Annotated in this window: 54 protein-coding genes and 4 pseudogenes (1 of these 58 running past the window's edge); 40 read left to right on the forward strand and 18 right to left on the reverse strand. The window is 70.0% G+C overall.

Going from position 1 to position 55,320, the window contains the following annotated elements:
* Positions 1 to 206: 206 nt before the first annotated feature.
* Positions 207 to 1,181 (reverse strand): CAP domain-containing protein, encoded by a 975-nt coding sequence (locus EAO72_RS35010; RefSeq protein WP_148021058.1) that lies wholly within the window; start codon positions 1,179 to 1,181, stop codon positions 207 to 209.
* A gap of 144 nt (positions 1,182 to 1,325) precedes the next feature.
* On the opposite strand from EAO72_RS35010, the gene EAO72_RS35015 reads away from it, so the two are divergent.
* The 6 genes and pseudogenes from EAO72_RS35015 to EAO72_RS42295 all read left to right on the forward strand — a co-directional run bounded on the left by EAO72_RS35015 (position 1,326) and on the right by EAO72_RS42295 (position 9,095).
* Positions 1,326 to 1,607, forward strand: a complete 282-nt coding sequence (locus tag EAO72_RS35015) for an acylphosphatase (protein ID WP_148021059.1) — start codon at positions 1,326 to 1,328, stop codon at positions 1,605 to 1,607.
* 438 nt (positions 1,608 to 2,045) lie between these two features.
* The gene (locus EAO72_RS35025; protein WP_018551753.1) at positions 2,046 to 2,258 is read left to right on the forward strand and encodes a hypothetical protein; all 213 of its coding nucleotides are present in this window, start codon (positions 2,046 to 2,048) and stop codon (positions 2,256 to 2,258) included.
* A gap of 342 nt (positions 2,259 to 2,600) precedes the next feature.
* Positions 2,601 to 6,461 carry an AAA family ATPase gene (locus EAO72_RS35030; RefSeq protein WP_148021060.1) on the forward strand — a complete coding sequence of 1,287 codons (3,861 nt, stop codon included), beginning with the start codon at positions 2,601 to 2,603 and terminating at the stop codon, positions 6,459 to 6,461.
* A gap of 209 nt (positions 6,462 to 6,670) precedes the next feature.
* Positions 6,671 to 6,958, forward strand: a pseudogene (locus tag EAO72_RS35035) (MFS transporter); the annotation flags it as partial.
* A gap of 11 nt (positions 6,959 to 6,969) precedes the next feature.
* Positions 6,970 to 8,388, forward strand: a complete 1,419-nt coding sequence (locus EAO72_RS35040) for a sugar porter family MFS transporter (protein WP_148021061.1) — start codon at positions 6,970 to 6,972, stop codon at positions 8,386 to 8,388.
* A gap of 548 nt (positions 8,389 to 8,936) precedes the next feature.
* Positions 8,937 to 9,095, forward strand: coding sequence for an OPA3 family protein (locus EAO72_RS42295; RefSeq protein ID WP_167526284.1), 159 nt, complete (start codon positions 8,937 to 8,939; stop codon positions 9,093 to 9,095).
* A gap of 130 nt (positions 9,096 to 9,225) precedes the next feature.
* On the opposite strand, the pseudogene EAO72_RS43510 reads toward EAO72_RS42295, so the two are convergent.
* Positions 9,226 to 9,975 (reverse strand): annotated as a pseudogene (locus tag EAO72_RS43510) (transposase family protein); the annotation flags it as partial.
* Positions 9,976 to 10,016: 41 nt separating this feature from the next.
* Here EAO72_RS43510 and EAO72_RS43515 point away from each other — a divergent pair.
* A complete protein-coding gene (locus EAO72_RS43515; protein WP_148021062.1) occupies positions 10,017 to 11,231 on the forward strand; it encodes a hypothetical protein in 1,215 nt (404 codons plus the stop codon).
* 154 nt (positions 11,232 to 11,385) lie between these two features.
* On the opposite strand, the gene EAO72_RS35055 is transcribed toward EAO72_RS43515, so the two are convergent.
* Complete coding sequence (locus EAO72_RS35055) at positions 11,386 to 12,666, reverse strand: PP2C family protein-serine/threonine phosphatase (protein WP_222724133.1); 1,281 nt, start codon at positions 12,664 to 12,666, stop codon at positions 11,386 to 11,388.
* A 91-nt stretch (positions 12,667 to 12,757) separates the two neighbouring features.
* Positions 12,758 to 13,240 (reverse strand): DUF5709 domain-containing protein, encoded by a 483-nt coding sequence (locus EAO72_RS35060; protein ID WP_148021064.1) that lies wholly within the window; start codon positions 13,238 to 13,240, stop codon positions 12,758 to 12,760.
* Between the two features lie 617 nt (positions 13,241 to 13,857).
* On the opposite strand from EAO72_RS35060, the gene EAO72_RS35065 reads away from it, so the two are divergent.
* The 11 genes from EAO72_RS35065 to EAO72_RS35115 all read left to right on the forward strand — a co-directional run bounded on the left by EAO72_RS35065 (position 13,858) and on the right by EAO72_RS35115 (position 20,089).
* Positions 13,858 to 14,178 (forward strand): gas vesicle protein GvpO, encoded by a 321-nt coding sequence (locus EAO72_RS35065; protein WP_148021065.1) that lies wholly within the window; start codon positions 13,858 to 13,860, stop codon positions 14,176 to 14,178.
* A gap of 32 nt (positions 14,179 to 14,210) precedes the next feature.
* On the forward strand, positions 14,211 to 14,666 hold the full coding sequence (locus EAO72_RS35070; RefSeq protein WP_148021066.1) for a gas vesicle structural protein GvpA: 456 nt from the start codon (positions 14,211 to 14,213) through the stop codon (positions 14,664 to 14,666).
* A 2-nt stretch (positions 14,667 to 14,668) separates the two neighbouring features.
* Entirely contained in the window at positions 14,669 to 15,418 is a 750-nt protein-coding gene (locus EAO72_RS35075) for a GvpL/GvpF family gas vesicle protein (RefSeq protein ID WP_148022210.1), read from the forward strand.
* A gap of 1 nt (position 15,419) precedes the next feature.
* On the forward strand, positions 15,420 to 15,674 hold the full coding sequence (locus EAO72_RS35080) for a gas vesicle protein GvpG (protein ID WP_148021067.1): 255 nt from the start codon (positions 15,420 to 15,422) through the stop codon (positions 15,672 to 15,674).
* Between the two features lie 7 nt (positions 15,675 to 15,681).
* Positions 15,682 to 16,659: a histone protein gene (locus EAO72_RS42300; RefSeq protein WP_187285314.1), complete on the forward strand. Its 978-nt coding sequence runs from the start codon at positions 15,682 to 15,684 to the stop codon at positions 16,657 to 16,659.
* A gap of 6 nt (positions 16,660 to 16,665) precedes the next feature.
* Positions 16,666 to 17,775, forward strand: coding sequence for an SRPBCC family protein (locus EAO72_RS35090; protein WP_148021068.1), 1,110 nt, complete (start codon positions 16,666 to 16,668; stop codon positions 17,773 to 17,775).
* Positions 17,772 to 18,113, forward strand: a complete 342-nt coding sequence (locus EAO72_RS35095; protein WP_148021069.1) for a gas vesicle protein — start codon at positions 17,772 to 17,774, stop codon at positions 18,111 to 18,113. The genes EAO72_RS35090 and EAO72_RS35095 overlap by 4 nt, the downstream gene beginning before the upstream one ends.
* 26 nt (positions 18,114 to 18,139) lie before the next feature.
* Positions 18,140 to 18,961, forward strand: a complete 822-nt coding sequence (locus EAO72_RS35100) for a GvpL/GvpF family gas vesicle protein (RefSeq protein ID WP_148021070.1) — start codon at positions 18,140 to 18,142, stop codon at positions 18,959 to 18,961.
* Positions 18,962 to 18,964: 3 nt separating this feature from the next.
* Entirely contained in the window at positions 18,965 to 19,192 is a 228-nt protein-coding gene (locus tag EAO72_RS35105) for a gas vesicle protein (protein ID WP_148021071.1), read from the forward strand.
* Positions 19,189 to 19,467: a gas vesicle protein K gene (locus EAO72_RS35110; RefSeq protein ID WP_148021072.1), complete on the forward strand. Its 279-nt coding sequence runs from the start codon at positions 19,189 to 19,191 to the stop codon at positions 19,465 to 19,467. Before EAO72_RS35105 ends, EAO72_RS35110 begins: the two co-directional genes overlap by 4 nt.
* A gap of 163 nt (positions 19,468 to 19,630) precedes the next feature.
* Positions 19,631 to 20,089, forward strand: coding sequence for an Asp23/Gls24 family envelope stress response protein (locus EAO72_RS35115; RefSeq protein WP_148021073.1), 459 nt, complete (start codon positions 19,631 to 19,633; stop codon positions 20,087 to 20,089).
* 124 nt (positions 20,090 to 20,213) lie between these two features.
* Here the strand turns inward: EAO72_RS35115 and EAO72_RS42585 are convergent, their stop codons facing one another.
* Positions 20,214 to 20,369 carry a DUF6131 family protein gene (locus EAO72_RS42585; RefSeq protein ID WP_222724134.1) on the reverse strand — a complete coding sequence of 52 codons (156 nt, stop codon included), beginning with the start codon at positions 20,367 to 20,369 and terminating at the stop codon, positions 20,214 to 20,216.
* A 255-nt stretch (positions 20,370 to 20,624) separates the two neighbouring features.
* Here EAO72_RS42585 and EAO72_RS35120 point away from each other — a divergent pair, with 255 nt between their 5' ends.
* The 6 genes and pseudogenes from EAO72_RS35120 (at position 20,625) to EAO72_RS35145 (ending at position 27,287) form a co-directional block, all read left to right on the forward strand.
* Complete coding sequence (locus tag EAO72_RS35120) at positions 20,625 to 21,230, forward strand: flavodoxin family protein (protein ID WP_148021074.1); 606 nt, start codon at positions 20,625 to 20,627, stop codon at positions 21,228 to 21,230.
* Positions 21,231 to 21,429: 199 nt separating this feature from the next.
* On the forward strand, positions 21,430 to 24,531 hold the full coding sequence (locus EAO72_RS35125) for an FAD-binding and (Fe-S)-binding domain-containing protein (protein ID WP_148021075.1): 3,102 nt from the start codon (positions 21,430 to 21,432) through the stop codon (positions 24,529 to 24,531).
* Between the two features lie 11 nt (positions 24,532 to 24,542).
* On the forward strand, positions 24,543 to 26,372 hold the full coding sequence (locus EAO72_RS35130) for a thiamine pyrophosphate-requiring protein (protein WP_148021076.1): 1,830 nt from the start codon (positions 24,543 to 24,545) through the stop codon (positions 26,370 to 26,372).
* Positions 26,369 to 26,734, forward strand: coding sequence for an enolase-like domain-containing protein (locus EAO72_RS35135; protein ID WP_261991730.1), 366 nt, complete (start codon positions 26,369 to 26,371; stop codon positions 26,732 to 26,734). The genes EAO72_RS35130 and EAO72_RS35135 overlap by 4 nt, the downstream gene beginning before the upstream one ends.
* Positions 26,689 to 26,811: pseudogene (locus EAO72_RS43520) on the forward strand (CBS domain-containing protein); the annotation flags it as partial. The gene EAO72_RS35135 and the pseudogene EAO72_RS43520, both read left to right, overlap by 46 nt.
* Before the next feature lie 59 nt (positions 26,812 to 26,870).
* Positions 26,871 to 27,287 (forward strand): CBS domain-containing protein, encoded by a 417-nt coding sequence (locus EAO72_RS35145; RefSeq protein ID WP_148021077.1) that lies wholly within the window; start codon positions 26,871 to 26,873, stop codon positions 27,285 to 27,287.
* 122 nt (positions 27,288 to 27,409) lie between these two features.
* On the opposite strand, the gene EAO72_RS35150 is transcribed toward EAO72_RS35145, so the two are convergent.
* From EAO72_RS35150 to EAO72_RS35160, 3 genes are all read right to left on the reverse strand, one after another.
* On the reverse strand, positions 27,410 to 29,473 hold the full coding sequence (locus EAO72_RS35150; protein WP_148021078.1) for a PP2C family protein-serine/threonine phosphatase: 2,064 nt from the start codon (positions 29,471 to 29,473) through the stop codon (positions 27,410 to 27,412).
* 231 nt (positions 29,474 to 29,704) lie between these two features.
* Positions 29,705 to 31,276 (reverse strand): MFS transporter, encoded by a 1,572-nt coding sequence (locus EAO72_RS35155; protein WP_410090529.1) that lies wholly within the window; start codon positions 31,274 to 31,276, stop codon positions 29,705 to 29,707.
* Positions 31,277 to 31,438: 162 nt separating this feature from the next.
* Complete coding sequence (locus EAO72_RS35160) at positions 31,439 to 32,209, reverse strand: uracil-DNA glycosylase (RefSeq protein ID WP_148021079.1); 771 nt, start codon at positions 32,207 to 32,209, stop codon at positions 31,439 to 31,441.
* A gap of 173 nt (positions 32,210 to 32,382) precedes the next feature.
* Here EAO72_RS35160 and EAO72_RS35165 point away from each other — a divergent pair, with 173 nt between their 5' ends.
* Positions 32,383 to 32,910 carry a DUF488 domain-containing protein gene (locus tag EAO72_RS35165; RefSeq protein WP_148021080.1) on the forward strand — a complete coding sequence of 176 codons (528 nt, stop codon included), beginning with the start codon at positions 32,383 to 32,385 and terminating at the stop codon, positions 32,908 to 32,910.
* A 238-nt stretch (positions 32,911 to 33,148) separates the two neighbouring features.
* Here the strand turns inward: EAO72_RS35165 and EAO72_RS35170 are convergent, their stop codons facing one another.
* Complete coding sequence (locus EAO72_RS35170; RefSeq protein ID WP_148021081.1) at positions 33,149 to 33,709, reverse strand: type 1 glutamine amidotransferase domain-containing protein; 561 nt, start codon at positions 33,707 to 33,709, stop codon at positions 33,149 to 33,151.
* Positions 33,710 to 34,182: 473 nt separating this feature from the next.
* On the opposite strand from EAO72_RS35170, the gene EAO72_RS35175 reads away from it, so the two are divergent.
* Positions 34,183 to 35,148: an iron-containing redox enzyme family protein gene (locus tag EAO72_RS35175; protein ID WP_148021082.1), complete on the forward strand. Its 966-nt coding sequence runs from the start codon at positions 34,183 to 34,185 to the stop codon at positions 35,146 to 35,148.
* Positions 35,149 to 35,253: 105 nt separating this feature from the next.
* Here EAO72_RS35175 and EAO72_RS35180 read toward each other — a convergent pair whose 3' ends face one another.
* Together EAO72_RS35180 and EAO72_RS42310 are read right to left on the reverse strand one after the other, a co-directional pair.
* Positions 35,254 to 36,141, reverse strand: coding sequence for a glucose 1-dehydrogenase (locus EAO72_RS35180; protein ID WP_148021083.1), 888 nt, complete (start codon positions 36,139 to 36,141; stop codon positions 35,254 to 35,256).
* 94 nt (positions 36,142 to 36,235) lie between these two features.
* Positions 36,236 to 36,994 (reverse strand): ANTAR domain-containing protein, encoded by a 759-nt coding sequence (locus EAO72_RS42310; protein WP_222724135.1) that lies wholly within the window; start codon positions 36,992 to 36,994, stop codon positions 36,236 to 36,238.
* 49 nt (positions 36,995 to 37,043) lie between these two features.
* Between EAO72_RS42310 and EAO72_RS35190 the strand changes: the two genes are divergently transcribed.
* From EAO72_RS35190 to EAO72_RS35205, 4 genes are all read left to right on the forward strand, one after another.
* Positions 37,044 to 38,192, forward strand: coding sequence for a PAS domain-containing protein (locus EAO72_RS35190; protein WP_148021085.1), 1,149 nt, complete (start codon positions 37,044 to 37,046; stop codon positions 38,190 to 38,192).
* Between the two features lie 155 nt (positions 38,193 to 38,347).
* Complete coding sequence (locus tag EAO72_RS35195) at positions 38,348 to 39,028, forward strand: HemK2/MTQ2 family protein methyltransferase (RefSeq protein WP_148021086.1); 681 nt, start codon at positions 38,348 to 38,350, stop codon at positions 39,026 to 39,028.
* Between the two features lie 73 nt (positions 39,029 to 39,101).
* Positions 39,102 to 39,263, forward strand: coding sequence for a CDGSH iron-sulfur domain-containing protein (locus tag EAO72_RS44205; RefSeq protein WP_410090556.1), 162 nt, complete (start codon positions 39,102 to 39,104; stop codon positions 39,261 to 39,263).
* 14 nt (positions 39,264 to 39,277) lie between these two features.
* Positions 39,278 to 40,369: a glutamate--cysteine ligase 2 gene (locus tag EAO72_RS35205; RefSeq protein WP_148021088.1), complete on the forward strand. Its 1,092-nt coding sequence runs from the start codon at positions 39,278 to 39,280 to the stop codon at positions 40,367 to 40,369.
* A gap of 111 nt (positions 40,370 to 40,480) precedes the next feature.
* Here EAO72_RS35205 and EAO72_RS35210 read toward each other — a convergent pair whose 3' ends face one another.
* Positions 40,481 to 41,266 carry a SigB/SigF/SigG family RNA polymerase sigma factor gene (locus EAO72_RS35210; RefSeq protein ID WP_148021089.1) on the reverse strand — a complete coding sequence of 262 codons (786 nt, stop codon included), beginning with the start codon at positions 41,264 to 41,266 and terminating at the stop codon, positions 40,481 to 40,483.
* 398 nt (positions 41,267 to 41,664) lie between these two features.
* Between EAO72_RS35210 and EAO72_RS42315 the strand changes: the two genes are divergently transcribed.
* From EAO72_RS42315 to EAO72_RS35230, 5 genes are all read left to right on the forward strand, one after another.
* Positions 41,665 to 41,829, forward strand: coding sequence for a hypothetical protein (locus tag EAO72_RS42315; protein ID WP_187285317.1), 165 nt, complete (start codon positions 41,665 to 41,667; stop codon positions 41,827 to 41,829).
* Between the two features lie 52 nt (positions 41,830 to 41,881).
* On the forward strand, positions 41,882 to 43,066 hold the full coding sequence (locus EAO72_RS35215; RefSeq protein WP_148021090.1) for a zinc-dependent alcohol dehydrogenase: 1,185 nt from the start codon (positions 41,882 to 41,884) through the stop codon (positions 43,064 to 43,066).
* Between the two features lie 46 nt (positions 43,067 to 43,112).
* Complete coding sequence (locus EAO72_RS35220) at positions 43,113 to 44,150, forward strand: NAD-dependent epimerase/dehydratase family protein (protein WP_148021091.1); 1,038 nt, start codon at positions 43,113 to 43,115, stop codon at positions 44,148 to 44,150.
* Positions 44,151 to 44,189: 39 nt separating this feature from the next.
* Positions 44,190 to 44,456, forward strand: coding sequence for a DUF4235 domain-containing protein (locus EAO72_RS35225; protein WP_148021092.1), 267 nt, complete (start codon positions 44,190 to 44,192; stop codon positions 44,454 to 44,456).
* 114 nt (positions 44,457 to 44,570) lie between these two features.
* Positions 44,571 to 45,260: a UdgX family uracil-DNA binding protein gene (locus tag EAO72_RS35230; RefSeq protein WP_148021093.1), complete on the forward strand. Its 690-nt coding sequence runs from the start codon at positions 44,571 to 44,573 to the stop codon at positions 45,258 to 45,260.
* A 121-nt stretch (positions 45,261 to 45,381) separates the two neighbouring features.
* Here the strand turns inward: EAO72_RS35230 and EAO72_RS35235 are convergent, their stop codons facing one another.
* Positions 45,382 to 46,056 (reverse strand): DUF6766 family protein, encoded by a 675-nt coding sequence (locus EAO72_RS35235; protein WP_148021094.1) that lies wholly within the window; start codon positions 46,054 to 46,056, stop codon positions 45,382 to 45,384.
* A gap of 143 nt (positions 46,057 to 46,199) precedes the next feature.
* On the reverse strand, positions 46,200 to 46,607 hold the full coding sequence (locus EAO72_RS35240; RefSeq protein ID WP_261991731.1) for a hypothetical protein: 408 nt from the start codon (positions 46,605 to 46,607) through the stop codon (positions 46,200 to 46,202).
* Positions 46,608 to 46,792: 185 nt separating this feature from the next.
* Here EAO72_RS35240 and EAO72_RS35245 point away from each other — a divergent pair, with 185 nt between their 5' ends.
* From EAO72_RS35245 to EAO72_RS35255, 3 genes and pseudogenes are all read left to right on the forward strand, one after another.
* A complete protein-coding gene (locus EAO72_RS35245; protein ID WP_148021095.1) occupies positions 46,793 to 47,329 on the forward strand; it encodes a cysteine hydrolase family protein in 537 nt (178 codons plus the stop codon).
* Positions 47,330 to 47,406: 77 nt separating this feature from the next.
* A pseudogene (locus EAO72_RS35250) lies at positions 47,407 to 48,082 on the forward strand (HAD family hydrolase).
* 132 nt (positions 48,083 to 48,214) lie between these two features.
* Complete coding sequence (locus tag EAO72_RS35255) at positions 48,215 to 48,997, forward strand: VOC family protein (RefSeq protein WP_187285318.1); 783 nt, start codon at positions 48,215 to 48,217, stop codon at positions 48,995 to 48,997.
* Positions 48,998 to 49,160: 163 nt separating this feature from the next.
* Here the strand turns inward: EAO72_RS35255 and EAO72_RS35260 are convergent, their stop codons facing one another.
* Together EAO72_RS35260 and EAO72_RS35265 are read right to left on the reverse strand one after the other, a co-directional pair.
* Positions 49,161 to 50,774: a phytoene desaturase family protein gene (locus EAO72_RS35260; protein WP_148022214.1), complete on the reverse strand. Its 1,614-nt coding sequence runs from the start codon at positions 50,772 to 50,774 to the stop codon at positions 49,161 to 49,163.
* Positions 50,775 to 50,834: 60 nt separating this feature from the next.
* A complete protein-coding gene (locus EAO72_RS35265; protein ID WP_148021096.1) occupies positions 50,835 to 51,278 on the reverse strand; it encodes an SRPBCC family protein in 444 nt (147 codons plus the stop codon).
* Positions 51,279 to 51,696: 418 nt separating this feature from the next.
* Between EAO72_RS35265 and EAO72_RS35270 the strand changes: the two genes are divergently transcribed.
* The gene (locus EAO72_RS35270; RefSeq protein ID WP_148021097.1) at positions 51,697 to 53,955 is read left to right on the forward strand and encodes a catalase; all 2,259 of its coding nucleotides are present in this window, start codon (positions 51,697 to 51,699) and stop codon (positions 53,953 to 53,955) included.
* A gap of 289 nt (positions 53,956 to 54,244) precedes the next feature.
* On the opposite strand, the gene EAO72_RS35275 is transcribed toward EAO72_RS35270, so the two are convergent.
* Complete coding sequence (locus tag EAO72_RS35275; RefSeq protein ID WP_148021098.1) at positions 54,245 to 54,634, reverse strand: DUF2267 domain-containing protein; 390 nt, start codon at positions 54,632 to 54,634, stop codon at positions 54,245 to 54,247.
* Between the two features lie 97 nt (positions 54,635 to 54,731).
* A complete protein-coding gene (locus tag EAO72_RS35280) occupies positions 54,732 to 55,166 on the reverse strand; it encodes an Hsp20/alpha crystallin family protein (protein WP_148021099.1) in 435 nt (144 codons plus the stop codon).
* Positions 55,167 to 55,292: 126 nt separating this feature from the next.
* On the opposite strand from EAO72_RS35280, the gene EAO72_RS35285 reads away from it, so the two are divergent.
* On the forward strand, positions 55,293 to 55,320 hold the start of the coding sequence (locus EAO72_RS35285) for a type III effector protein (protein ID WP_148021100.1). The gene runs 602 nt beyond the window's last position; 28 of the gene's 630 nt are visible here — the first part of the coding sequence; the start codon lies at positions 55,293 to 55,295; its stop codon lies off the right edge, out of view.

Raw genomic sequence — 55,320 nt, forward strand, 5'->3', positions numbered from 1 at the left:
TACTCGGCCGCGTACCCAAGCGGTGAGCCGTACATCTTCGTTCATGCCCGAACGCTAACCGGCCAATTGCTTTCGGAGCACTTCTCGCCGAAACGCGATGGCGTACAGTCCCCTCGCAATAGCTTCACTCGATCGGGTGCGGGTCAGGGTGTGGAACGGGCGGGGCGCGGAGGCCTTCGGGGTCGTCGGGGAACCTGAGGTAACCCTCAGAAGCCGAAGTCCTGGGTCCACCAGGGGCCGCCGGAACCGAAGTGGACGCCGACGCCGAGCGTCTTGTAGTCGCAGTTGAGAATGTTCGCGCGGTGGCCTTCGCTGTTCATCCAGGCCTCCATCACGGCCTCGGCGTCGGCCTGGCCGCGGGCGATGTTCTCGCCGCCGAGACCCGAGACCCCGGCCTTCGCGGCACGGTCCCACGGGGACTGTCCGTCCGGGTCGGTGTGGTCGAAGAACCCGCGGGCCGCCATGTCGTCGCTGAAGCTCTGGGCGAGCGAGGCCAGCGAGGAGCTCGCGGTCACCGGGCTGCAGCCGACCTTGGAACGCTCCTGGTTGACCAGGGCGAGCACGGCGGCCTGGGCCGAGGTGGCGGCGGCCGGTGCGGTGGTCTTGCGGGCGGCAGGCGCGGAGGCCGAGGCCTTGGCCGTCGGCTTGGCCGGGCTCGACGAGGCGGAAGCCGGCGCCGAGCTCCTGGTGGGTCCGGCGGAGGGGGTCTTGGAGGCGGAGCGCCGCGCCTGCTCCGTGGCGGTGGCCGCCGCTTCCTTCGTCTTCGTCTTCGTCGGCTCGGACGTCTTCGAGGGGGACGCGGACGGCGTGCCGGCCTTGGAGGAGGCCGACTTCGTGGGGGCCTGGGGGCGCTCGGTGCCGCGGCTCGCGGGGATCGAGGCGGAACCGCGGTCGGTGGGTGCCGTCGTGGAGCCGCCCTGGGTCAGCAGGTCCGGGACCCCTTCGGAGCGCACCTGGTCGGCGGCCGGGCCGCCGCTCACGTGGTAGCTGTCGCCGCCGGGCAGCAGGCCGGAGGCCACCGCCACCGCTCCGACGGCCATGGCCGCGGAGACGCCGATCAGTCCCGTACGTACCGGCAGGCCGGACCGCTTCCTGCGACGGGCCCCCCGGTTCTGGCCTGCGGTTCCCTCCGTGGTCCGTTCAGCGGCGGGAGCTGCGGCGGAGCGTCGATGGCGTCCCATCTGCTGTGCCCTTCTGACGATCTGGACGCCGTTGTCGGCGCACCCTGACTCACCCGATCGAGTGAAGCTATTGCGAGGGGACTGTACGCCATCGCGTTTCGGCGAGAAGTGCTCCGAAAGCAATTGGCCGGTTAGCGTTCGGGCATGAACGAAGATGTACGGCTCACCGCTTGGGTACGCGGCCGAGTACAGCAAGTAGGGTTCCGCTGGTTCACCAGGGCAAACGCTTTGGAGATCGGTGGCCTCACCGGATTCGCCCTCAATCTCGACGACGGCAGAGTGCAGGTTGTGGCGGAAGGGCCGCGTGAGAATTGCCACCGTCTGCTGGATTGGCTGCGCTCGGACGACACACCCGGCCGCGTTGACGGAGTCACTGAGATCTGGGACACGCCGCGGGGCGGATATGAGGGATTCGCGATCCGCTGATCCGGCCTCTTGGAGGGGGAGGGGCACGGCTCGTGTTCGGGCCGTGTTCGAGGCGCGGCGGGGGGTGACGAGGAAGGGCGCGGTCATGCGTACACATGAAATGACCTGCGGAATGACCCGGTGGTTGCCAAGATTCGGTTGCCATGCCAGGCTGCGGCAGGAAGGATGATCCACGCGCCCCTGAGGGCCCCGCTGGAGAGTCGCGCCGCATGATCGTCAAGCCGCGCGCCCCCGGGACGCCCGCCTCTACAGGGTGTGATCGTGTTGACCGTCAAACTTTTTGGTGAGACGCTGAAATCCCCGCGCACCTCAGCTGTTCGGCAGAGCTGTTTGGCAGCAGAACAGCAGTGACACAGAGCACTGCCGAGCACCGCGGGTGCGATTCCCTCACGACCCACACCGCATCGGTCGGTCACTCAGTGTGGAGGACCATCCATCATGGCAAAGGCGCTTCTCGGTTACGTCGGCGGTTCCGATCCGCGACTCCTCGCCGAGATGCGACGGCTTCAGCAGCGCGTCCAGGATCTTGAGTCCGAGCTCGTACGGATTCAGGATGAAAACGACGCGCTCAACGCCGCCGCCCAGCACCAAGAGTCGCTGCTCGACAGCATCGACATCGACGTACCTCAGGCGGAGCCGGCGCTGACCTGACCTTCGGCCCTCAGGGGCCGGTCGGGCCGCACGCGTCAGCCGCACGGGATCATCGCCGGATCGTCACCGGATCATTGAAGATCAATTGCTTTTGATCTGCTTCCTTCATGTGCCTCGTCACTGATCCGGGCACGCACGCCTTCATCGGGTGCGGATCCGACGACGCTGCACGAGATCCAGCAGCATTGCACAAGATTTGCAGGGGACGCTTCGGCGTCCCTTCTTTCTTTTCCCCTCCGAACCGCGCCCGTCCCGCCCCGGACGTACACCCCTTCCCTTACCGTCTGATGTGCCCTGCACCTTCATCAGCGAAACCGAGAGTGAAAGGTAGAGTCCGGCGGCGTGCATCTCAAGGCCCTGACCCTGCGTGGTTTCAAATCGTTCGCCTCCGCCACCACCCTGCGGTTCGAACCGGGGATCACGTGTGTGGTCGGCCCCAACGGGTCGGGCAAGTCCAATGTGGTGGACGCGCTCTCCTGGGTCATGGGGGAGCAGGGTGCCAAATCCCTGCGTGGCGGCAAGATGGAAGACGTGATCTTCGCCGGCACCACCGGGCGGCCGCCGCTCGGCCGGGCGGAAGTATCGCTGACCATCGACAATTCCGACGGCGCACTGCCCATCGAGTACGCCGAAGTGACGATCACCCGGATCATGTTCCGCAACGGCGGCAGCGAATACCAGATCAACGGCGACACCTGCCGGCTGCTCGACATCCAGGAACTCCTCTCCGACTCCGGTATCGGCCGGGAGATGCATGTCATCGTCGGCCAGGGCCAGCTGGACTCCGTGCTCCACGCGGACCCGATGGGACGCCGCGCCTTCATCGAGGAGGCCGCCGGCGTCCTCAAGCACCGCAAGCGCAAGGAGAAGGCGCTGCGGAAGCTGGACGCGATGGGGGCGAACCTGGCCCGGGTGCAGGACCTCACCGACGAACTGCGGCGGCAACTGAAACCGCTGGGCCGCCAGGCCGCGGTGGCCCGCCGGGCCGCCGTGATCCAGGCCGACCTGCGCGACGCCCGGCTGCGCCTCCTCGCCGACGACCTGGTCCGCCTGCACACCGCTCTGCGCAGTGAGATCGCCGACGAGGCGGCGCTGAAGCAGCGCCGCGAGGCGGCCGAGGCGGAACTGAAGGCGGCGCTCGGACGCGAGGCCGAACTGGAGGGCGAGGTACGGCGGCTGACGCCCCGGCTCCAGCGGGCCCAGCAGACCTGGTACGAACTGTCGCAGCTGGCCGAGCGCGTACGCGGCACCGTCTCGCTCGCCGACGCCCGGGTGAAGAGCGCCACCGCGCCGCCCGAGGAGGAACGACGCGGACGCGACCCCGAGGACATGGAGCGCGAGGCAGCCCGGATCCGCGAGCAGGAGGCGGAGCTGACCGCGGCGCTGGAGGCGGCGGAGCACGCGCTGGAGGACACCGCGTCCCACCGGGCCGAACTGGAACGGGAACTCGCGGCCGAGGAACGCAGGCTCAAGGACGCGGCCCGCGCGCTCGCCGACCGCCGTGAAGGCCTTGCCCGGCTGAACGGACAGGTCAACGCGGCCCGCAGCCGGGCCGGTTCGGCGCAGTCGGAGATCGACCGGCTGGCCGCCTCGCGCGACGAGGCGCGGGAGCGGGCGGCCCGGGCCCAGGAGGAGTACGAGCAGCTGAAGGCCGAGGTCGACGGCCTGGACGCCGGGGACACGGAGCTCGGCGAGCGGCACGAGGCGGCCCGACGCGAACTGAAGGAGGCGGAGGGCGCGCTGTCCGCGGCCCGGGACGACCTCACCGGCGCCGAACGCGAGCGCGCCGCGGTCGCGGCCCGCCACGACGCACTGGCCCTCGGGCTGCGCCGCAAGGACGGCACGGGTGCGCTGCTCGGCGCCCGGGACCGGCTGACGGGGCTGCTCGGACCGGCGGCGGAACTGCTCACGGTGGCCCCGGGACACGAGATCGCGGTGGCCGCTGCGCTGGGCGCGGCTGCGGACGCGGTCGCGGTGACGGACGCGGCCACGGCGGCGGAGGCGATCCGGCTGCTCCGCAAGCAGGACGCGGGACGCGCGTCCCTTCTGCTCGGCGGCGGAGGCGCGAGCCCGGGCAGCGTCGTCCCCGGCGGCTCGCACTCCGTGGGACACGTACCCGGTCAGCATCCGGGCGCCGCCCATGTCCCCGGGCAGAGCGCGGAGCCCGTACCGCGCCCGCCGGAGGTCGCCGCACCCCGCGCCCCTCGCGGAGCGGCGGAGGCGGAGGCGGAGGGAGCCTGGAGTCCGGCCGAGGCGCAGGGGTCCGGGACGCCGGCCGAGGCGCAGGGGTCCGGGACGCCGGCCGAGGCGTACGCGCAGGGGTCCGGGCGTCCGGCCGAGACCGAGGCGGTGGAAGCCGGGCGTTCGCTCGCCGTGGCTCTCACCGGCCGGGGTGCCCCCGCCGTCGCCGATCTCGTCAGCGGTCCCGTCGAACTGATGGCCGCGGTCCGCAGAATGGTGCGGGACATGGTGGTCGTCGGGACGCTGGAGGACGCCGAGGATCTGGTCGCCGCCCATCCGGAGCTGACGGCGGTGACCGGCGAGGGAGATGTGCTCGCGGCGCACTTCGCGCACGGCGGCTCGGCGGGGGCGCCCAGCCTCCTGGAGGTCCAGGCGTCCGTGGACGAGGCCGCGGCGGAGCTCGCCGAACTCGCCGTGCGGTGCGCGGAGCTGGCCGGGACGCAGCGGAACGCGGCACAGCGGCGCGGTGACTGCGCGGCGCTCGTCGAGGAGCTGGGGGAGCGCCGCCGGGCCGCGGAGCGGGAGAAGTCCGGGGTGGCCCAGCAGCTGGGCCGGCTGGCCGGACAGGCCCGCGGCGCCGCCGGGGAGGCCGAGCGGATGACCGCGTCCGCCGCCCGCGCCCAGGAGGCCCTGGAGCGGGCGACCCAGGAGGCCGAGGAACTGGCCGAGCGGCTGCTGGTGGCCGAGGAGGCGGCGCAGGACGGTGCGGACGAGGAACCCGACACCGCCGTGCGCGACCGGCTGGCCGCCGACGGTGCGAACGCCCGCCAGACCGAGATGGAGGCCCGGCTCCAGGTCCGTACGCACGAGGAACGGGTCAAGGCCCTCGCCGGCCGCGCCGACTCCCTCGACCGGGGGGCCCGTGCCGAACGTGAGGCCCGCGCCCGCGTCGAGCAGCGCCGGGCCCGGCTGCGCCACGAGGCCGCGGTGGCCTCGGCCGTCGCGTCCGGTGCCCGTCAGCTGCTCGCCCACGTCGAGGTGTCCGTCGTACGGGCGCAGGAGGAGCGTGCCGCCGCAGAGGCGTCGAAGGCCGAGCGGGAGCGGGAGCTGGCGGCCGAACGCCACCGGGGCCGCGAGCTCAAGGGCGAGCTCGACAAGCTGACGGACTCGGTCCACCGGGGAGAGGTGCTCGGCGCCGAGAAGCGGCTGCGGATAGAGCAGCTGGAGGCGAAGGCCCTGGAGGAGCTGGGTGTGGAGCCGGCCGGTCTGGCGGCGGAGTACGGACCGGACCAGCTCGTCCCGCCGTCCCCCGCGGCCGAGGGGGAGGAGCTGCCGGAGGATCCGGAGCACCCGCGGAACCAGCCGAAGCCGTTCGTCCGGGCCGAGCAGGAGAAGCGGCTGAGGTCGGCCGAACGGGCGTATCAGCAACTCGGGAAGGTGAATCCGCTCGCTCTGGAGGAGTTCTCGGCGCTGGAGGAGCGGCACAAGTTCCTCTCCGAACAGCTGGAGGACCTGAAGAAGACCCGGGCCGATCTGATGCAGGTCATCAAGGAGGTCGACGAGCGGGTCGAGCAGGTCTTCACCGAGGCCTACCGGGATACGGCCAGGGAGTTCGAGGGCGTCTTCTCGCGTCTCTTCCCGGGGGGTGAGGGGCGGCTCGTCCTGACCGATCCGGACAACATGCTGGCGACCGGCGTGGACGTCGAGGCCAGGCCGCCGGGCAAGAAGGTCAAGCGGCTCTCCCTGCTGTCGGGCGGGGAAAGGTCGCTGACAGCTGTGGCGTTGCTGGTCTCGATCTTCAAAGCCAGGCCGAGCCCGTTCTATGTGATGGACGAGGTCGAGGCGGCGCTCGACGACACCAACCTGCAGCGGCTGATCCGGATCATGGAGGAGCTCCAGGAGAGCTCGCAGCTGATCGTGATCACGCACCAGAAGCGGACGATGGAGGTCGCCGACGCGCTGTACGGCGTCTCGATGCAGGGTGACGGCGTGTCCAAGGTGATCAGCCAGCGACTGCGCTGAGCCTTTACTTAATCTTCAAGACTTCAACGTACCTTTTGCGTGCTCCTGGGTAGATGTCAGGCCAGGTTGGAATCTTGACTTCATAACTTGAACGCATAGTCTCTGCAACGTCGTTTTTACCTTCAAGTGGTGGCAGGCGTGAAGTTATGCGCCACTGAGAAGAGCTCACCCCCCACGCCTGACGTTGCGGCCAGGCCCCAGGAGTTCACGTGACCAGCACATCGCAGGGACCAGAGTCCGGAGCCCGGGCGGCCCATCCGGAACACATCGGCCATGTCATCTTCATCACGGCTGCTGCTGCGATGGGTGGCTTCCTCTTCGGCTACGACAGTTCCGTCATCAACGGCGCCGTCGAAGCGATCCGCGACCGGTACGACATCGGTTCCGGAACGCTCGCCCAGGTCATCGCCATCGCCCTGATCGGCTGTGCGATCGGCGCCGCCACGGCGGGCCGGATCGCGGACCGCATCGGGCGCATCCGCTGCATGCAGATCGCCTAGGAGTTCACGTGACCAGCACATCGCAGGGACCAGAGTCCGGAGCCCGGGCGGCCCATCCGGAACACATCGGCCATGTCATCTTCATCACGGCTGCTGCTGCGATGGGTGGCTTCCTCTTCGGCTACGACAGTTCCGTCATCAACGGCGCCGTCGAAGCGATCCGCGACCGGTACGACATCGGTTCCGGAACGCTCGCCCAGGTCATCGCCATCGCCCTGATCGGCTGTGCGATCGGCGCCGCCACGGCGGGCCGGATCGCGGACCGCATCGGGCGCATCCGCTGCATGCAGATCGCCTCGGTGCTCTTCACCATCAGCGCCGTGGGCTCCGCGCTCCCGTTCGCGCTCTGGGACCTGGCGATGTGGCGCATCATCGGCGGCTTCGCCATCGGGATGGCGTCGGTGATCGGCCCGGCCTACATCGCCGAGGTCTCGCCGCCCGCCTACCGCGGCCGGCTCGGCTCCTTCCAGCAGGCKGCGATCGTCATCGGCATCGCCATCTCCCAGTTGGTCAACTACGGCATCCTGCAGATCGCCGACGGTGACCAGMGGGGCAAGATCGGCGGCCTGGAAGCCTGGCAGTGGATGCTCGGCGTGATGGTCGTCCCCGCGGTGCTCTACGGGCTGCTCTCGTTCGCCATCCCGGAGTCGCCCCGGTTCCTGATCTCCGTCGGSAAGAAGGACCGGGCCCGGAAGATCCTCGWAGAGGTCGAGGGYACGAACATCGACCTCGACGCCCGCGTCACCGAGATCGAGACGGCGATGCGCCGCGAGCACAAGTCGAGCTTCAGGGACCTGCTCGGCAGCCGCTTCGGCTTCCTGCCCATCGTCTGGGTCGGTATCGGGCTGTCGGTGTTCCAGCAGCTCGTCGGYATCAACGTGGCSTTCTACTACTCCGCGACGCTGTGGCAGTCCGTCGGTATCGACCCGACCGACTCGTTCTTCTACTCGTTCACGACCTCGATCATCAACATCATCGGTACGGTGATCGCGATGGTCCTGGTGGACCGGGTGGGCCGCCGCCCGCTGGCCCTCGTCGGCTCCTGCGGTATGGCCGTCGCCCTCGCCTTCGAGGCCTGGGCGTTCTCCGCCGACCTGGTCGACGGCAAGCTGCCGGACACCCAGGGCCTGGTGGCACTGATCGCCGCGCACGTCTTCGTGCTGTTCTTCGCCCTCTCGTGGGGCGTCGTGGTCTGGGTCTTCCTCGGCGAGATGTTCCCGAACCGGATCCGCGCCGCCGCGCTCGGCGTCGCCGCCTCCGCGCAGTGGATCGCCAACTGGGCGATCACCGCGAGCTTCCCGAGCCTCGCCGACTGGAACCTCTCGGGGACGTACATCATCTACGCCTGCTTCGCCACGCTCTCGATCCCCTTCGTCATCAAGTTCGTGAAGGAGACCAAGGGCAAGGCGCTGGAGGAGATGGGCTGATCCCCACTGCCTCAACCGGCCGTCTTCCGGAGGTGGTTGCGGCGTGCCGGTGCCGTCCGGGCCGACCGGACGGCAGCGGAAGACAGGCTGCGGCCCGGCGCGCGGAGTTGCCCACTGCCTTTGCCGAGGGGGGCAGGGGCCAACTCCGCACGCTGGCGGTGGCGTTCGGAAGGAAGACCGCTTGCACATCTCGTGGAGGTTCACCTCGTGCCCGCGCGATACGCGGCTTCGTCGCCGACCGCACACTCTCGCTCTCGCCGTACCGGCCCCCGGGCACACCGAGCCACGGGAGGTGCTCCAACGTCCAGGTGACGACCTCGGTGAGCGGGGCGGCGCCGATTTCCTCCGTCGAGGTAGCGCCCCCTGACTGCCACCAGTCGGCGGGCCAGGGCCCCTGCCGCCTCGTTGCCGCGGTCCGTTCCCCCGATGGGGAGAATCGTCCCAGGCATGCTGCATGTCAGCCAAGTTGACAACGCGCTGAACCGCTCCGGATCGATGTGAGGCCCGGGTGAGGCTTCGCACTGACAGCGGTGGGTACATGCGCAAGTGTGGACGCTGGCGCATGGATATCGCTGATAGCTACGGGGATCGTCCTGCTCATCGGGGCGGGGCTCATCTGCTACGAGCATTGGGGCTCCGGCGCGAACCAGAGCCGGGAGCATGACCTCGGTCCGGACAACACCAGCGGCGGAGGCGGAGGCGGCTGACGCCCACGGTTCGGCCAAACCGCCTCAGCCCGAACCTGCCGTCGATCAGGACCGCGCTGCAGCAGAGCATCGAACAAGGGCCTGGATCTCCTCGGACTCCCCTCGTGACAGATCGGTGCCTTGGGTTCAAGCGTTGCCGCTTCAGGGTGAGTACGGCTGCAGCGATTGACGACATTCGATTCGGGCTGCACCGGGCCTCGCGGAAGATCCGCCACGACTTCAGCCGTGCGACACCACGCTCGACCGGAGCCCGTGCTGCGGACAGTACCCGGTTGACGGTCTGTGGGGTGGGCGTGGGCGTGAGGCCACGGCCCGGTGGGCGTCTGATAGGCGTCGTCACCCACGGTCCGGCTCCCATGTAGGCGGGGTCGGCCAGGACTGGAACGCCCTGACGCTCGCAGATCCGGATGATCCGGTGAGTGCGGGCCGCGGTCAGGTCGTGCGTGCGGCCGGGCGGTGCAGGCGAGATCCACAGCAGCCGCCCAACCGGGTCGGTCACCACCTGCACGTTCACGACCACACGCGGATGTGCTGAGCAGAGCGACGACCAGACTTCACCAGGGACTCCGACGGCCTGCACCACCACAATGCCGCCACGCAGGCGGCGCCAGGCGCTCCGCCATCCGCTGCGGTTCGCCACGATCGTGCTGCTGATCGTCGCCTGAGCAGCCCACCTCCCCGTCAACCCCGAGCCCTCAAGGAAGCACCGTACAGCGGCTACCTCTTCCTGGGTCTGACCGTCGTCTGCTACGCCTGCCAGGGACGTGGCTACGGCAACCGCGTCCGACGCGGCAGTGGCAGCGCCGCGTCGGGCCTGAGCCCCATCCGGCGGACGGAGGGGCGTGCCGTGCCGGCCGACGGCGTCCATGGGATGGGCCATGAGCCGGCCCTGGAAACGCAGTGGCGTGCGAACGTTGATGCATGACCGACGATGATGCGCGCACCCCGCCCAGCTCGTGTGCTCGGTCCGACGAGCGTGTGATCGGTCTGATCGCCGAACCAGGACTGGCGCTGGACGTGGCGAGAAGCGTGGCGAGCGAGCTGCCCGAGATCCTGTCCCGGTGCACAGACGACAACGGTGCGTCCGGTGCCCCGTGGCGGGTGGAGGTCGTGCGCCGCCTGCTGCCGCTGGATTCGGCGGGTGATCTGCGGCTCCTGGAGGTCGCCCGTGACTACCGCGGCGCTTCGTGGACCGCGGCAGTCGTGCTGACGGAGCTTCCCCGCCGCGCGGAGGCCCGTCCCATCCTGGCCGACTGTGCTCCGGAGCAGGGAGTGGGACTGATCTCGCTGACCGCGCTGGGAGCCTTCGGTATCCGGCGCAGGACGCGGAAGCTCCTCGTCCACCTGATCACCACCTACTTCGCTCCCGAGATGGAGCCGGCCACGGACGGTGAACGGTACGAGACCCAGCCGGGCGCGGCTCTTCCCCGCCGGTTCCACACTGTCGACGAGCGCGAGCACGACGACGCCGCGGAGGGCGACGAGCCCCTGGTGGAGACGAACGTGGAACTCGATGGTTCCGGCCTGCACTACACGCTGTCCGGCAGACGCGGCCGGGCTCAGCTGCTCGCCGGGATGGTACGTGCCAACCGCCCCTGGCGCTTGGTGCCGTCCTTGTCGCCCGCCCTGGCGGGTGCTCTGGCCGGGGCCGCCTTCGGCGTGTTCTACTCCAGCATCTGGCAGTTGGCCGACGCCTCCAGCACCGTCCGTCTGGCGCTCGTCACCGTGCTCTCCATCGCGTCCATGATCGCCTGGCTGGTGCTCAGCAACGGCTTGTGGGAGCGCCCGGCGACCTCGCGGTCGGGCCGCTTCTCCGCGCTGTACAACGCAGTGACCCTGCTGACCGTGTTCGTGGGCGTGGCGATCATGTTCCTGCTGCTGTTCACCGCGACGTTCCTGGGCGCCTGCGTTGTCATCCCGGCCGACTATCTGTCCCGCATGCTCCACCACGAGGTCGGGCTGTCCGACTACGCCACGCTGGCATGGCTGGCCGCCTGCCTCGGGACTCTCGCCGGCGCTCTCGGCTCAGGTCTGGCCGATGAGGAGGCCGTACGACGGGCCGCCTACAGTCGCCGCGAACGCGAGAGGCAGGACCGGCGCGCGGCCGCCGAGGCCCAGGAGGAGAAGAACTCGTAGAGTTCGCGCGGGGGAGCTCGGGGCATCAGCTGGCAGCAACTTGCCTGCGACCGTGCGGTGAAGGTTGCGAGGGCGGGCTTTCGAGGCCTCCGTACCGAGCCGCGCAGCGGGGTCCGGAGGGCCGCAGCAGCGGTGGAGTTCTGGCCTCAGGCCGTCAGTCTGCTCGTCCGCTCACGCGGGACGTCGCTGGTTCGTCCGGGTGGGAGCGGAGCTCTCCGAAGCCTTGACGGGTCGGGGTGGGGCCGTGCCATTCCAGGAAGAGGACGGTCGCGTCGTCCTGGAGCTGGCCCTTCTGGTAGTCCAGAACGCTGTGGATGAGGCGGCGCAGCGTTTCAGGCACCGGGAGACCCTCGGCGTTGTGGGCGAGGATGAAGTCCATGAAGCGTTCCAGGCCGAATTCTTCGCCGGCGGGGCTGCGGGCTTCGGTAATGCCGTCGGTGTAAAGGACCAGCCGGTCGCCGGGGTTCAGCTGCTCCCGGCACAGAGTGGCCCCGATCCCGAGGTCGGTGCCCAGCGGATGCGACGGCGGGCAAGGCAGCAGCCCTGTCCAGGTGCCCTCGCGGACCACGACCGGCGAATGATGAGCGTGGCTGGTCCAGGTGATTTCTCCGGTGCGCGTGTCCAGGTCGATGAGCGCCGCGGTGACGTAGCGATCGTTGCCGAGCTGCTCGATCAGGGTGCGCTCGATGAACTCGCCGGTCTCGATGAGGGTGGCGTTCTGCCGGCGGGCGTTGCGGCATGCGGCCACCGCCATGTTCGCGGTCAGCCCGGCGGCGACATCGTGCCCCATCGCGTCGAAGACGCCCAAGTGCACCACATCGTCAGCCAGTGCGTAGTCGAAGGCGTCCCCGCCCACCCCGTACGCGGGCTCAAGGGCGGCGCTGATCGTCACCTGCCCGCTGGCGAATGCCCTCGGCGGCATCAGGTTCCACTGCAGCTCGGCTGCCACCGTCATCGGCCGGGTACGGACCAGCCGTGCGTAGGAGTCGCTCTGGGTGCGGACCGAGAGGATCAGCAGGGTGACGAGGGAGGCCAGTCGTTGCAGGGTCCGCACGGTCAGCTCGCCGCTGTCGTTGTTTTCCACCCGCAGGACGCCCACACGCTCGGCTCCGTCCAGAAGGGGTGTCCACCAGCATCCCGTTTCGGCTCCCTCGCCACGCTGGGGTGTCAGACGCGTATAGGCCCGGCCGGCCGGCGTGCCGTCGATGGGCAGCTCGTCGTCCGCTCGGCCCCGGGTGCTGCCCCCGGCGTCCAGGCCGTGACCGGTCACCAGGCGCAGTACATCTTCCTGGAGATCCGCGAGGTAGATCGATGCTTCGCGTAGACCGGCGTGTGCCGCCTGTTCACGGACGACATCCGGCAGGTTCTCCAGAGACATGCCGTGACTGGCGTCGAGGAGACCCTGGAACATGCGTTCGCGGCCGCGCGTCATCATCACGCTCCTGTTTTCGCGTGACCGCCTGCATGCCGGTCGGCACTGCGCCGGCCGATCACGACGCGCGCCGACGTTCGCGGGCGGTGGTGGCTCAGGCTTCCCGGCCCTGGCCTTCGGCCTCGTCCGTGACGTGCACCGCGGCCTCCTCGGCCGACGCCGCGCCACCGTCGATACCCCTGTCCTCGGCGAGGACGTCGATGTGCCGGCCGTTCGCTTCGTCCGCCGCGTCCGAAGCAGTGAGCCGCCCGGCGCGCGCTTCGCCCTCGGCCCGCTCAAGCGGTTCGCCCTCACCTTCGGCCAGGTCACCGATCCCGTCACCGGCGGGTGGCTCGACGTCGTCGACTTCCTGTCCGAGACGCTGGTCGAGGGATTCGCCGCGGCGCTCCTCCGCCCCCGTCGTACCGTACTTGTCCACCGCCAGAGGACGTTCCGGAGGCGAGTACCCCTCTTCCATCTGGTCGTCCAGGTCACGCTCCCCGAGCGTGTTCTCCAGGTCGAGCTCATCGTCCGGGCGGTTCTGGCCCTCGTCGGCCTGCGGCTGGTACACATCGTCGCCCCGTGCCTCGGATGGCATGATTCGCTCCTCGCGTTACGGGTGTCCCGGACCTGGTCGGCCGACGCCGGTCAGCGCCCGAGAGCCTTCCTGAGCTCCGCCTTGTGCGCTCGTACTGCCGCTCGCGCTTCCCACTGGACCGAGCAGGCACGATGCGCTCCTTTCGCCGTATCCCTCCTGGTGTATCGGCCGACGCCTGAACAGTCCGCCGCTAGCAGGGACACGCACCGTGGGGGGTACCCACGGCCCGGCGGCTAAACCTGTCCGCCCTCGGCCACTGATCCGCGTACCTGTCCGCTTGGAAACGCCGTACAGGCTCAGGGACGGACCGTGGCGATGATCTGCTGCCTGTGCAGCGCGACGAGGGTGCTGCGGATCGCGATCGTCAGCCGGATGGGGCGCACCTACCGCCGCCGGCGTCAGAGACACCTGGCCCGGTTGATCCCCGTCGAGTACGACGATCATGACTCACCCGCTGCCCTGGCTGCATGACCCCGCTGTCACCCGATCACGCGGCAGTCCCCTCCGGGGTCGCTGAACCAGCCATGAGACGCCCGCAGATCCTGGCGGATGACCGTCGCGCGCTCCGATGGTGTCGCTCAAGATGCGCAGCCGACGGGAGTCGGGAAACTGGCCCTATGGCAGAACAACGTCGCACTCATGCCGGTAGCTCGAAGAAGGCTTCCGCACGCCGTGCCCCATCAGCGGGGGGCCCGGAACACGCGGCCCGTGCTGCCTGCGAGAGTCTGGAAGGACTGATCGGGCACCCCTCGGAAGGCGTGTCCGCTGTCCGGCGCGAGGACCACGGCTGGTGTGTGGTGGTCGATGTTCTCGAAGTGCCACGGATTCCCGATACCACAAGTCTCCTCGCCTCCTACGAGGTGCGGCTTGACCAAGCCGGTGAACTCCTGGAATACCGCAGGGTCCGGCGCTACCGCCGCGGTGCAGCCGACGAGTGAGCCGAGCTGCGCCCCTGCTGGAAGGACGTTCCATGACCGCCACCACCTACTCGGACGAAGTAGTGGCCTGCCCGCCCCGCGCCGGCACGTTGTACGACGTGTTGGAGCTCATTCTCGACCGTGGCATGGTCATCGACGTATTCATCCGGGTCTCGCTGGTCGGAATCGAGATCCTCAAGATCGATGCGCGCATCGTCGTCGCGAGCGTGGATACCTATCTGCGGTTCGCGGAGGCGTGCAACCGGCTCGACCTGGAGCGAGACTCCGGCAGCACCACCGTGCCCGAGCTGATCGGTGGCGGCGCGGTCAAGGCGGTGGGCAAGCGCAAGGTGCGAAGCGCCGCCGAGACCGTGGGGGACACCGTCCGCAAGGCGGTCGGGGGTGGCGACGACACGTCCGACGAAGAGGACGAGCAGCGCGAGCGGCCGAAGAAGAGGCGCGCCCCCGCACGCAGCAGTGAGAGCCGACGACGACGCGTGGAGGCATGAGCGTGGCAGCCGACGGCGTCTACGTCTACGCGATCGTGCGGGCCGGAACCGGGCTGCCGAAGAACACCGGCGGCGTGGGTGCACCTCCCGCGGCCGTCAGGACGATCCGGCAGGGGGCGCTCGACGCGGTGATCAGCGATGCGCCACCTCAGCTGCGCGCACGCCGACGCGATCTGCTGGCACATCAAGAACTCTTGATGCGGCTGGCTGACGAGGGACCGGTACTCCCCATGAGATTCGGAATGGTCGCGCCCGACGAGCGGACGGTCATCGAGCAACTGGCCGTTGACGAAGCCGGGCACGCCCATGTACTGGACCGGCTCGAGGGCTGCTTCGAGATCAACGTCAAGGCATTTCCGGCGCAGAACGCCCTGGCGGCACTCGTTGCCGAAGAGGAGAGCGTGCGGCGCCTTCGTGAATCCGTACGAAGGAACCCGGGCTATGAAGCCAGCGTACGGCTGGGTGAAGCCATCGCCGCTGCTCTCACCCGGCGCGCGGCAGCGGCAGGGCAGCAACTCCATCGCGAGCTTGCGCCCCGAGCCCGCGCGGCGGCTCCGGGACCCGCCGTTTCGGGGTGTGCGCTGAACATGTCGTTTCTCGTCAACCGTACCGAGAGCGACGGCTTTCTCTCCGAGGCCCAGAACTTCGCGAAGGCTCACCAGGAGCATGCGGAGATCCGGCTGGCCGGACCGCTCCCCTGCTACAGCTTCGTCTCGGCCGATGTCCGCCCGGTGCCCGTAGGCAGGCATTGACATGGGACTGATTACCGGCTTGCTCACGCTTCCCATCGCGCCTGTGCGCGGGGTGGTCTGGGTGGCGGAGAAGCTCAATGACGCTGCCGAGCGCGAGCTGCACGATCCCGCCGTGCTGCGCGCGCAGTTGGCGGTGCTCAACCAGGAACTCGAGTCCGGTGACATCACTCCGGAGGAGTTCGAACGCGAAGAGGAACGACTGCTCGAGCGGCTGTACGCCGCACGGGTCAGCTCGAGGCAGATCGACCGAAGGTGACGTGCTCATGGAAGATCAGACGAAGTTGACCCTCGCGGTCGCCGTAGTTGGGGGCTACGTACTCGGCCGGACCAAGAAGGGGCGCATGGCTCTCAGCGTCGCCACCTATCTGGCCGGCCGCCGATTCGGCCTCGAGCCGCGTCAACTGGCCGCAGAAGGCATGCGCCGTCTCGGCGAGGTTCCCCAGGTTGCCGAGCTCCAGGAACAGCTCCGGGGGGAGGTGCTTGACGCGGGCCGCAAAGCCCTGACCGCTGCCGCCAACCGCAGCATGAGCACGCTGGCCGGTTCGATCGGCGAGCGAACGGCGCGTCTCCTTGAGCCGCCGAGTGACGAGTACGAGGACGAGAACGAGGACGAGTACGAGGACGAGGACGAGGAGCCGGCGGAGGAGGAGGGCGATCGGTACGAGGACGAGGGGGAACCCGCGGACGAGTACGAGGACGAGGAGTACGAGGACCAGCCTGAGGACGAGCAGCCGGTGGATGAGGAGGAGCCGGAGGAGGAAGAGGAGCCGGAGGAGGATGAGGAGCCGGAGGAAAGGCAGCCGCGGCAACGTGCTTCCCGGCGGCCCGAGTCGGACACCGACCGGGGCGAAGACGGCAGCCGGTCGTCCCGGACCGCCAGGTCGACCGCGAAGAGGTCCGCATCGGCCAAGAAGTCCGCCCCGACGAAGAAGAGCAGCCCACCCAAGAAGTCCGGCGCCGAGAAGGCTGGGGCGAAGAAGTCGGCACCGGCCAAGAAGGCGGCCTCCAAGAAGTCGGCACCGGCCAAGAAGGCGGCCTCCAAGAAGTCGGCACCGGCCAAGAAGGCTGCGGCGAAGAAGTCGGCACCGGCCAAGAAGGCGGCCTCCAAGAAGTCCGCACCGGCCAAGAAGGCTGCGGCGAAGAAGTCGGCACCGGCGAAGAAAGCGGCCTCCAAGAAAACGTCTGCGGGAAAGTCGGCGTCGAAGCGGACCGCATCCAAGCGCTCCAGTGGTCGGAGGTAACGGGTCATGGTGAGGACGGAAAACGCAGAGCCCGAGGACGAAGAGGCGGAAGAGTCCGGAATGGACAAGCTCCGTGGGGAGTTGTCCGGTTTTCTCAGCGCGCAGGTGGAGAAACTCGCTGAGAAGGCGGGGGACAAACTGACGGACGTCACCGACCAACTGAACGGTGTCGCGGAGAACGGCGGCTCATTGCCGGCCATTGGCTCTCGCATTCTCCAGGGTGACTCCCCGTTGAAGGCGTTCGTTTCGGAGAAGGCCAAGGGCGTGAAGGACAACGTCGTGGACAAGACCAAGGAGGCACTGGGCGGCGGCAAGGGGAAGCGCAAGGCCAGTGGTGGCAAGGTGATGAACATCATCGAGGTGCTCGATGTGGGTGTTCCCCTTCGCACCGCGTATGACCACTGGACCCAGTACGACCAGTTCAGCAGTTTCGCCAAGGGCGTGCGTGACGTGTCCATGGACGAGGAGACGTCCAGCGACTGGAAAGTCAAGGTGGGGCCGTCCTCCCGCAGCTTCAAGGCCACGGTCCAGGAGCAGGTCCCCGACGAACGCATTGTCTGGACATCCGAGGGTGCCAAGGGCACAACGCGCGGCGCGGTGAGCTTCCACGAGCTGGCGCCCTCGCTCACTCGCATCGTTCTCGTCATGGAGTACTACCCGTCCGGCTTCTTTGAGAAGACGGGCAACCTGTGGCGTGCGCAAGGGCGCCGGGTCCGGCTCGACTTCAAACACTTCCAGCGGTACGTCACGCTCACTGAGGAGGAACCCGACGGGTGGCGTGGCGAGATCCGCGACGGAGAAGTCGTCGTGTCTCACGAAGAGGCAATGGAAGAGGAAGAGGCGGATAACGAAGAAGCGGAGAACGGGGAAGGCCCGGAGGAGGACGAGGGCGGCGAGTGGGACGAAGAGGACGAGGACGACGAGGAAGACGAGGACGAGGAAGACGAGGACGAGGAAGACGAGGACGAGGAAGACGAGGACGACGACGAGAGCGAGGACGGCTGGGACGACGAGGCCGCCGAAGAAGGCGAAGGCGAGGACGAGGACGAGGAAGAGACGCCGCGCAGAAGGCGGACCTCGCCTGCGAGGCAGCGAGCCCGGAGGGGCGCGAAGTGACTGATCTCGACTTCCGGCAGGATGCTTCCTATCCCGTTGCCGGACCTCAGAACACCAACCTTGCGGACATTCTTGAGCGCGTCCTCGACAAGGGCATCGTGATCGCTGGCGACATCAAGATCGATCTCCTCGACATTGAGCTGCTCACCATTCGCCTGCGGCTCTTCGTGGCCTCCGTGGACACGGCGAAGAAGGCCGGTATCGACTGGTGGGAAACCGATCCAGCGCTCAGTTCCCACGCGGCGAGGAATGCGCTGAAGGATGAGAACCGTGAGTTGCGGGCACGTCTGGAAGCACTTGAATCCCGTTCCGACGAGACGTCGTCGGACTCGCAATGACCCCGGGAGAGGAAAGTCAGAGGCTGATGAGGGAGCGCAGCGGCGAGACTTCGGACACGAACGCCATCTACGTGTATGCGGTCTGCCGGGCGGCGGAAGGAGAACTGTCTCTGGGCGGTCTTCACGGAGTCAGCGGGGACGAGCCCGTGCGCTCCCTCTGCTTCGGCTCGCTCACTGCGGTGGTGCAGACCGTGCGGGCGGCCGACTTCACGGACGAGGTCTGGCAGGCGAGGCTGGCCGATGAGACCGAACTCGAACGCTACGCGCGCGCTCACCACGAGGTCGTGTCGGCAGTCGCCGCTCGCTTTCCCACCGTCCCTCTGCCGCTGGCCACGCTCTACCACGGGGAGGAGCGAGCCGGACTCGCGCTGGCCAAGGAGTCGGCACGTTTCCGCACCGCCCTGAAGCGCATCGCGCACCATGCCGAATGGGGCGTGAAGGTCTACGCACCCGTGACAGGCAACGAGAGTCACCGGGCCACACAGGAGCGCCCGGCGGTCACCCCGGCAGAACGGCCCCGTCCGGCTCCTGGAGCGGGGCTGGCCTATTTGGAACGTAAGCGCAACCTGCAGTCGCAGCGTGAGCAGCGACAGGCGGATTCCCTGCGTGTCGCGGATGCCGTGGACGCGGACGTGAGCCGCATGGCCGCGGCGTCGCGGCGGCTCCGCCCGCATGCCGGCGGAGCCGCCGGTGACAAAAGGGTTCAGGTCCTCAACGCGACCTATCTTGTCGCTGAGCACCGGGCCGCCGAGCTGGCCCTGCTGGCCGCGAGCTTGCGAGAACGGACCGGCGCGGAGATCGAGGTCTCCGGTCCCTGGGTGCCCTACTCCTTCGTGGGCGAGGTGTAGGCCGTGACGCGGGAAGCGGTTCCGTGGGACAGTTCTGGACCCTTGAGCGGCCCGATCGGTGTGCCGCTGGTCGATCTGCTGGACCGGGTCCTGGCAACCGGGGTGGTCGTGAGCGGCGACCTGGTCATCGCCATCGCCGATGTCCCGCTCGTGCGCGTCTCGTTGCATGCGCTGCTGTCATCGGTCAACGAGCGTGTACCCGCGCCCTGGTCGGACAGTGGGCCGTTGTGACGACCTCACGAGTGGACCTGGACTCCGAGCGTATGGGGCGAGATCTGGTCACCTTGGTACTCACGGTGGTCGAACTCCTTCGGCAGCTGATGGAGCGACAAGCCCTGCGGCGTATCGACGAGGGGGACCTGACCGAGGCCCAGTCCGATGAGATCGGCACCACGCTGATGATGCTCGATCAGCGCATGGCGGAGCTCTGTGATCAGCACGGTGTGCGTATGGAGGACCTCAACCTCGACCTCGGGCCCCTTGGCTCCCTGCTGCCGCGGAACTGATGGGCGGGACCGGTGGGCGGTCTCACGGACAGTGCCCCGCCCCCCCGGCACTCGAATGGCGGATGCCGGGATCACGGAGGAGTGTGGAAGAGGGGCACAGGCGGCGGAACACGTCCGTCGATTCTGGTTCGTCCCCTCGGAGAACACTTGCTGCGAGGTGCCCATGGCGATAACAGGAAGCGTAAGCGGAAAAGCACTTGGTGCGAACGATGAGCAGGGCGTGACCCGGGGAACGACCGTCATCGCGGATTCCGTCGTCTCGACGATCGCGGGCATCGCGGTACGTGAGACCGACGGAATCCATTCTCTGGGCGGGGGAGCCTCCCGGGCAGTAGGAGCGATGAAGGACAGGGTGTCCCGTTCCAGCGACCCAGGACGTGGCGTGAAGGTAGAGGTGGGGGAGAAGCAGACCGCCATAGACGTCGATGTCGTGGTGGAGTACGGAACCCTCATACTGGAGGCCGCTAAGAAGGTACGCATCCACGTCACTGATGCGGTCGAGACTATGACCGGGCTGGAAGTCGTCGAGATCAACATCAGGGTTCTCGACGTCCATGTGCCTGGCGTGGGCGACGAGGACGGCGGCGAAGAGCAGCCGGAGAAGGCCCGCCGTGTTCAGTGAAGTGGGTCCAGTGAGGAAGGGGGCTCCGGAATCTCCGGAGCCCCCTTCTTCTTGTCGTCTTACCTTTTTCTTGATGGCTACTGACTTCTTGCCTACTGTTCAGGCCTTCCGCGCCGGCCCGTCGCTACCAGTAGTGCCGACGCCCACCCACGGCGTGACCGACGGAGCCCAGGACCCAGAGAATGACGCCGATAACGACGAGAATCATTCCAATGGTCCAGAGGATGGATACACCCGCAACCAGTCCGATGACCAGCAGAATGATGCCGAGAACGATCATGGCGCCTCCCGAGAGAGGAAGTGATTCCCCAATTATGCGCCGTCGGTAAAATTCACGCAAATGAGCGTGGGGGCGGGTATCAGCCCGCCGGGCCTACCCGCTGAGGGGCCAGTTCCGGGCGGGTGATCCGCCGCCGCGGCGCATGTTGAAGTGACTTCGGGGTACCCCCTGTGGAACGGTGTCGTACCAAGCTTCGCGGTACCTATCGTCCGTTCAATACCTGGTCCGGTTCAATCCCTGAAGGAGTTCATCGAAATGGCACGCGCTCTCGCTCTCGTCTGTACGCTTTCACCTTCCCCGAAGCGTTCAAGCAGTCAGCTTCTGGCGGACCAGATCATGACGGAGCTTTCAGGCCTTGGCATCCAGGGGGAGACTCTGCGTGTCGCCGACCACGATGTGCGACCCGGAGTCGAGCAGGACATGGGCGACGGAGACGCGTGGCCCCAGTTGCGCAAGAAAGTGATGGCCGCTGACATTCTGCTCCTGTCCACACCGATCTGGCTGGGGCATCCTTCGAGCATGTGCCAGCGTGTGCTGGAGCGTCTCAACGCAGACATCTCCGAAACGGACGAGCAGGGCCGCCAGTTGACCTACGGGAAGGTCGGGCTTGCCGCCGTGGTCGGCAATGAGGACGGTGCGCACAAGGTCAGCGCCGACATCTTCCAGGGACTGAACGACCTGGGCTTCACTCTGCCGCCCGGCGCCGTGACCTACTGGGTCGGTGAGGCTCAGCACGGAACCGACTACCAGGACCTGGATCAGACGCCCGAGGCCGTCGCCTCCACTACGCGCACTCTTGCCGTCAACGCGGCACACCTGGCCCAGGTGCTGTCCGATCACCCGTTCCCGCCGAGCTCCTAGGAACCGGGCCCGCTGGGAATCGGCGGCCTCCTCGTCTCGTTCGACGTCGGCGTGCACGCCGGCCGTTGAGGCCCTCGCACGGCCGGTCGCGGAGGCCGCCGCACCGTGGAGATGTGAAGACGGCGACTTCGGGTACCGGATTCCTATCAGGTCGGACGTCCTCCGGTTCTTCGGAACGGGGGCGGTGAGGAGGCAACCGATGGTCACGGCAGGGAATGTCCCGTCGGACGAGCCGGCCACGGGCGCGGCACCGGATCTTCGTTCGTTGCGACGTGAACTGGGCCGCCGGGTGGATGGCGAGGTCCGCTTCGACGACGGCAGCCGGGGCGCCTATGCGACCGACGCCTCGAACTACCGTCAGGTCCCGATCGGTGTCGTCGTGCCCCGCACGGTCGGAGCGGGGGCCGAAGCGGTCGCGGTCTGCGCAGAGTACGGAGTCGCGGTGCTTTCACGGGGCGGTGGTACCAGCCTCGCCGGGCAGTGCACCAACGCCGCGGTCGTCGTGGACTGGACCAAGTACTGCAACCGCCTGGTGTCCGTCGACGCGTCGGCGCGCCGCTGCGTGGTGGAGCCGGGGATCGTCCTGGACGAACTGAACCGGCAGCTCGCGGATCGCGGCCTGAGGTTCGGGCCGAAACCCTCGACGCACAGCCACTGCACCCTCGGCGGCATGATCGGCAACAACTCGTGCGGTGCGTCCGCGCAGGCGTACGGGAAGACCGTGGACAACGTACGCCGGCTGGAGATCCTGACGTATGACGGGCTCCGCTGCTGGGTCGGGCCCACCTCGGACCGGGAGCTCACCCGGATCATGGCCGAGGGCGGGCGCCGGGCGGAGGTCTACGGAGGGCTGCGCCGGATCATCGATGATCACCTGGCTGAAGTCAGGCGCGGCTTTCCCGCCATTCCGCGCAGGGTTTCCGGCTACAACCTCGATTCTCTCCTGCCGGAGAAGGGCTTCGACCTCGCCCGCGCCCTCGTCGGCAGCGAGGGCACTCTTGTCACCGTCCTCCAGGCCGAACTCGACCTGGTGCCGGTGCCGCGCCACGAGGCCATGCTCGTGCTCGGGTACCCCGACATCTGCGCCGCGGCCGACGACGTACCGCGTCTTCTCGAGAACAGCGCACCGACCCAGCTCGAAGCCATGGACGGCCGGATGGCCCAGTTGATGCGCGAGGAGGACAGCCACGTCGCGTCGCTGGACACCTTCCCGCAGGGCGAGAGCTGGCTGTTGTTGCAGTTCAGCGGCGAGACCGAGGCGGACGTGGACCGTCAGGCGCGGGACCTGATCAGTGCGCTCGGGCGCGCGGAGGACGACCCCACGGTGACGTTCTCCGACGACCCGCCCAGGGAGCGCAGGATGCTCAGGGCCCGGGAGGCGGGACTCGGCGTGACCGCGCGGCCGCCGGACGGGCGGGAGACCTGGGAGGGATGGGAGGACTCGGCCGTCCCGCCCGAGAGGCTCGGCGACTACCTGCGCGACCTGAAGGACCTCTTCGCCGAATTCGACTACGGCCACCCGTCCCTCTACGGCCACTTCGGCCAGGGTTGCGTGCACACCCGCATCCCCTTCGAACTCAAGACCGCCGAGGGCGTCGCCGCGTTCCGGACGTTCCTGGCCCGGGCCGCCGACCTCGTCGTTTCGTACGGCGGCTCGCTCTCCGGCGAGCACGGCGACGGGCAGTCACGGGGCGAACTGCTCCCGCGCATGTTCGGCGAGCGGCTCCTCGCCGCGTTCGGCGAGGTCAAGGCGCTCATGGATCCCGACAACAGGATGAACCCCGGGAAGATCGTCGACCCCTTCCGCGCCGACGAGAACCTGCGGCTCGGGCCGCTCTGGCGGCCGCGGGAGGACCCGACGCACTTTCAGTACCCCGATGACGAGGGCTCCTTCAACCGAGCCGTGATGCGTTGCGTGGGCATCGGCAACTGCCGCTCCCACTCCGGTGGTGTGATGTGCCCTTCCTACCGTGCGACGGGCGAGGAGGAGCACTCCACCCGAGGACGGGCACGGCTGCTCTTCGAAATGCTGGGCGGCCACGCGGACACGCCCATCACGGATGGCTGGCGTTCCACCGAGGTACGGGACGCGCTCGATCTCTGCCTTGCTTGCAAAGGCTGCAAGTCCGACTGCCCGGTGGGCGTGGACATGGCCACGTACAAGGCCGAGTTCCTTGCTCACCACTACGCCGGGCGGCTGCGCCCCGCCGCGCACTACACGCTCGGCTGGCTCCCGCTCTGGGCTCGCCTCTCCCGCCTCGCACCGGGCCTCGTCAACGCCGCGCTCGACGCACCCGGTGCCGGCCGCCTCGCCAGACGTCTGGCGGGTGTCGCGGCCGAGCGGAAGCCACCCGCGTTCGCGGGCGAATCGTTCACTCAGTGGTGGAACGCCCGGGACACGCCCCGGCCCGATCCCGCGGACAGCCGGACCGTGGTGCTGTGGCCGGACACCTTCACCACGTTCTTCCACCCCGGCATCGCCAAGGCGGCGGTCCGGGTACTGGAGGACGCCGGCTTCCGGGTGGCCGTACCGGAACGAGCCGTCTGCTGCGGTCTGACGTGGATCTCCACCGGCCAGCCCGCCATCGCGAAGAAGGTGCTGCGCCGAACCGTCGAAGTGCTGCGGCCATGGATCGCGGCCGGCACCCCGATCGTCGGCCTGGAACCGTCCTGCACGGCAGTGTTCCGCTCCGACGCGCCGGAACTGATGCCGCACGACCAGGACGTCCAGCGCCTCGCCAGGCAGTTCCGCACCTTCGCCGAGCTTCTGGTGAACGACGCCCCCGACGCATGGCAGCCGCCCCTGCTCACACGGCAGGCCACCGTCCAGACGCATTGCCATCAGCACGCCGTCACGAAGTTCGACGCGGACCGCGAACTGATGCGCCGAGCCGGCCTGGACACGGAGATCCTGGACGCCGGCTGCTGCGGCCTCGCAGGCAACTTCGGCTTCGAACGGGGCCACTACGGGCTGTCCATGGGCATTGCCGAACAAGGGGTCCTGCCCGCGGTCCGCAGCGCCCCGCCCAGCGCCCTGGTGGTCGCCGACGGATTCAGCTGCCGCACCCAGATCGAGCAAGGCGGCACCGGGCGCGCCGCGATGCACCTGGCGGAGGCACTCGCCCTGGGGCTCGACGGACCGCTGCCCGCCGATCACCCGGAGAAGGCCACGGCACGCCCCGCGGGGCCGACCCGGGCCATGGCCGGGCTGATGACTGCCGTGGCGCTCGGCACGCTCGGCACGGCCGTGTATGCGGCCCTGCGCAGGCTCGGGTTCCTGCGGACTGCCGACCATCGATAGGAGGAGAGATCATGGCGACCAAGGTGTCCGATTACGTTCTGCACCGTTTGCGCGAGTGGGACGTCGATCACGTCTTCGCGTACGCGGGCGATGGGATCAACGGCCTGCTCGCCGCCTGGGGGCGGGCGGACAACAAGCCGAAGTTCGTCCAGGCCCGTCATGAGGAGATGGCCGCGTTCCAGGCGGTCGGCTACGCGAAGTTCTCCGGCAGGGTCGGGGTCTGCGCAGCCACGTCCGGACCAGGAGCCGTGCATCTGCTGAACGGGCTGTACGACGCGAAGCTTGACCACGTTCCCGTGGTGGCGATCGTGGGCCAGACCAACCGCAGCGCCATGGGTGGCTCCTATCAGCAGGAGGTGGACCTGCTGAGCCTGTACAAGGACGTGGCCTCCGATTTCTGCGAGATGGTCACCGTGCCCGAACAGTTGCCCAATGTGATCGACCGGGCCATGCGCACCGCCTACGCCAAGCGGACCGTCACCGCGGTGGTCATTCCGGCGGACGTCCAGGAGCTGGACTACTCGCCCCCCACCCACGCGTTCAAGATGGTTCCCTCCAGTCTCGGCGCGAGCGCCTCCGCGCCCGTGCCCACTCCGGACGACATCGCCAGGGCCGCGGAGGTGCTGAACGCGGGGGAGAAGGTCGCGATCCTGATCGGGCAGGGTGCCCGCGGGGCCCGTGCCCGGATCGAGGTCCTCGCCGAGACCCTGGGGGCAGGGGTGGCCAAGGCGCTGCTCGGCAAGGACGCCCTCCCGGACGACCTGCCGTACGTGACCGGCTCCATCGGGCTCCTCGGCACCCGCCCCTCGTACGAGATGATGAGGGACTGCGACACTCTGCTGGTGGTCGGCTCCAGCTTCCCGTACACCCAGTTCCTCCCGGAGTTCGACCGGGCTCGCGCCGTACAGATCGACATCGACCCGTTCATGATCGGACTCCGCTACCCGTTCGAGGTGAACCTGGTGGGTGATGCGTGCGCGACCCTCGACGCCCTCCTGCCGCACCTCAAGAAGAAGAAGCACGGCGCCTGGCGGAAGAAGATCGAGAAGGACAACGCCACGTGGTGGGAGGTCATGCAGCGACGCGCCGCGGTGGAAGCCGACCCGGTGAACCCGGAGTACGTGGTGCACGCCCTCGACGCCCTCCTCCCGGGCGACGTGATGGTGGCGGCCGACTCCGGTTCCGCCGCCAACTGGTACGCCCGGCACCTTCGCTTCCGCGGCACCATGCGCGGCTCGCTGTCGGGCACGCTGGCCACCATGGGGCCCGGGGTGCCGTACGTCATCGGCGCCAAGTTCGCCCACCCCGACAGGCCCGCCATCGCGATCGTGGGGGACGGCGCCATGCAGATGAACGGCATGGCCGAGCTCATCACCATCGCCAAGTACTGGCAGGAGTGGAGCGATCCCCGGCTTGTCGTCGCGGTCCTCAACAACCAGGACCTCAACCAGGTCACCTGGGAGATGCGGGCCATGTCGGGCGCTCCCCAGTTCCTGCCCTCGCAGGCCCTGCCCGATGTTCACTACGCAGACTTCGCGCGGTCGGTCGGGCTGGACGGCGTACGTGTGGAGAAGCCCGGCGATGTCGAGGGCGCGTGGCACCGGGCCCTGGCGTGCGACCGGCCGTTCGTCATCGACTTCCGGACGGACCCCGCTGTCCCGCCGATCCCCCCGCATGCCAGTCTCGACCAGATCGAGGCGGCGGCGCTGTCCCTCATCAAAGGCGACAGCGACCGCGGTTCCGTAGTGCGCCAAGGGATCAAGGCGAAGGTGCAGGAGATGCTCCCGGGGCACCACCGCGATCCGGCCTCCGGCGGGCAGGAGAGGTCCGCGGGACAATGACCCCGCGCTCCGGTGGCGGCGGTGCCCCCTCGATCGACTCTGTCGAGGCCGCCGCGTACACCGTGCCCACCGACTCGCCGGAAGGCGACGGCACCCTGACCTGGGACTCGACAACCCTGATCCTGGTCCGGGTGGCCGCGGGCGGAGTGAGTGGTCTCGGCTACACGTACGGTGCGCCCGCCACCGCCGTCGTCGTCGGCCAGGAACTCGCCCGAGTGGTCACGGGCCGCAGCGCCTGGGACGTTCCCGCCGCCAACGAGGCGATGAGCCGGGCCGTCCGCAACACCGGACGTCCCGGGCTCGTCGCGCAGGCGCTCTCCGCCGTCGACACGTCATCGACGGACACCGCCTGGTCGGCATGATCGCGCAGGCCGACGTTGCCCGCGCGCTGCCCGACCCGCAGGTCGGCGACCTCCTGGAAGCGCTCTCCACCGACTGAGCCCCTACCGCCGTCCGCGGCCGCCACACCTTGGCTACGCCGAGCCAACGCCTCCCCGCATGGCCACTGCGCGAGAGATCATGACCGCGGGCGCCGATTGCGTCGGCGTCGACGATTCGATCCTGTCCGCCGCCCACAGGATGGCGGAGCTCGGGGTCGGCGCCCTCCCGGTATGCGGCAAGGTCGAGCGGCTCAAAGGAGTGGTGACCGACCGGGACATCGTGGTCAAGGTGCTGGCCGCCGACAAGGACCCGGCGAGGACGACGGCCGGTGAGCTGGCGCAGGGCGAGGCCGTGACCATCGGAGCGGACGACGAGGCGCAGGAGATCCTGCGCACGATGAGCACGCACAAGGTGCGGCGGCTGCCCGTCATCGACGGACACGTCCTGGTCGGCATGGTTGCCCAGGCCGACGTCGCGCGTTCCCTGCCCGCGCCGGAGGTCGGCGACCTGCTCGAAGCCCTGTCCTCGGACTGAACACGCCCGCGCCCCGGCCCGAGCGGCGCCGGCGCTCGGGCCGGGGCGCGGGCCGAGTGCGGGAACGAGGCCGTCGCCGACTGGGCCGTCCCGGGCCACGGACAGGTCTCACGCCGGGGACCTCACCCGGGACTTACGAGGAGGAGAGCGATGTCGTCGCCGGGAGTGGGCGCGTGCCGGACGAGCATGTCGGCCATGGCGTCGAGGTCGTTGGGGTCCCCGTGCTCGATGAGTCCGGCGAGGGCCGCGGTGGCGTCCTCGATGTCGACTCCCGGAGCCTCGACGAGCCCGTCGGTGTAGAGAGCGAGCACGCAGCCGGGCGGCAGCGGGAACTCCTGTGCCGTGTACCGCTCGTCCGGATCGATGCCGAGCAGGAGGCCGGGCGGGACAAGGAGCAGTTCGGTGTGTCCGTCGGCATGTCGCAGCAGGGGTGGCGGGTGGCCGGCCGTGGCCAGGCAGCCCCGGTGCAGGGCGAGATCGAGGTGGACGTAGACACAGCTGGTGAACAGGTCGGGGTCGAGGTCGGTGAGCAGGCGATTGGTGCCGGCCAGGACGTCGTCGGGGGAGGCGCCGACGGTGGCGTGGGCGTGGACCGCGGTGCGTACCTGACCCATGAGCGCGGCGGCGTCCACATTGTGTCCCTGCACATCGCCGATGGTGGCGCCGGCCGTGCGCTCGTCGAGACGGATGAGGTCGTAGAAGTCGCCGCCGATGCCCAGGCCCTGAGCGGCCGGCAGATAGCGGGCCGCGACTCTCAGCCCCGGAACGCGGGGAAGCGTGTGCGGCAGCAGGGCGGACTGCAGGCGGTGGGCGAGGTGGTGTTTGGAGTCGTACAGGCGGGCGCGGTCCAGGGCCTGCCCGACCAGGCCCGCCAGCGAGGTGAGGACCGCGCGTTCAGCAGGCGGAAAGGCCCGGGGACGCTCGTAGGAGAGCAGGAGGGAGCCGATGGGACGGCCGGAGGCGATCAGCGGCAGAAAGGCCCATGAGGCCATCCCGTCCTCGTGCTGGGTCGACGGGAAGGCACGCTTCAGGTCCGCGAAGGTCGTGAAGAATCCCGGGACCCCTGTCGTCAGCACCTCGCTGCCGGGGATGCGGGAGTTCAGCGGGACGGCATCGAAGCGGTCCGTGATCGCGTCGCTGTAGCCCCGCTGTCCGACGATCTTCAAACGGCCGTTCTCGGCGGTCATGACCACCATGGCCTGGGCGTCGAGAGCGGGCAGCAACTGGTCGGCGGTCTGCTCGACCACGTCACGCACACCGACGGCCTCGGTCAGGGTGCCGGCCAGGTGCATCAGGTGGTAGAGCACGGTGGCGCGGCTCGGGCCGGCAGCCGGCGCCTCCGGCGGCGAACCGGCCTTCTCGGACGGGTCGACGGGCGCGATGCGGACGCTGATCCCGGAGGGGTCCGGGTACAGCTCGAAGGCCAGCCACACGTCCGGCGGGCGCAGGACGGTGAACGACTGGGGCCGGCGGCTGACCAGAGCGGCCCGGTAGCGGTCCTCGACCTGGGGTACGTCCATCCACGGCAACGCCTCCCAGGGCAGGGTGCCCGGAAGCGTGGCCGCATCGGCACCGAGGAGTGCGGCGGCGGCCGGAGTGATGAACGTGATGCGCCCGTGCATGTCCAGGGCGCAGGACCCGCCCGGCAGCCGGTCGACGAAGGCCGACAGCTCCGACGCCTCACCGGGGGAGGGCGTACGACCCGCCGGCGGCCGCAGCGTCCGAGGGCGGTCGGCGGGCCGCAGCGGCTCCCCGCGGTCCGCCGCCTCCCGCAACAGGCCCCCCAGGCGTTCGCACCCCGCCTCGATGGCATGGCGCTCGGCAGGGCTCAGATCCGGGGAGTGCGCTCCCGGCCACAGCAGGACCAGGCCTCCCCGGACCTCGGCGCCGGAGGCGACCGGGGCGGCGGCCAGGGCGAAGTCGTACGGCAGCACGAGTGCGGGCCGGGGGTAGCGGCGTGCCATCTCCTCCTGACCGGAGACCCAGATCAGCCGTCCCTCGCGCACCGCATCGGCCACCGGCATCGCATCGCTCCTCGCCACCCGCCTCCACGGAGCGGCGATGGTCTGCGGCACCCCGGCCGCCATGGCCAGCCACAGCGCGTTGTCGTCGTCGGGGGCCCGTACGTACAGAAGACCGCCGAACGCACCCGATTCGCGGACCACGGCCGCCATCGCGGAGTCCATCAGCCGTCCACCCACGTCCACCGGCCGTGTTCCGGGAACCGGAAGAGGGGGCCGTGCCCCAGGACCTCGGGCAGGGCTGCCGGAAACCGGGCACGCCAACAATCGCCCATAACCGGACCATACGCCCACTCGGGTGTGCGGGCATCCGGCACCGGAGCGGGATCGCGCGGTGCGGCGAGCCCGGCCGGCACGCCACCGGCGGCGGACCGGCCGGACACAGCCTCCGCGGCGTCACCGGGACCCGGAGCCGCCGGTTGCCTCCGTCTGGGAGAGCGGCCTCGCGATGTCCTCCAGGGAGCGCTGCTCGGCGTTGACGGCGAGGAAGGCCGCGACGATGCCCGCCGCGCACATCAGCCCCGCGCCGATGCAGAAGGCGAGGGCCGTATCACTCGGGACCCCCGACTCCGTGAGATCGGCGAAGATGAGGGGGCCGCTGATGCCGCCGACCGCCGTGCCGACCGCGTAGAAGAACGCGATGGCCATGGCCCTCGTCTCCATCGGGAAGACCTCGGAGACGGTCAGATAGGCGCTGCTCGCCCCTGCCGAGGCGAAGAACAGCACCACGCACCAGCACGCCGTCAGGGTGGTGGCGTTGAGCGAACCCCGGTCGAAGAGCCACGCCGTGACGAAGAGCAGGATGCCCGGAACGATGTAGGTGGCCGCGATCATGATGCGCCGTCCGATCGTGTCGAACAGCTTGCCGAGTACGAGTGGTCCGACGAAGTTTCCGGCCGCGATCACCGCGAAGTAGTAGCCCGTGTGACCGCTCTCCACGTCGAAGAACGTGGTGAGGATCGCGCCGAAACCGAACGTGATCGCGTTGTAGAGGAAGGCCTGCCCGATGAAGAGGGACAGCCCGAGCACCGCGCGCTTGGGATAGCTCCGGAAGACCGTCTTCGCGATGAGCCCGAAGCCGATGCTCTTGCGCTCGTGGATCGTGATCTCACCCGCCGGCGGCGGCAGCTTCTCGTGATGCTGCTCCTCGATCTCCCGTTCGACCGATCCGACGAGCTTGTCGGCGTCCTCGCCGTGCCCGTGGATGAACTGCCACCGCGGACTCTCCGGCACGTGCCGGCGAACGAGCAGGATCACGAGGCCCAGGACGACGCCCAGGGCGAACGTGAGCCGCCAGCCCAGGTCCTTCGGGAAGTAGTCCGTGTTCAGCATGACGATCGACAGCAGTGCCCCGCCGACCGCGCCCAGCCAGTAGCTGCCGTTGATGATGAGATCGACCCGGCCCCGGTACTTCGACGGGATCAGTTCGTCGATCGCCGAGTTGATGGCCGCGTACTCCCCGCCGATGCCGAAGCCGGTGAGGAAGCGGAAGAGGAAGAACCACCACGCGCTGAAGGACAGGGCGGTCATCGCGGTCGCCGCGAGATAGACCGCGAGCGTCACCATGAACAGCTTCTTACGGCCGTACCGGTCGGTGAGCCAGCCGAAGAACAGTGCTCCGGAGCAGGCCCCCGCCACGTACAGGGCCGCTGCCAGGCCGGTGACCTGGGCGGACGTGATGGCCAGCCCGGAACCCTCCTCCGACAGCCGGCTCGCGATGTTGCCGACCGTCGTCACCTCCAGCCCGTCGAGGATCCACACGGTGCCGAGGCCGATGACGATCATCCAGTGCCAGCGTGACCAGGGCAGCCGGTCCAGCCGCGCCGGGACGGCCGTGGTGATGACACCGAGCCCGGAGTCGCCCGGCGCCGCGGCCTCGTCCTGCGGACCGCTGCGCCGGCCTCGGCCTGTGCCCCCGGGGCCGACCGCCCTGTCTCCGGGCTCCTCCGATGCGGTGGGGGGTGTCACAGCGGCGCCTCTTTCCTCGTTCCGGCGGCTGGTGCGCATGCGCGGCCGCGGCCTTCCAGCGATGCGTCCAATATCGGTCAGGTGCCCGGGCGAAGCCGCCGCACACGCGATGGCGCTCGCCCATACGAGGTGCGGGGCGTGTGGCAGCAGAAGCCGGGACGGTCAGCCAGGTTCCGGTCGTACGACGGGGAGTCCGGCGGTGTGCGCGGCCTCGGCGAGCACCTCGCGCAGCATGCCCGGAGTGAGGCGGCCGGTCTGCACATTGCGCCGGCTCACGTGGTAGCAGCCGAAGAGGGTCAGGGGGGCGGTGACACCGTCCGTGTGCGTCAGCGCCGCCCGTACGCCGTGGCCGAACGCCGGACGCGGACGCGGCAGGTCCCATCCGGCCTCACGCAGCGCCGGCAGGACGGCCTGCCAGCCGAAGCCGCCCAGCACCACCACGGCGCGTGCCGTCGGCCGCAGCAGCTCCAACTCCCGGGCCAGCCAGGGGCGGCAGGTGTCACGCTCCGCTGTGGTGGGGAGATTGGCGGGCGGCGCGCAGTGCACCGGTGCGGTGACCCTGACCCCGTGCAGTTCCAGGCCGTCGCCCCGATGCGTCGCCGTGGCCCGGGAGGCCAGACCGAGCTCGTGGAGCGTCGCGAACAGCAGGTCGCCGGCCTGGTCCCCGGTGAACATCCGGCCGGTCCGGTTCGCCCCGTGCGCGGCGGGCGCCAGCCCCGACACCACCAGCGGGGCGTTCGCCGGACCGAACCCGGGCACCGGGCGTCCCCAGTACTCCCAGTCACGGAAGGCCAGACGTTTGGTGCGGGCGGTCTCCTCGCGCCAGGCGACCAGACGAGGGCAGGCACGGCAGGACACCAGTCGCGCGTCCAGTTCGGTCGGCGTGCCGGCTCCGGCGGCGGCGGACACCGGATAGTCGTGGCTGTCGGACATGATCAACCCCGATCGGCGACATGGGTGGCGATTGCGTCCGTGCCTGCCCAGGATCGACGATGAGGCGATATCCGGCCGCCGCGGTCGCGGCTTGTCGTCCCGTACCCCGGCTCGGGTGTGCGCCGACGAGCAGCGGACCGGCAGGCGGGCGGACCGACGGACGGGACGGCATCATGACGAACCGTATCTGCACGGTGGGGCATTCGACGCGCACATTCGGCGAGCTGCTGGAGTTGCTGCGCAACAACGAGATCACCTGCCTGGCCGACGTCCGTTCCTTTCCCTCGTCGAGAAAATTCCCCCAGTGGAACCAGCAGGAGATCATCGATGCGCTCCCTCCCGACATCGGCTACCGCTGGATGCGTGAGCTGGGAGGGCGCCGGCACACGCCCAAGGGCATGCCGAGCGCGAACGGGGCATGGCGGGTCAAGGCCTTCCGGGACTACGCCGACTACATGGCGAGCGAGGACTTCGAGCGAGGGCTGAGCGAGTTGCTCGGCCTGGCCGTACGCGAACGGCCGGCGATCATGTGCAGCGAGGCCGTCCCGTGGCGCTGCCACCGCAGACTGATCACCGACGCACTGATCGTCAGGGGTGTGGAGGTCGTGCACATCATGTCTCCCACGACGGCGAAGCCGGCGGTGCTGAACGAGAACGCCAGGCTGCGAAACGGGCACCTGGTCTACCCGCCGGACCTCTGAGCCCCGGCAAAGGGAGCGGGCACTGGGCCCCCGCGCACCGGTGGGGTTGCCGGCGGCGAGGCCGGCCCGGCCGCCCCGCCGCGTCCGGTGGTGGCCGGGTGCGTCAACGCTCCGGCGATCCTGACCGTCGCTTCGAGCCCGAGCCCGAGCCCGAGCCCGAGCCCGAGCCGGTTGACGGTGGCGGGGGTACCGGGCGCGCGCCGGGTACCCCCGCCTAGCCGGCCTTGCGGATCGAGCCTCAGGCTGCGATCGCCTCGTCGATCTTATGGACGAAGGCGTCAAGGTCGCCGGGGTTCCGTGAGGTGATCAGCCTCCAGCCGCCCGCGTCGTCGGTGACGACCTCCTCGTCGGTCCAGTCGCCGCCCGCGTTGCGGATGTCGGTCTGCAGCGACGCGTAGGACGTGAGCCGCTTGCCGGCGACGGCGCCGGCCTCGACCAGGACCCAGGGCCCGTGACAGATCGCCGCGACCGGGCGGCCCGACCCCGTGAAGGCGCGAACGATGCGCGTGGCCGGCTCCTGCAGGCGTAGCGTGTCGGCGTTCAATGTGCCGCCCGGTACCAGCAGTAGGTCGTACCCCGCCGGGTCGGCGTCGCTCAGTGCGAGGTCTGGGCGGAGCGTCTTGCCGGCGTCCTTGTCACCGACAAGGGTTTCGATCTCGTCCGTCGTCACAGCGGCGACATCAACCTGCGCTCCCTTTTCGCGCAGGTGATCGAGCGGAACGAAGAGTTCGTCCTGCTCGACGCCGTAGTTGGTGACGATGGCCAGTACTTTTCGCTTGCTCACGTCGTGGTCAGTCATTGGCTTCCGCCCTTTCACTCACGGCACGGACAGAACGGATGCCGGCCGGATCCCGCGGGCCACTCCGGCGGCCGGAGATGAGGAGCCGGCGGGAAGGCGGGCCGGCCTCCGCCGGGCGTCCGCGGCCATGTGCTTCCTCGATTCGTTTCGTTTCCGTGCTCATGCCCCCGGGTTCCACATCTGCGCCGGCCGAAACGCGGCCCGGAACAACGCGGCCCGGAACTCGGCACGCCTTCACACCTGAGTACGCCCGCCAGGATTCCCGCCGCGCGCCCGCCCGCCGGGCGACGGATCCGCCCCCTGGGTAGCGTGGAGTGGGCCGCAGCCTGCCCGCGTATCCGGACCGTCCGTCCACCGCGGCCACCGGCGAGGCTTGGGGCGCGCACTCCCGGGTACGGGAATGCCCCGGGGAACGAGGCCCTGTGCGTGCGGTACGGCGGCGGCGTTTCCCACGGACTTCCGAGGAGGGTCACATGAGCGGCGTGCAGGACGGCGGACCACCGCTTCCGCGGGGCCGGGGCGACCTGTCGGCGGGCGTCCTCGCCCATCTGCGGGGGACCGGGACGCTGCCGGCCGTGCGGTCGGCAGCCGGCGCCGACCCCTATGGAGATGACCTGCAGCTGGCGTTGTACATCTGCTATGAACTCCACTACCGCGGCTTCGCAGGGGTGGACCCGGCGAGCGAGTGGGACCCGGCGCTGCTGGAAGTGCGTGGCGCTCTGGAGCGGCGCTTCGAGTCGGCGCTGAGAGCGGATGTGCCCGGCACGGCAGGTCTGGCCGAGGTGCTGGAGGACCTGCTGGTGGAACCGGTCCGGGGGACAGGGCTGTCGCACGTACTCCAGGAGCGGGGCGATCTCGGCGCGCTCCGTTCCTATGCGGTCCAGCGGTCCCTCTACCACTTGAAGGAAGCGGACCCGCACGCCTGGGTGCTGCCGCGGCTCAGCGGCCGCGCCAAGGCGGGCATGGCGGCGGTCGAGTACGACGAGTTCGGCGCCGGCCGGCCCGAACAGGTGCATGCCCGGCTGTTCGCGGATCTCATGGCCGACCTCGGGCTGGAGACGGCGTACGGCCACTACCTGGACGACGGGCACCCCGAGATGCTGGCCCTGGTCAACCTCATGTCGCTGTTCGGCCTGCACCGCCGTCTGCGTGGCGCACTGGTCGGGCATTTCGCAGCGGTGGAGATCACCTCGTCGCCCGCCTCACGGCGTCTGGCCGAGGCGATGAAGCGCGCCGGGGCCGGGCCCGCAGCGGCGTTCTTCTACACCGAACACGTCGAGGCGGACGCGGTCCACGAACAGGTGGTGCGCCACGAGGTCGTCCGCGGACTGCTGGACGACGAGCCGCACCTGGAACCGGACGTGGTGTTCGGGATCCAGGCGACCGGCTTCCTGGAGGACCGCCTCGGCGACCGGATGCTGGCGGACTGGCGCGACTGACGCGCACGGGGCCGCCTCTTCAGGCGTCGCGTTCTCTTCGGGCGTCGCGGCCCCTTCAGGCGTCGCGTCGGCCGATCGGTCCGGCTCGGTCCGGTTCGCGGAGCTCTACGGCAGGGGAGTTCCGCCGGTCGCGTTGAGGATCTCGCCGGTGATGTACCCGGCGTTCTCGGAGGCCAGGAACACATAGGCAGGCGCCATTTCGGCGGGCTGTGCCGGTCGGCCCAGCGGGCTCTGCTTCCCGAACTCCTTGGTGTCGGGCATGGTCGCCGGGATCAGCGGAGTCCACACGGGACCGGGCGCCACGGCGTTGGCCCGGATGCCCTCGGGGGCGAGCATCTGCGCCAGGCCCTGAGTGAAGGTCACGATCGCCCCCTTGGTCATGGCGTAGTCGAGCAGATGAGGGCTCGGTTTGTACGCCTGGACGGATGTGGTGTTGATGATGGAGCCACCCGGCGGGATGTGCGGCAGGGCCATCTTGCAGAGCCAGAACATGCCGTAAAGATTGGTGTGCACCACGCGGTCGAACTGCTCGGTGGAGATGGCCGCGATGCCGTCCGGCTGCGACATCTGGTACGCGGCGTTGTTGACGAGGACGTCGATCCGCCCGAACTCGTCCACCGCGCGCCCTGTCAGCGCGCGGCACTGCTTTTCGTCCCGGATGTCGCATGCCACGGCTACGGCCTTCCGGCCGGCCTTCTCGATCAGCTCCGAGGTCTGCTGTGCCTCGTCCTTCTCCGGGTCGAGATAGGTGATGAGTACGTCGGCACCCTCCCGCGCGAAGGCGAGGGCGACCGCCCGTCCGATGCCGGAGTCGCCTCCGGTGACGACCGCCTTGCGGCCGGTGAGGAGCCCATGGCCCCGGTAGGAGTCCTCACCGTGATCGGGCGGAGGATCCATGGGCCCGGTCCAGCCCGGGTGCTCCTGCTCCTGCTGCGGGAAGTCCGGCTGCGGGTAGCGGTCGGTGGGGTCGTGGGGGCGCTCACTCGCGGTCATGGTGCGGCTCCTTCGCTCGGTGGCCGGTTCGCGCGTCGGCCGTGCGATGGTGTGGAGGGTTCCCCAGGAGCGTGAGCCAAACGTCCATGGCCTCTCAGGGGAAACGGGGTGCACCGCCCCGCGCCGCCCGGGACGCGCGCCGCCCGATGCCTCGCAGTCGCCGCGCCAGGACCTGGCTGTCGGTGTCCACGAGCTCCTGGGCGATCTGGTTCAGCTTCCGGTTCGTCCCCTGCGAAATGCTCCGCAGGATCTCGAACGCCTCGTCCGCGTCGCAGTCCAGGGCGCGCATCACCATGCCGGTGGCCCGGTCCACCAGAGCCCTGGTCGCGAGGGCGCCCTTCAACTGGTCGACCTCCGCCGTCACGGAGGCGAAGCCGTGATCACGCACGAGTCCGTCCAGGCACTCCTCGGCGAGTGCCCGGACGGGCGGTTCGACCGAGGCGGGCAGCGCACCCGCCCGGTAGCCGGCGAGGCCGATCACCACGGTCATGCCGTCCCCGTGCACCGCGAGAGCGCGGAACGTGCGCAGGCCCATGCCGAGCGCGTAGTACCGAAAGCGCGACCACCGCGTGTCGGTCACGAGATCGCGGGACCAGACGGAGGCGGAAGAAGCCGACGCGTCGACGTCGGGGCCCTCGCCGGTCTCCTCCTCGAAGCTCGCCAGCGCGTCGATATCGGGGTGCGTGCTGACGGTACGGTTCATGCCGTCGGTGAGACGCAGTGTCACCGTGCTCGCGCAACACGCCGGTGTGCAGTCCCGGGCTTGGATGCTCAGTTGGGCGAGCCGCCGGACGGCGGACGCGGACTCGGCGCTCAGGCCGGCCGATGCGGACACTTCCGAGGCATGCTTCACGCGGAACGCCTTCCCTCCGTCGGTCCGTCCTATCCGATACGTTCGGCTCATGAGCCAGTCGCACGCGTTCGGTCGTGAGTTCGATGACTTCGCGGCCCGGGTGGAAGAGCTGAGAGCAGCCCAGGCCAACCAGGACTCCGACCCCGTCGTTCTGCTCGACGCGGCGCTCGTGGAACTGGAACACGCCGTGGACTTCATGCTTCCCGCGTACGAACAGTTCACTTCGTCCGGAGGTCGCCCTCCCTCCGGCGCCCGGGCCGAGCAACGCCTTTTCAAGGCTATCTTCGAAAACCTGCCCGTGCCCGTGGCGCTCGTCGACGGTGAGACGGTGGTCCGCCGTGTCAACGCGGCCGCCGCGGCTCTGACCGGTCTGCCCGCCGGGTACGCGGCCGGCCGGCCGGTGAGCGGGTTCCTCCGCCCCGGCGACAGGCCCGCTCTGCGCAGCCAGACCGCGGCCGTCGCCAGAGGAGAAGGCAGCCGCAGCCTCGCGGCGCAGCTCGCGCAGCGCACGGGCAGCCGGGTGCGCGTGACTCTCAGCGAGGCGCATCTGCCCGGCGAGAGCGAACCAGCCGTCCTGGTGGTTCTGTGGCCGACGTCGGACCACGCCTGGTCCCCGGCCGACCGGCCGGCCCCGGCGACCGCTGCGAGCGCCTCCGTCGCGGCRCGGGAAGCCGCCCTCATCGACCTGCTGGACCGCACCAGCGCCGCCTTGCTCGGAGCCGCGGCCCAGGGGCCGGTCACCGCGCTCCGCGCCGCGACGAGCGCGCTCCGGGAAGAACTCGCGGACTGGGCGATCCTGGATCTCCTGCACGACGGGGTGCTGACCCGGCTGGTCGTCAGCGGTCCCGAGGAGAGCGACCCGGCGGTGGGGAAGGAGATCGCCGAGCAGGATCCGACGGCCTGCCCGGTCGTCCTCGAGGCCGTGGGCGCCGCTTCAGCCGTTCTGGACGGTTTGACGGAGGACCGGGGGCGCCTGGGTCCCGACAGCGGGGGAGCGTCGCTGATGGGACGCGCCGATGTCGGATCCCTGCTGAGCGTGGCGCTCACCTCGGCGGTGGGCGAGCCACCCGTGCGAGGCGCCGTCACCCTTCTGCGCACGGGGGTGCGGCCGTCGTTCTCCCTGGCCGAGGCCAGGTGTGTGGAGAGGATCGCGGGGCACATGGCCATCGTGGCAGAGCGGAACGCCGGGCCGGCATGAGGGCCGGGCCGGTCACAGGTCGTGATGCGGGGTCCTTCTCCATACGGGATTCTTGAGGAGTCTGCCGACCGGCTTGCGGACCGTCGAGCCGGAAGGGCCGTTGCAGCGGATGACCCGACGGGCACGCCTCGGTGAGGGACGCGAAAGGGGCCGGAATGACGGCGGAGACAGCGGAGCGGGACGGTGCCGTCCTGGTGGTTCCCCCGGGCGTGTACGCCCCGCAGTCCGACACCCGTATGTTGTTGCGCGCCCTGGAGCGGGAGAACGTCAGGCCCGGCGCGCAGGTCCTCGACGTATGCACCGGGAGCGGGGTGCTGGCGGTGACGGCAGCCCGGTCGGGCGCGAGAGTGACAGCCGTGGACGTGTCCAGACGGTCCGTGGCCACGGCCCGTCTGAACGCGCTGCTGAACCGTCGCCGGGTCAGAGTGCGCCGCTGCGACCTGGCCGCCGCGATGGAGGAGCGCGCCTGGGACCTGGTCCTGTGCAACCCGCCCTACGTGCCGGCGCCCGAAGCCGGGGTGCCGGACCGCGGAGCGCGCAGGGCCTGGGACGCCGGCCTCGACGGTCGCGCGGTCCTGGACCGCGTCTGTGACAACGCGCCGGCAGCGCTCAAGCCCCGCGGAGTCCTTCTGATGGTGCACTCCGGGCTCTGCGATCCGGACCTCACCGTCAGCCGTCTGGAGCGGGCGGGGCTGGACGCCGCGGTGGCCGCGAGGACGCGGGTTCCGCTCGGCCCGGTGCTCCTTTCGCGCCGCGCCTGGCTGAGCGAGCGCGCCCTCGTCGATCCGTACGACGTCTCCGAGGAACTGGTGGTGGTCCGTGCCCAGCGAACGTGAGCCCCGCGCACCCGTGCGCGTCCGTCTGGATGAAGCCGGCCCCCTGCTGGTGGAGGGGCCGGTCGAGGTGACGATGCCCGACGGAACCACCGTGCTCTCCGAACGCTTCGTGACGGCGATCTGCGTGTGCCGGAGAAGCCGGACGCAACCCTGGTGCGACACCAGCCACCGGCGTCACAGCCGGGCCCGCGGGGCGACGCCGCACGGACCCGAGCAAGGCGCCGGCCCGACGTAGACAGGAGGGGAACGATGGCGAGGACCGTCGGCGTCGAAGAGGAACTGCTGCTTGTCGACGCGCGCAGCGGTGAACCACAGGCGCTCTCGACAGCGGTCCTGGCCCTGGCGGAGCGCCGAACCGGGGGAGAGTCCGTCTTCGAGCCAGAGCTCCACCACCAGCAGCTGGAGTTCGCCACCGAACCACGCGCGGACATGACCGAGCTGGCGGAGGAGATCCTGCGCTGGCGCGCCGAGGCGGCCGCGAGCGCCGCGGACTTCGGGGCGTCCGTGGTGGCGCTGGCGACCTCGCCCCTGCCGGTGAATCCGTCCATCGGGGAGGGCGAACGCTATCGCTGGCTGGCCCGGCGCTTCGGACTCACCGCACACGAGCAACTGACCTGCGGCTGCCACGTCCATGTCTCGGTCGCCTCCGACGAGGAGGGGGTCGGCGTACTGGATCGCATCCGCCCCTGGCTCCCGGTCCTGGTGGCGCTCACCTCGAACTCCCCCTACTGGCAGGGACGGGACACCTCGTACAACAGCTATCGCAGCAGGGTGTGGAACCGCTGGCCCTCGGCGGGCCCCGTGGAGGTGTTCGGCTCTGCGGAGAGCTACCACCGGCAGGTGGAGGCGCTCATCGACACCGGCGTCCTGCGCGACAAGGGCATGATCTACTTCGATGCACGGCTCTCGCATCGCTACCCCACCGTGGAGGTCAGGGTGGCGGACGTGTGCCTCGACCCGGCCGACACCGTGTTGCTGGCCACTCTGGTACGCGGGTTGGTGGAGATGGCGGCCCGCGGCTGGCGAACCGGCGAGCCGCCGGACGGGCAGCCGGTGAGTCTTCTGCGGATGGCGGCCTGGCAAGCGGCCCGGTCCGGACTGGAGGGCAGCCTGCTGCATCCCCTGACCATGAGGCCCGCGCCGGCCGAGGACGTGCTGAACGTTCTCCTGGCACACGTCCGGAGCGCACTGGAGGACAGCGGTGACTTCGCGTCGGCGGAGAGCGCCTTGAGAGCGGTGACGTCGCGCGGTCCGGGGGCCCGGGTCCAGCGCAGGCTGCTGGCGGAGACCGGCAGCCTGCGCGCGACCGTCGCCGAATGCGTGGCGAGGAGCCGGGGATAGGAGGACGGGGACGGCCGGGCAGGGGATAGGAGGACGGGGATGGCCCGGCAGGGAAGCCGTCCCCAAGAGCCTCCGTTCTCCGTCGGCCCCGCGCCTCCTGCGTTCGGCCCGTCAGCCCACGCCCTGTAGGGCCTGCCGTCGTACCTCGGCGCAGCACTGACTGATCAGCCGTGACACGTGCATCTGCGAGATGCCGAGCGTCTCGGCGATCCTCTCCTGCGTCATGTCACGGAAGAACCGCAGGTACAGGATGGTGCGTTCGCGCTCCGGCAGGCGTCGCAGCGCCGGCTTCACGGCCTCGCGGTCGACGGCGGCGTCAAGGGCGGCGTCGCGGCAGCCCAGGGTATCGACGAGCGCATAGCCGCGGTTCCCTCCGGGGACCTCCGCGTCCAGCGAGAACGTCCGGTAGCTGTCCATGGCCTCCAGGCCCGTGCGGACCTCTTCCGGGCTCAGGCCGGTCTCGGCCGCTATCTCCGCGTCGGTCGGGACGCGCCCCTCCAGCCGCTGGGTGAGGTCGCGCCGTGCGAGGCGCACCCGGTTGCGCAGGTCCTGCACCCGCCGGGGAACGTGAATCCCCCATGTGTGGTCCCGGAAGTGCCGCTTCAGCTCGCCCGTCACCGTGGGGATGGCGTACGTCTCGAACGCCTTGCCGCGCGACGGGTCGTAGCGGTCGACTGCCTTCACCAGGCCCATCGCCGCTACTTGGCGCAGATCCTCCAAGGACTCTCCGCGGTTGCGGTACTTGCCGGCCAGTCGGTGCGCCATCGGCAGCCAGGCGCAGACGATCGCCTGACGCAGATCGTCCTTGCCGGGGCCGTCGGGCAGGGTCCGCAGCCGGCGAAAGGCGGCGTCGGGGCAGTCGACGGGTTCCCGTACTCGTGTGTGGGCGTCAGCCATTGGTTGCGTCACTCCCTCGGCGATGCAGTGTGCCACTTCACCCGGGGAGCGAGTCGGTCCGGACAGGGCGCACCCGGAGCGCAGCTCCACGGGTGTGCCTCCTGTCTGAAGCACACACCCATTCTACCCGTTCGGTTCAGACCCACACGCGACGAGAAGTGCCCTCCGACCGGCCGTGCGGCGGGCGGCACCGGGGCTGTCTTCCCAACCACCAGTGCCTGCGCTGCCGCGTACGCGAGGAGCGTGACGAACGGGTACCCACCAGGTCCGTGCGAAACACGGAGGAGTGCGGCCGCCGATCGGCCGGTTGAAGACGGGGCTCGTGGGAACCCGTCGGGCGAACGGGTCGAGGGGGGACCAACCAGGACACGGCGCACGCCGGGGAGGAGCGAGGAGCGATGGCAAGGCACGCGGAGCTCGTCCGGGCACTGGCGATGAGAGCGAAGGCAGCCAAGGAGCGGGCGGACGGCGCGGCCCTGGGCGACGAGCGGCTCAAGGAACTGGGGCGGCGACGACAGGCGGAGGCCGAGGCGCGAGCGGCTCGGCGCAGGAGCGGTCACTGACGGGAGCGCCGAAGACGCACCGGGACCGCAACCGGAAGTGAGGAGAGGGCGCATGCGTGCATTGACATGGCAGGGACGGCGGGACGTCCGCGTGACGACCGTGCCCGACCCGAAGATCAAGGATCCGACGGACGTGCTCATCCGGGTCACCTCGACCGGCATCTGCGGGTCCGATCTGCATCTGTACGAAGTGCTGGGCCCCTTCCTCGACGCCGGGGACATCCTCGGCCACGAGCCGATGGGGGTGGTCGAGGAGACAGGTTCCGCGGTCACGGCGCTGGCGCCCGGGGACAGGGTGGTGGTGCCGTTCAACGTCTCCTGCGGCGACTGCTTCATGTGCGACCGGGGGCTCCATTCGCAGTGCGAGACCACGCAAGTGACGGAGTACGGCAGCGGCGCAGCCCTGTTCGGGTACACCAAGCTCTACGGCCAGGTACCGGGCGGGCAGGCCGAGTTCATGCGGGTGCCGTTCGGCAACACCCTGCCAATCAAGGTTCCGGACGGCCCGGACGACGACCGCTTCGTCTATCTCTCGGACGTCCTGCCGACCGCCTGGCAGGCCGTCGAATACGCCGCCGTCCCACCGGGCGGCAGCGTCACCGTGCTGGGACTGGGCCCGATCGGCGACATGGCCGCGCGGATCGCCCGGCACCGCGGCGCAGGTCTGGTCATCGGCGTGGACCTGGTCCCCGAACGGCTGGCGCGGTCGGCCGCGCGGGGCATCCAGACCGTGGATCTGGCGACGTACGGAAAGGACGTGGCGCAAGCGGTCCGGGACCTCACCGGCGGCCGTGGCACCGACGCGGTCATCGACGCCGTGGGCATGGAGGCCCACGGCTCACCCGTCGGCAAGGCGGCCCAATGGGCCACCGGACTGCTGCCCGACACGGCCGCGCGGGCTCTGATGGAGCGCGCCGGCGTCGACCGGCTCACGGCACTCCTGACCGCGATCGACGTGGTGCGCCGAGGCGGCACCCTCTCCATCTCCGGCGTGTACGGAGGTGCCGCGGACCCGCTGCCGTTGCTCACCCTGTTCGACAAGCAGATCCAGCTGCGCATGGGGCAGGCCAACGTCAGGCGCTGGGTGCCCGACATCCTGCCGCTGCTCACCGACGAGGACCCGCTCGGTGTGGACGGCTTCGCCACCCACCACCTTCCGCTCGACGAGGGGCCGAAGGCGTACGACACCTTCCAGAAGAAGGCCGACGGCATGGTGAAGACGCTGCTCAGGCCGTGAGGCAGGGGCCGGTCACACCGCCCCCGGACGAACACGAGGAGCGACGATGAACGCATCTCAGGGCCTGCGCGTCGTGGTGACGGGCGCGACGGGAAACGTGGGCACGAGTGTGATCCGGGCCCTGTCGCGGGACCCCGCGGTGGGATCGGTGCTCGGCCTGGCCAGACGCGTCCCCGACCTCGTCGTCCCCGGCGTGGAGTGGGCGACCGCGGACCTCTCGCGGCAGGACCGTTCCGCGCAGCTCCAAGCGCACCTGGCCGGCGCCGACGCCGTGGTCCACCTGGCCTGGCGCTTCCATCCGACGCGTCGGCCGCTCGTCACCTGGCGCAGCAATGTGGAGGGCTCGATGCGGCTGTTCGAGGCCGTGCGCGGGGCCGGCGTTCCGGTGCTGGTCCACGCCTCGTCTCTCGCCGCCTACTCGCCGGGTCCGCAGCGCGAGCCCGGAGTCGACGAGCAGTGGGCCACCGACGGGTGGCCCGACGCGGCGTACAGCAGGGAGAAGGCGTATCTGGAGCGGGTCCTCGACACCTTCGAACTGCGCCACCCCCACATTCGCGTCGTCCGCATGAGGCCCACCTTCCTGTCCAAGGAGACCTCGGCCAGCGAGCAGCGCCGCATCTTCGCGGGACGCCATCTGCCCGGCGCCCTGATCCGGCCGGACCTGCTGCCCTTCCTGCCGTACCCGCAGGGCCTGCGCTTCCAGATGCTGCACACCGACGACGCCGCCGAGGCCTTCAGGCTAGCGGTGCTCACCGACGTGCGCGGCGCCTTCAACCTGGCCGCCGACCCCGTGGTCGACGCCCACCTGCTCGGCGAACTGCTGGATACCCGCGTCGTCCCCGTGCCGGCGGCGGTTGCCCGGGGCGCACTGGCCACCGCCTGGTGGACGCGGACCTCGCCGGCGCCGCCGAACCTCTTCGACGCCGTGCTGAGAATCCCTCTCATGAGCTGCGCCCGGGCCCACGAGGAACTGCGCTGGCGCCCGGCCCGTTCCGCCTCCGACGCCCTGAGCACCGTGCTGCGCGGTGCCGTCCACGGAGAGGGCGAGGACACGGCCCCGATGGCCGGGAAGCAGTGGGGCTGACGAGTCCCCGTATGTTCCCTCCCCCGAAAGGAGCGCGCGGTGAACGCATCGAAAGTCGCCTACAAGCCCGTGGGACTGCTGCTCGGCTCGCTGAGCGGTGCGGTGGCCGGCGGAATCTTCAAGACCGTCTGGAAACGGATCCAGGGCGAGGAGGACGCCCCGGACGCCACGGACCAGCAACGGCGCTGGCGAGAGATCCTCGTGGCGGCGGCGCTCCAGGGCGCCATCTTCGCCGCGGTGAAGGCGGCCACCGACAGGGCCGGCGCCACGCTCGTCAACAGGATGACCGGCGCATGGCCCGGCTGATCCGCTGGGACGCGGCCCGGCGAGGCCATCCCCGCAACGGGAAGGACGTCGCGGACTGCATCCATGCCCCCGGGCGGCCGGCGCCGGAAGCAGGGAACCGGAAGGAGGAGCGGCATGGGGACTTCACGCGGTGAGGAGACGACGCCGGACGGGGCGGCGGACTTCGTCCCTGCCCGGGGCGGCTTGGCCACGCTGCGCCGGGCAGCGGAAGGGTGCCGGGGCTGCCCCCTCTTCCGGGACGCGACGCAGACGGTGTTCGGGGCCGGCCCCGAACACGCACGGACCGTCGTCGTCGGTGAACAGCCGGGTAACCAGGAGGACCGGGAGGGCGAACCCTTCGTCGGCCCGGCTGGACGGCTGCTCCGCAAGGCGCTGGCCGAGGCCGGAATCGACGAAGAAGAGGTCTACTTCACGAACGCGGTGAAGCATTTCAAGTTCGCTCCGGTCAAGGAGGGCGGCAAGCGCCGCATCCACAAGGCTCCGAGCCTGCGCGAGATGTCGGCCTGCCGTCCCTGGCTCGACGCGGAGCTGCGACGGGTCGAGCCCGAACTCGTGCTGGCCCTCGGAGGGACGGCGGGCAAGTCGCTGATGGGAAACTCGTTCAAGGTCACGGAGAGCCGCGGAGCGCTGCTGTACCTGCCCGCGGGCACCTTGCCGGCCACCGCGCGGAGCCGGGGCGGTGACGACGCGTGCGGCCTCGTCGCGACCGTTCACCCCTCGGCGGTACTCAGGGCGACGGACCGCAAGGAGGCCTACCGGGGCCTCGTGGCCGACCTCGGCGTGGCCGCACGCTTCCTCACCTGACCGGGTCCCGCCGCGCTCACACCGCGCGTGGGGGCAGCGGCCGCCGGGCGGGACCGCAGCCGTCGAACCAGGGCGCGCGCCCTGGTGGAAGCGCACCGCGCGTGTCTCGCGCGGCGCCGGTTCACCCCTCCACGCCGGTGGCCCGGTGCGACGCGCCGACCGGTTTGGACTCCGGTGAGCCGCGCTGACGCAGGTAGACGGAGAGAATGACCATGGAGGCGACGGCCAGGAACTCCGACTGCCAGTTCTGCAGGGTGCGGCTCCAGAAGTCGGCGGACACCAGGTAGCCGGCCCAGCTCACGGGCGCTTCCAACTGGCGGAGCTGCTGTTCGTTGTACGAGGCGACACCGGCCACGGACTGGGCGAACCAGGACAGCACGAACAGGGCGCCCATCGTGATACCGAGGGAACGGGAGAACAGCAGCCGCCGCCAGCCGTCGGCCGCGGCCCACCGCGGTGAGTCGCCGCGGGCGTGGGCCCCGATGCGCTGGTCCTCGTCGGACTCGGGTCCGGCCTGATGCATGCTCTTGGACTCGGGCGAGCCGCGCTGGAGGAGCCAGACCGTGCCGAAGACGTAGAGGAAGAACTGCAGGTACTCCGACTGCCAGTTCTCCGTGACGTCCACCGCGAAGTCGGAGGACGTCACATAGGCGCCGAAGGAGACGGGGTAGAGATCGTCCACGGCGAGCTGCTCATTGAACTCGATGTGTCCCACGATCGCCTGACCGGTCAGCGCGAGAAGGAACGCCGCGCCGAAGGCGAGTGTCAGCGAGTTGTCCCGAATGAAGGTGCGCAAGGAAACCTCCTCCAGTGTCCGGTCGGTCGAAGTGATGAATCCTCGGCCGGCGGCCTCACCGGTTCATCAGTCCCACGGTCAGGAAGTACGCGAGACCGAGGAGAACACCGGCCAGGCACAGGAAAAAGAGGGTTCTCACGCTGTCAGGCCCCCTTGAGCTCGCACGAGTAGGGCTTGTCCGGCCGGGGCGAGCACCCTGCGGCCACCACCTTCCATCCACCGGGGAACAGAGAGAGGAACAAGGTGTCCGCTGCGAGGACCACGCGTGCCTGACGGCCGTGGACGTCCACCGTCCGGGCCTTTCCGCCGACGGGAAGCGAGACCCCGTCCAGGGCCTCCGGGCACGCGGCCCTTTCGTCGGACTCCAGCTCGGAGCGCGTACCCGGCGCCAGCGCCGCGCACACCGCCTCCGCGTCATGGGCCTTCCACGCCCGCTCGAAGGCGGTCGCCGCGCTCCGGGCGGCCGGCGACCGGTTGTCGCAGCCGAGCAGAACCAGGACCGGAAGCAGGAAGAGCAGCGTCCGCGAACGCCGAAGGCGGGAGTCCGTCACGGTAAGTCCTCGTACGTAGTCGGTAGCGATGAGGCATTGTCCCTTCGGGTATCTGCCTCGACTTGCGACACGCCAGGCCGGAGCGGACTGCGTCCGCCGGCCGCCGTGGGCGCCCCGCCCTTCCGTGGACCCGGCCCGCGCCTGAGCGCTCGCAGGCCGGGTGGCCGGATGGCACCATCGAATGCATGGGACGTACGGCCCTGATCGTCATCGACATGATCAACGACTACCGGCACGAGGACGCTGGACAGCTCCTTCCCGACGTGGAGCGCACGGTCCCCGTGATCGCCCGGCTGCTGGAGGCGGCCCGCGCACGGGACATCTCGGTGATCTACGCCAACGACAACTTCGGGGAGTGGCGGTCGCACCACGGCGAAATCGTGGAGATGGCCATGGCCGGCGCCCGGCCGGATCTGGTCGAGCCCGTTCTGCCGGACGAGAACTCGCTGTTCGTGGTGAAGGCCAGGCACTCGATCTTCTACGAGACGCCTCTTCCGTATCTGCTCCGTCAACTGGGCGTCGGCCACCTGGTGCTCTGCGGTCAGGTGACGGAGCAGTGCGTTCTCTACTCGGCGCTGGACGCGCACATCCGGCATCTGGACCTTACGATTCCGGAGGACGGCGTCGCTCACATCCACGAGGATCTCGCCCGTGCCGGGCTGCGGATGATGGAGCGCAACATGGGCGCCGATGTCCGCCCTGCCGAGTCGGTCGCCTTCTGACCCGGCATTCCCCGTGGCAGCACCGGGGCCCGGAGCGGCAGCCCCGTTCTCCCGGTGTCCGACCGGAAGGAACCGATATGACCCGCGCGGCCCTGTTCGATGTGGACGGAACACTCGTGGACACCAATTACCTCCACGTCGGCGCCTGGTGGGAGGCTTTCCGCCAGGCGGGACACTCCGTGCCCATGAGCGCCGTGCACCGGGCGATCGGTCTCGGCTCGGACGACCTGATCGAGCATCTCCTCGGAGCCGACCGGGACCGCGATCAGGACGCGGCCATCAGCAGCGCCCATTCCGCTCTCTACGCGACCTGCTTCGACCGCCTTCCCGCGCTGAACAGTGCGGCCGATCTTCTGCGCACCCTGGCGGCACGGGGGTGGGCGGTGGTCCTGGCCAGCTCGGCGAGCGGTCCGGAGCTTCAGGCACTGCGCAAGGCCCTCGATGCCGACGACGCCATCCGCGACACGGCCGGCTCCGGCGATGTGAGCGAGGGCAAACCCGCTCCGGCGCCGATCCGCCACGCGATGGAGCTGGGCCGGAGGAACCAGCGACGAGACGGTGTACGTGGGCGACTCCGTCTGGGACATGAAGGCCGCGACCGGCGCGTCGGTCACCGCGGTGGCGCTCCTTTCGGGCGGCATTCCCCGCGAGGACCTGGTGGGCGCCGGGGCCGCCGAGGTGTACCGGGACCCGGCCGATCTGCTGGCGCACCTGGACACAGGCGTCTTCGCCCGCATCGGAGCGGCCGGCTGAGCGCGGGCGGACCCGCCTGCCCGCGAAGCGGCCCGGTCACGTCCCGTCGCGAGTCAGCCGGTAAGTTCGTCCGCCGCAGGCCCGGGAACCCGGTCCGGGAGAGTGATCCACGTCGAAGGTGAAGGACGGTTGATGTCTGCTGCGGAGCATGTGGGGCCGGTGCCGGGAATCCCGTGCTGGGTCAACTTGATGGTCGGCGACCTGCGGGCGGCGCAGACCTTCTACGCGGCAGTGCTCGGCTGGGAGTTCCGGACGAGTTCCCTGGCCAGCGGTTTCCTGGTGGCATCGGTCGGCGGCCGGCCGGTGGCGGGCATCGGCGAGCGGCGGCCGGGCCTGACCCCGCCCTCGGTGTGGACACCGTACTTCGCTGTGCGGGACGCCACGGTGACGGCCGCCCGCATCCAGGAACGCGGAGCCACTCTGGCCGTGGGGCCCGTGGCCCTGGGCGAGGGGCGGGCAGGACTGGCCGCCGACCGCGACGGGGCGGCGTTCGGATTCTGGGAGGGCCCCGGCCCCGCCTGGTCGGTGGGAGAGGAGAGCGCCCCCGCACGGCTGGATCTCCAGACCCGGGACGTGTTCGATGCCGCGGTCTTCTACGGAGAGGTCTTCGGCTGGGCCGACCAGCCGGGCATCGACGTCGCGTACCGGCGTGATCACGTCTTGGTCGAGCGGGACGGACGGCCTGCTCTGTCCCTGCGCGGCGGCGGCGTGCAGACGTCCGCGCAGCCGCAGACCAGGCCGCGCTGGCTGGTCAACTTCGCCGTCGGCGACGTCGAACGGGCCGTGGCCACCGCCATCGGTGCCGGGGGCGGCAAACCCCGGCCGGCGGCCTCCGCCTGGTCGCCCGAAGGGTTCTCAGGCGTCCTCCAGGACCCGGGCGGCGGACTGTTCACCCTCACCCAACATCGCACGTGACGGCCGGCGCGGCAGGACCGGCCGCCCGGAAGGAGCCGCGCCCCACGTCCGTGTCCGACACGGCGGCGGGCGCTGCCGCCTCGGTGATGACGGGGTCGCCGCGAGGAGAGCGCGGGCAGGGACCACCGTTCGGAGAACGCGCGTGTCCCGTCACCCGCTCGGCTCAGCCAAGCGGGTCCCGGTGGGCGCGTGCGCGGCGGCCGGCCGAGATCAGAGCGGTGGCGCCCCGTGCGCGGATCGCGGCCCGCGCCGCGTTGGCCCCTGGTCCGCCGTGCACACCGCCTCCCGGATGGGCGGCCGCGGACGCCAGGTAGAGGCCGCGGACAGGCGTCTCGGGCCGGCCGGTGCCCGGGACGGGCCGGAACACCAGCTGCTGATGGAGGCTGCTGGTTCCGCCGTTGATCGCGCCGTTGTGAAGGTTGCTGTCGGCGGCCTCCAGGGCGGGGGGAGGCAGGAGGCGTCTGGCCATGATGTGGCTCCGGAACCCGGGAGCGTAGCTCTCGATGCGCCGCTCCAGCCGGTCGGCGAACGTCTCGGCCTCGGCCGCGTTCCAGCGGCCGGTGAGTCCTTCCTCGCCGGCGTCGGACTTCACGCGGTGCGGCACATGGGTGTAGGCCCACGCCGATTCCGTGCCCTGCGGCGAGCGTGAGGGGTCGGCGGTGGTCATCTGGCCCAGCAGGACGAAGGGGCGGTCGGGGATCTGCCCCATGGCGATCTGGGCGGCGAACCGGGTGAGTTCGTCGACGCCCTCCGCCACGTGCACCGTGCCCGCCGAACGGGCGTCCGCCGCGCTCCATGGAATGGGCCGGTCCAGGGCCCAGTCCACCTTGAACGTGGCGAAGTCCCACTGGAAGCGCCGCAGGTCGCCGAGGACGCGGGGCGGCAGATGCTCCGGGGCGAGCAGGTCCAGATAGAGGGAGGGCGCCGACACATCGGCGAGCACGGCCTTACGGGCCCGTACGGCGTCACCGTTCTCCGTACGCACGCCCACCGCACGGCCCCGCCGCACCACCACCTCCGTCACTCGGCTGCCGCAGCGCACCTCGACGTTGCGGGCCCGCAGCCGCCGCACCAGTGCGGCTGTCAGGGCGCCGGCGCCCCCCTCGGGCACGGGGAATCCGTAACGCTGCCCGAGCATGGCCATCAGCCAGCCGAACCCGCCGCTCCCGGCGGCTTCGGGGGGCAGGTCGGCATGGAGCGCGTTTCCGGCCAGCAGGAGCCGCCCTCCCTGGCCGGCGAATTCCTCCTCGCCCAGCCGGCGTACCGGCAGGAGCAGGCTCCGGGCGAGGCGCAGGCCGTCCGCCGCACGCAGGTGGGCCGCCAGCGCGGCGGTGGCACGCACGGGCGGGAAGGGGGTGAAAAGGGCCCGCAGGACGTCGTCGCCCACCCGGTCCCACACCTGGCACAGGGACGTCCACGCCTCCCCGTCCCCGTCCACGAACCGGTCCAGTCCGGCCGCGGTGCCGGCCCGGTCCGCGTGGAGCACCGCGCAGTCGCCGTCGATCAGGGGATGGGCAAGCACGGACGGCGCGCGGCTCCACCGCAGCCCGTCACGGTGCAGATCCAGACCCGCCAGCACCGGGGAAGCGGCTGCCAGCGGATAGAACGCGCTGAACAGGTCGCTCACGAAGTCCGGGTGCACCCCCCGGTCGCTGCGTACGGCCCCGCCCGGCTCGTCCTGGCTCTCGAAGACCTCGACGCTCCACCCGGCGTCGGCGAGAAGATTGGCCGCGACCAGGCCGTTCGGCCCGCTTCCGATGACCACCGCGTCCGCCATCATCCATGGCCCTTCACTCGGGGGACGGTCCGGACGGTGCGCCGCCCACGGTGTGCACCGTCAGCTGTCGCTCGCCCGCTCGTCGACCACGGAGGCGAGGCGCCCCAGCATGGCCCGGTGACGGAGCTGGAGCAGCACGTCGGCCGCCGCGTTGTGCAGGCTGCCGCCCGCGCCCCGGAGCGGGTGCTCGTCGAGCTGCACCAGCGTCTCGTCGCCCCATGGCCGGATGTCGAAGGCGATGCGCGCCGAACCCAGCAAGCCGCTGTGCGCCTCCAGTTCGAGAATGCTCGGGCGTTCGAGCCGGCGCACCACGGTCCGGCCGTGGAACTCCTTCGGACCGACCCGCACGGTGTACTCGATCGAGGATCCGACCTCGGGCCAGTGCCCCTGCGCAGGGCGCGAGGCGGAGGTGCCGACCACCCATTCCCCGTACAGGTCCGGCCGTTCCAGTACCGACCACAGGGCCGACGGCGGGTGCTTGATCAGCTGATGACGTATGGCCATGAGCGTCTCCAGACGCGGCAGGAGTGCCAGAAGAATCCGTGATGCGTCGTCTTCCACCCTAAGCCGCCCGCAGCGACCCGACACTCCGCAGCGATCCGGGTCCGGACACGACGGCGACGGCCATTGGAGCGGCCGGATGACGCGTCTGCCGCAGCACGGAGCCGTTCTTGTCGCTCTCCGTCCTCGCCTCCGCTACGACTGGTGACGGGGCAGACTCCGGGCCCCGGGCGGCTCGCCGGGTGAGCGCCGGCGTCCGCCGGAGTCCACAGCGAGCGGCCGGCCTGTCGCGGAGGGAAGAATCCGCGCTCGGTCGGCTGGGCGCGGTGGACGGATTCACGCTCTCGTTGTGTCGGCGCCCGGTTTCTGGATACCGGCCCTTTCGTGCCTCTCGCGCACCACGCCTACGGATGGAGCAGTCATGAGCGACAACCGCCCCGAGTCCCCTGCCGGGCAGCCGGACGGGTCAGGCCCCGAAGAGGGCATCCCCGGAAAGCCCGCAAGCGCCGATCCCTCCCTGGCCGAGCCGACCACGGCCCGCGAGCCCCTGCCGCCGAAACCGGACCAGCGCGGGCCCGAGACGGTCAGCCCGACCGGGCAGGCCACCGGAGCGAACCCGGCACGGATGGCGCAGAGCGGCTCGTACCTGACCACCGCGCAAGGGGCACGCCTCCACGACACCGATCACTCGCTGAAGGCCGGGCCCAGGGGTCCGGTCCTGCTGCAGGACCATCATCTGCGCGAGAAGATCACCCACTTCGACCACGAGCGGATTCCGGAGCGCGTCGTCCACGCGCGAGGGGCCGCCGCGCACGGTGTCTTCCGCGGTTACGGTGCGGCGGCGAACATCTCGAAGGCGGCCTTTCTGGCTCAGGACGTGGAGACGCCGGTGTTCGTCCGGTTCTCCACCGTGCTCGGGTCGCGCGGTTCGGCCGACACCGTGCGTGACACCCGCGGCTTCGCGACGAAGTTCTACACCGAGGAGGGTGTGTTCGACCTCGTCGGCAACAACATCCCGGTGTTCTTCATCCAGGACGCGATCAAGTTCCCCGACATCATCCACGCGGGCAAGCCGCATCCGGACCGGGAGATCCCGCAGGCCCAGAGTGCGCACGACACGTTCTGGGACTTCGTCACCCTGCACTCGGAGGCGACGCACCACACGCTGTGGAACATGTCCGACCGGGGCATCCCGCGCTCCTACCGGATGATGGAGGGCTTCGGTGTGCACACCTTCCGCCTGGTCAACGCGGAGGGGGCGACGACGCTCGTCAAGTTCCACTGGAAGCCGAGGCTGGGCGTCCATTCGATGGTCTGGGAGGAGGCCCAGATCACGAGCGGGGTCGACCCGGACTTCCACCGCCGCGACCTCGCCGACGCCATCGAGGCCGGAGCCTTTCCGCAGTGGGAACTGGGGGTGCAGACCTTCCCCGACAATCCCGAGCAGATGTTCGAGGGTATCGACCTCCTCGACCCGACGAAGATCGTCCCGGAGGAACTGGCGCCGGTCCAGCCGATCGGGCTCATGACCCTGAACGCCAACCCGGCGAACTTCTTCGCCGAGACCGAACAGGTCGCCTTCCACGTGGGCAACCTGGTGCCCGGCATCGACGTGACCAATGACCCCCTGCTCCAGGGGCGCCTCTTCTCGTACGTGGACACCCAGCTCACGCGCCTGGGCGGCCCGAACTTTCCGCAGCTTCCGATCAACCGCACGCACGCGCCGGTCAACGACATGCTGCGCGACGGCATGCACCAGACGGCGGTGCACCGGGGCGTGGCTCCCTACCGGCCGAATTCGCTGGACGGTGGCTGCCCGTTCGTCGCCGGGGAGGACACCGGCGCCTACATCGAGGTACCGGTGGAGGTGGCGGAGGGAGCCAAGGTGCGGGAGGCGGCCGCTTCCTTCGACGACCACTTCAGCCAGGCCCGCCTGTTCTGGGTCAGCATGTCGCCCGTCGAGCGTGAGCACATCATCGGTGCGTACACCTTCGAACTGGGCAAGTGCTACGAGGAGAACGTCAAGCGGCGGGGTCTTGAGGCTCTCGCGCGGATCGACGGCGAGCTGTGCGAGCGGGTGGCCGCGGGGCTCGGCCTGCCGGCCCCCGCGCCCGAAGAGGCCCTGGCGTCGCCCGAACCCAGTCCGGCGCTGTCCCAGCTGGGACGGACCTGGCCCCCGGACGGCCGCGTCGTCGGCATCGTCGCCGACGACAGCGCGGACCTCGCTGCCGTGCGCGCGGCGCGCAGCGCCGTCCTGGAGGCCGGCATGGTGCCCCTGATCGTCGCACCGGCGGGCGGGAAGCTGGATACGGACGGCGATCCGGTCACGGTGCAGCGCACGTTCGCCACCGCCCGGTCCATCGAGTTCGACGCCGTGCTGCTGGCCGGGGTGCCCGGAGCGGGCGCCGACGCGATCGGTGCGCGGGACGCGAAGGCGGGGGATCCTCAGGGCGCGGCCGCCGCGGCGGATCCGCGGGTACTGATGCTGGTGGCCGAGGCGTTCCGGCATGGCAAGGCGATCGGCTTCTGGGGCGGCGCGGACGCGGTGCTCACGGCGGCGGGCGTCCCCACGGACGCGGCCGGGGTCGCCTCGGGCGGGAGCGAGGAGGTGGTGCGGGAGGTCACCACGCTCCTGGGCGGCCACCGGGCCTGGGAGCGCTTCCCGGTGTCGGGCGCGTAGGCGAGCGCACTCTCCCGCCGCCTGCGCACCCGGGTGGCAGACAGGCCCACGGCCTGGCACGCGCCGCCTGCCGACGAGCGGCGGGAGAGTCCCGAAGCCGTCAGGCGTGGGGCAGGCGGCGGAAGGGCCGAGGCTGGGCAGCGGGCACCCGGTCGGCCGCCGTCCCGCGCGTGATCCGCCGACGCCGGCCTCCCGGAGGGATCGCCGTACGCGGGCCGGCGACCGGGCCGAGGAAGAGGTGGCCCACCCCTGCGCGTCGGCTGTGCGGCCGGCGAACGGAATTTCGGGTTCAGTTCGGGGGAGGGCGGCCGAAGAAGGAGTCGTAGCCCGGTGGCAGCTGGAGCAGGATCCGGCGGGTCAGCTCCTCGCCTGCCGCGTCGGCGGTCACGCTCAGCACGGCGCTGACGTCCCAAGCCGCGGTCTGTTCGGTGGCTCCCTCGATCCACGCCGCGGTTGCCCGCAGGAACCGCTCCGGAGAGAGCGGCTCCGTGGCCTGCAGGGGGTTGAGCAGAATCAGGGCGAAGGTCTCGGGAAGCCGGGCGGCCAGCTCGGCCCGGACCTCACCCACCACATGCGCCCCCAGCAGTGCCACAACCGTACGCGCGGCCCGCTCGGCCTCCTGAGCCGTTTCGTACTCACCTCGTTCCTGCACCGTGCTGAGAAACGCTTCCCATCGCATGACCGCACTGTCCTTCTGGAGAGGGGTGAACAGGGCAGGACATCGGGGGAGAAGGGCGTCCTGCCCTGCGCTTCGCAGCAGGCCGGAGGCCTGACAGTCAGCCGCTGATCTGTTTGTGCCCGGAGTTCGTGCCGATGGTGATCTTGCGGGCCTTGGCGCGTTCGGCGATCGGGATGCGCAGAGTCAGCACCCCTGCCTCGTAGTCGGCCGCGATGCGCTCGGTGTCCAGGGCGTCTGCCAGCACCACCTGGCGGGAGAACGCGCCCAGGGGACGCTCGGACAGCTCCATCTGTACGTCATCCGCCTTCGTGACGGGGCGGCGCTCGGCCTTGACGGTGAGCATGTTGCGTTCGACGTCGATATCGAGCGCTTCCTGATCGACCCCGGGCAGGTCGAAGGCGATGACATACTCCTCGCCCTCGCGGTAGGCATCCATCGGCATGGCCGAGGGCCTCGACCAGGTGCCGGTCACGCCGGTCAGTTGCTGAGCGAGCCGGTCGAGTTCGCGGAACGGGTCAGTGCGCATCAGCATCGCGAAACACCTCCACTGGCCTGAGGGGACTGTCGATGCGGTTTGTCCGATTTCTGTTGTAACATGTCATCCAAATGATGACAAGGCACATGTCGTCCAAAGGGTGACGTTGGGGAAGGGATCTTCATGGCGGCTGGCCCCGGGGCTCGTGACA

The organism is Streptomyces sp. OR43 (assembly GCF_008042275.1).
Lineage (GTDB): Bacteria > Actinomycetota > Actinomycetes > Streptomycetales > Streptomycetaceae > Streptomyces.

Bases quoted from the DNA above. Each gene is read 5' to 3' on its own strand.
- EAO72_RS35010 (WP_148021058.1), bottom strand. From the start codon at position 1,181: ATGGGACGCCATCGACGCTCCGCCGCAGCTCCCGCCGCTGAACGGACC.
- EAO72_RS35015 (WP_148021059.1), top strand. From the start codon at position 1,326: ATGAACGAAGATGTACGGCTCACCGCTTGGGTACGCGGCCGAGTACAG.
- EAO72_RS35025 (WP_018551753.1), top strand. From the start codon at position 2,046: ATGGCAAAGGCGCTTCTCGGTTACGTCGGCGGTTCCGATCCGCGACTC.
- EAO72_RS43515 (WP_148021062.1), top strand. From the start codon at position 10,017: ATGACCGACGATGATGCGCGCACCCCGCCCAGCTCGTGTGCTCGGTCC.
- EAO72_RS35055 (WP_222724133.1), bottom strand. From the start codon at position 12,666: ATGATGACGCGCGGCCGCGAACGCATGTTCCAGGGTCTCCTCGACGCC.
- EAO72_RS35060 (WP_148021064.1), bottom strand. From the start codon at position 13,240: ATGCCATCCGAGGCACGGGGCGACGATGTGTACCAGCCGCAGGCCGAC.
- EAO72_RS35065 (WP_148021065.1), top strand. From the start codon at position 13,858: ATGGCAGAACAACGTCGCACTCATGCCGGTAGCTCGAAGAAGGCTTCC.
- EAO72_RS35070 (WP_148021066.1), top strand. From the start codon at position 14,211: ATGACCGCCACCACCTACTCGGACGAAGTAGTGGCCTGCCCGCCCCGC.
- EAO72_RS35080 (WP_148021067.1), top strand. From the start codon at position 15,420: ATGGGACTGATTACCGGCTTGCTCACGCTTCCCATCGCGCCTGTGCGC.
- EAO72_RS42300 (WP_187285314.1), top strand. From the start codon at position 15,682: ATGGAAGATCAGACGAAGTTGACCCTCGCGGTCGCCGTAGTTGGGGGC.
- EAO72_RS35090 (WP_148021068.1), top strand. From the start codon at position 16,666: ATGGTGAGGACGGAAAACGCAGAGCCCGAGGACGAAGAGGCGGAAGAG.
- EAO72_RS35100 (WP_148021070.1), top strand. From the start codon at position 18,140: ATGAGGGAGCGCAGCGGCGAGACTTCGGACACGAACGCCATCTACGTG.
- EAO72_RS35115 (WP_148021073.1), top strand. From the start codon at position 19,631: ATGGCGATAACAGGAAGCGTAAGCGGAAAAGCACTTGGTGCGAACGAT.
- EAO72_RS42585 (WP_222724134.1), bottom strand. From the start codon at position 20,369: ATGATCGTTCTCGGCATCATTCTGCTGGTCATCGGACTGGTTGCGGGT.
- EAO72_RS35120 (WP_148021074.1), top strand. From the start codon at position 20,625: ATGGCACGCGCTCTCGCTCTCGTCTGTACGCTTTCACCTTCCCCGAAG.
- EAO72_RS35125 (WP_148021075.1), top strand. From the start codon at position 21,430: ATGGTCACGGCAGGGAATGTCCCGTCGGACGAGCCGGCCACGGGCGCG.
- EAO72_RS35130 (WP_148021076.1), top strand. From the start codon at position 24,543: ATGGCGACCAAGGTGTCCGATTACGTTCTGCACCGTTTGCGCGAGTGG.
- EAO72_RS35135 (WP_261991730.1), top strand. From the start codon at position 26,369: ATGACCCCGCGCTCCGGTGGCGGCGGTGCCCCCTCGATCGACTCTGTC.
- EAO72_RS35145 (WP_148021077.1), top strand. From the start codon at position 26,871: ATGGCCACTGCGCGAGAGATCATGACCGCGGGCGCCGATTGCGTCGGC.
- EAO72_RS35150 (WP_148021078.1), bottom strand. From the start codon at position 29,473: ATGGACTCCGCGATGGCGGCCGTGGTCCGCGAATCGGGTGCGTTCGGC.
- EAO72_RS35160 (WP_148021079.1), bottom strand. From the start codon at position 32,209: ATGTCCGACAGCCACGACTATCCGGTGTCCGCCGCCGCCGGAGCCGGC.
- EAO72_RS35165 (WP_148021080.1), top strand. From the start codon at position 32,383: ATGACGAACCGTATCTGCACGGTGGGGCATTCGACGCGCACATTCGGC.
- EAO72_RS35170 (WP_148021081.1), bottom strand. From the start codon at position 33,709: ATGACTGACCACGACGTGAGCAAGCGAAAAGTACTGGCCATCGTCACC.
- EAO72_RS35175 (WP_148021082.1), top strand. From the start codon at position 34,183: ATGAGCGGCGTGCAGGACGGCGGACCACCGCTTCCGCGGGGCCGGGGC.
- EAO72_RS35180 (WP_148021083.1), bottom strand. From the start codon at position 36,141: ATGACCGCGAGTGAGCGCCCCCACGACCCCACCGACCGCTACCCGCAG.
- EAO72_RS35195 (WP_148021086.1), top strand. From the start codon at position 38,348: ATGACGGCGGAGACAGCGGAGCGGGACGGTGCCGTCCTGGTGGTTCCC.
- EAO72_RS44205 (WP_410090556.1), top strand. From the start codon at position 39,102: ATGCCCGACGGAACCACCGTGCTCTCCGAACGCTTCGTGACGGCGATC.
- EAO72_RS35205 (WP_148021088.1), top strand. From the start codon at position 39,278: ATGGCGAGGACCGTCGGCGTCGAAGAGGAACTGCTGCTTGTCGACGCG.
- EAO72_RS35210 (WP_148021089.1), bottom strand. From the start codon at position 41,266: ATGGCTGACGCCCACACACGAGTACGGGAACCCGTCGACTGCCCCGAC.
- EAO72_RS42315 (WP_187285317.1), top strand. From the start codon at position 41,665: ATGGCAAGGCACGCGGAGCTCGTCCGGGCACTGGCGATGAGAGCGAAG.
- EAO72_RS35215 (WP_148021090.1), top strand. From the start codon at position 41,882: ATGCGTGCATTGACATGGCAGGGACGGCGGGACGTCCGCGTGACGACC.
- EAO72_RS35220 (WP_148021091.1), top strand. From the start codon at position 43,113: ATGAACGCATCTCAGGGCCTGCGCGTCGTGGTGACGGGCGCGACGGGA.
- EAO72_RS35230 (WP_148021093.1), top strand. From the start codon at position 44,571: ATGGGGACTTCACGCGGTGAGGAGACGACGCCGGACGGGGCGGCGGAC.
- EAO72_RS35245 (WP_148021095.1), top strand. From the start codon at position 46,793: ATGGGACGTACGGCCCTGATCGTCATCGACATGATCAACGACTACCGG.
- EAO72_RS35255 (WP_187285318.1), top strand. From the start codon at position 48,215: ATGTCTGCTGCGGAGCATGTGGGGCCGGTGCCGGGAATCCCGTGCTGG.
- EAO72_RS35260 (WP_148022214.1), bottom strand. From the start codon at position 50,774: ATGGCGGACGCGGTGGTCATCGGAAGCGGGCCGAACGGCCTGGTCGCG.
- EAO72_RS35265 (WP_148021096.1), bottom strand. From the start codon at position 51,278: ATGGCCATACGTCATCAGCTGATCAAGCACCCGCCGTCGGCCCTGTGG.
- EAO72_RS35270 (WP_148021097.1), top strand. From the start codon at position 51,697: ATGAGCGACAACCGCCCCGAGTCCCCTGCCGGGCAGCCGGACGGGTCA.
- EAO72_RS35275 (WP_148021098.1), bottom strand. From the start codon at position 54,634: ATGCGATGGGAAGCGTTTCTCAGCACGGTGCAGGAACGAGGTGAGTAC.
- EAO72_RS35280 (WP_148021099.1), bottom strand. From the start codon at position 55,166: ATGCTGATGCGCACTGACCCGTTCCGCGAACTCGACCGGCTCGCTCAG.